Annotated in this window: 56 protein-coding genes and 1 pseudogene (1 of these 57 running past the window's edge); 3 read left to right on the top strand and 54 right to left on the bottom strand. The window is 44.6% G+C overall.

The window, feature by feature from the left end:
- From RWX26_RS02680 to RWX26_RS02545, 27 genes are all read right to left on the bottom strand, one after another.
- On the bottom strand, positions 1 to 80 hold the beginning of the coding sequence (locus RWX26_RS02680; protein WP_002898091.1) for a SemiSWEET family transporter. The gene continues 181 nt to the left of window position 1, outside the view; only the first 80 of its 261 coding nucleotides appear in the window; it begins with the start codon at positions 78 to 80; its stop codon lies off the left edge, out of view.
- A 181-nt stretch (positions 81 to 261) separates the two neighbouring features.
- Positions 262 to 1179 (bottom strand): DUF4299 family protein, encoded by a 918-nt coding sequence (locus tag RWX26_RS02675; protein ID WP_314578943.1) that lies wholly within the window; start codon positions 1177 to 1179, stop codon positions 262 to 264.
- Positions 1180 to 1471: 292 nt separating this feature from the next.
- Positions 1472 to 1831 (bottom strand): TfoX/Sxy family protein, encoded by a 360-nt coding sequence (locus tag RWX26_RS02670; protein WP_314578938.1) that lies wholly within the window; start codon positions 1829 to 1831, stop codon positions 1472 to 1474.
- Positions 1832 to 1840: 9 nt separating this feature from the next.
- Positions 1841 to 2245 (bottom strand): VOC family protein, encoded by a 405-nt coding sequence (locus RWX26_RS02665; protein ID WP_314578935.1) that lies wholly within the window; start codon positions 2243 to 2245, stop codon positions 1841 to 1843.
- A gap of 56 nt (positions 2246 to 2301) precedes the next feature.
- Complete coding sequence (locus RWX26_RS02660) at positions 2302 to 3105, bottom strand: AraC family transcriptional regulator (protein WP_314578932.1); 804 nt, start codon at positions 3103 to 3105, stop codon at positions 2302 to 2304.
- Positions 3106 to 3344: 239 nt separating this feature from the next.
- Entirely contained in the window at positions 3345 to 3653 is a 309-nt protein-coding gene (locus tag RWX26_RS02655; RefSeq protein ID WP_314578930.1) for a putative quinol monooxygenase, read from the bottom strand.
- 15 nt (positions 3654 to 3668) lie between these two features.
- Positions 3669 to 4655 (bottom strand): rhodanese-related sulfurtransferase, encoded by a 987-nt coding sequence (locus RWX26_RS02650; protein WP_002915762.1) that lies wholly within the window; start codon positions 4653 to 4655, stop codon positions 3669 to 3671.
- Between the two features lie 388 nt (positions 4656 to 5043).
- Complete coding sequence (fsa, locus tag RWX26_RS02645; protein ID WP_002932437.1) at positions 5044 to 5688, bottom strand: fructose-6-phosphate aldolase; 645 nt, start codon at positions 5686 to 5688, stop codon at positions 5044 to 5046.
- 654 nt (positions 5689 to 6342) lie between these two features.
- Positions 6343 to 6885 carry an ECF-type riboflavin transporter substrate-binding protein gene (locus RWX26_RS02640; RefSeq protein WP_002900998.1) on the bottom strand — a complete coding sequence of 181 codons (543 nt, stop codon included), beginning with the start codon at positions 6883 to 6885 and terminating at the stop codon, positions 6343 to 6345.
- A gap of 11 nt (positions 6886 to 6896) precedes the next feature.
- Positions 6897 to 7742 (bottom strand): S-adenosyl-l-methionine hydroxide adenosyltransferase family protein, encoded by an 846-nt coding sequence (locus tag RWX26_RS02635; protein ID WP_002932433.1) that lies wholly within the window; start codon positions 7740 to 7742, stop codon positions 6897 to 6899.
- Between the two features lie 31 nt (positions 7743 to 7773).
- The gene (locus RWX26_RS02630) at positions 7774 to 8367 is read right to left on the bottom strand and encodes an MptD family putative ECF transporter S component (protein ID WP_314366927.1); all 594 of its coding nucleotides are present in this window, start codon (positions 8365 to 8367) and stop codon (positions 7774 to 7776) included.
- Between the two features lie 16 nt (positions 8368 to 8383).
- A complete protein-coding gene (locus tag RWX26_RS02625; RefSeq protein WP_314578926.1) occupies positions 8384 to 9766 on the bottom strand; it encodes a M20/M25/M40 family metallo-hydrolase in 1383 nt (460 codons plus the stop codon).
- Between the two features lie 115 nt (positions 9767 to 9881).
- The gene (locus tag RWX26_RS02620; RefSeq protein WP_314578924.1) at positions 9882 to 10709 is read right to left on the bottom strand and encodes an amino acid ABC transporter substrate-binding protein; all 828 of its coding nucleotides are present in this window, start codon (positions 10707 to 10709) and stop codon (positions 9882 to 9884) included.
- 115 nt (positions 10710 to 10824) lie between these two features.
- Positions 10825 to 11970, bottom strand: coding sequence for a M20 peptidase aminoacylase family protein (locus RWX26_RS02615; RefSeq protein WP_314578922.1), 1146 nt, complete (start codon positions 11968 to 11970; stop codon positions 10825 to 10827).
- A 374-nt stretch (positions 11971 to 12344) separates the two neighbouring features.
- On the bottom strand, positions 12345 to 13061 hold the full coding sequence (locus RWX26_RS02605) for a YebC/PmpR family DNA-binding transcriptional regulator (RefSeq protein WP_002907099.1): 717 nt from the start codon (positions 13059 to 13061) through the stop codon (positions 12345 to 12347).
- A 268-nt stretch (positions 13062 to 13329) separates the two neighbouring features.
- Complete coding sequence (locus tag RWX26_RS02600) at positions 13330 to 13695, bottom strand: hypothetical protein (RefSeq protein WP_314579139.1); 366 nt, start codon at positions 13693 to 13695, stop codon at positions 13330 to 13332.
- 230 nt (positions 13696 to 13925) lie between these two features.
- On the bottom strand, positions 13926 to 14729 hold the full coding sequence (locus tag RWX26_RS02595) for a DUF6612 family protein (RefSeq protein WP_314578919.1): 804 nt from the start codon (positions 14727 to 14729) through the stop codon (positions 13926 to 13928).
- Positions 14730 to 14929: 200 nt separating this feature from the next.
- Positions 14930 to 16030, bottom strand: a complete 1101-nt coding sequence (locus RWX26_RS02590) for a nucleotidyltransferase (protein WP_314578917.1) — start codon at positions 16028 to 16030, stop codon at positions 14930 to 14932.
- Between the two features lies 1 nt (position 16031).
- On the bottom strand, positions 16032 to 16766 hold the full coding sequence (locus RWX26_RS02585; RefSeq protein ID WP_314578914.1) for a class I SAM-dependent methyltransferase: 735 nt from the start codon (positions 16764 to 16766) through the stop codon (positions 16032 to 16034).
- A 74-nt stretch (positions 16767 to 16840) separates the two neighbouring features.
- On the bottom strand, positions 16841 to 17206 hold the full coding sequence (gene rsfS, locus RWX26_RS02580; RefSeq protein ID WP_314578911.1) for a ribosome silencing factor: 366 nt from the start codon (positions 17204 to 17206) through the stop codon (positions 16841 to 16843).
- 9 nt (positions 17207 to 17215) lie between these two features.
- On the bottom strand, positions 17216 to 17719 hold the full coding sequence (locus RWX26_RS02575; protein WP_314578908.1) for a cysteine hydrolase family protein: 504 nt from the start codon (positions 17717 to 17719) through the stop codon (positions 17216 to 17218).
- Positions 17716 to 18315 (bottom strand): bis(5'-nucleosyl)-tetraphosphatase (symmetrical) YqeK, encoded by a 600-nt coding sequence (yqeK, locus tag RWX26_RS02570; RefSeq protein WP_314578906.1) that lies wholly within the window; start codon positions 18313 to 18315, stop codon positions 17716 to 17718. Before yqeK ends, RWX26_RS02575 begins: the two co-directional genes overlap by 4 nt.
- Positions 18312 to 18944 (bottom strand): nicotinate-nucleotide adenylyltransferase, encoded by a 633-nt coding sequence (locus RWX26_RS02565; protein ID WP_168956034.1) that lies wholly within the window; start codon positions 18942 to 18944, stop codon positions 18312 to 18314. Before RWX26_RS02565 ends, yqeK begins: the two co-directional genes overlap by 4 nt.
- Positions 18945 to 18972: 28 nt before the next feature.
- Positions 18973 to 19284, bottom strand: a complete 312-nt coding sequence (gene yhbY, locus RWX26_RS02560) for a ribosome assembly RNA-binding protein YhbY (protein ID WP_002896287.1) — start codon at positions 19282 to 19284, stop codon at positions 18973 to 18975.
- A 106-nt stretch (positions 19285 to 19390) separates the two neighbouring features.
- Positions 19391 to 20497 carry a ribosome biogenesis GTPase YqeH gene (yqeH, locus tag RWX26_RS02555; RefSeq protein WP_314578900.1) on the bottom strand — a complete coding sequence of 369 codons (1107 nt, stop codon included), beginning with the start codon at positions 20495 to 20497 and terminating at the stop codon, positions 19391 to 19393.
- A gap of 2 nt (positions 20498 to 20499) precedes the next feature.
- A complete protein-coding gene (locus RWX26_RS02550) occupies positions 20500 to 21027 on the bottom strand; it encodes a YqeG family HAD IIIA-type phosphatase (protein WP_042762970.1) in 528 nt (175 codons plus the stop codon).
- Positions 21028 to 21201: 174 nt separating this feature from the next.
- Positions 21202 to 21891, bottom strand: a complete 690-nt coding sequence (locus tag RWX26_RS02545; protein ID WP_125377447.1) for a hypothetical protein — start codon at positions 21889 to 21891, stop codon at positions 21202 to 21204.
- A 177-nt stretch (positions 21892 to 22068) separates the two neighbouring features.
- On the opposite strand from RWX26_RS02545, the gene RWX26_RS02540 reads away from it, so the two are divergent.
- Positions 22069 to 22695, top strand: coding sequence for a TVP38/TMEM64 family protein (locus RWX26_RS02540; RefSeq protein ID WP_314578890.1), 627 nt, complete (start codon positions 22069 to 22071; stop codon positions 22693 to 22695).
- A 69-nt stretch (positions 22696 to 22764) separates the two neighbouring features.
- Here RWX26_RS02540 and RWX26_RS02535 read toward each other — a convergent pair.
- The 11 genes and pseudogenes from RWX26_RS02535 to RWX26_RS02485 all read right to left on the bottom strand — a co-directional run.
- A pseudogene (locus RWX26_RS02535) lies at positions 22765 to 23013 on the bottom strand (EamA family transporter); the annotation flags it as partial.
- Positions 23014 to 23118: 105 nt separating this feature from the next.
- On the bottom strand, positions 23119 to 24165 hold the full coding sequence (locus tag RWX26_RS02530; protein WP_032906405.1) for a 2,3-butanediol dehydrogenase: 1047 nt from the start codon (positions 24163 to 24165) through the stop codon (positions 23119 to 23121).
- A 121-nt stretch (positions 24166 to 24286) separates the two neighbouring features.
- Positions 24287 to 24643: a hypothetical protein gene (locus tag RWX26_RS02525; RefSeq protein WP_223312216.1), complete on the bottom strand. Its 357-nt coding sequence runs from the start codon at positions 24641 to 24643 to the stop codon at positions 24287 to 24289.
- A 92-nt stretch (positions 24644 to 24735) separates the two neighbouring features.
- Positions 24736 to 26169, bottom strand: coding sequence for an Asp-tRNA(Asn)/Glu-tRNA(Gln) amidotransferase subunit GatB (gene gatB, locus RWX26_RS02520; RefSeq protein WP_002901040.1), 1434 nt, complete (start codon positions 26167 to 26169; stop codon positions 24736 to 24738).
- On the bottom strand, positions 26169 to 27635 hold the full coding sequence (gene gatA / locus RWX26_RS02515) for an Asp-tRNA(Asn)/Glu-tRNA(Gln) amidotransferase subunit GatA (RefSeq protein ID WP_314578880.1): 1467 nt from the start codon (positions 27633 to 27635) through the stop codon (positions 26169 to 26171). The genes gatB and gatA overlap by 1 nt, the downstream gene beginning before the upstream one ends.
- On the bottom strand, positions 27635 to 27937 hold the full coding sequence (gatC, locus tag RWX26_RS02510) for an Asp-tRNA(Asn)/Glu-tRNA(Gln) amidotransferase subunit GatC (protein WP_002896305.1): 303 nt from the start codon (positions 27935 to 27937) through the stop codon (positions 27635 to 27637). The genes gatA and gatC overlap by 1 nt, the downstream gene beginning before the upstream one ends.
- A gap of 203 nt (positions 27938 to 28140) precedes the next feature.
- Positions 28141 to 29877, bottom strand: a complete 1737-nt coding sequence (gene aspS / locus RWX26_RS02505) for an aspartate--tRNA ligase (protein ID WP_314578878.1) — start codon at positions 29875 to 29877, stop codon at positions 28141 to 28143.
- 312 nt (positions 29878 to 30189) lie between these two features.
- Positions 30190 to 30747, bottom strand: a complete 558-nt coding sequence (locus RWX26_RS02500) for an isochorismatase family cysteine hydrolase (RefSeq protein ID WP_314578875.1) — start codon at positions 30745 to 30747, stop codon at positions 30190 to 30192.
- Positions 30747 to 31535 carry a GTP-sensing pleiotropic transcriptional regulator CodY gene (codY, locus tag RWX26_RS02495; protein ID WP_002896308.1) on the bottom strand — a complete coding sequence of 263 codons (789 nt, stop codon included), beginning with the start codon at positions 31533 to 31535 and terminating at the stop codon, positions 30747 to 30749. Before codY ends, RWX26_RS02500 begins: the two co-directional genes overlap by 1 nt.
- A gap of 201 nt (positions 31536 to 31736) precedes the next feature.
- On the bottom strand, positions 31737 to 34322 hold the full coding sequence (locus RWX26_RS02490) for an SEC10/PgrA surface exclusion domain-containing protein (RefSeq protein ID WP_399558195.1): 2586 nt from the start codon (positions 34320 to 34322) through the stop codon (positions 31737 to 31739).
- A 320-nt stretch (positions 34323 to 34642) separates the two neighbouring features.
- Positions 34643 to 35857, bottom strand: coding sequence for a pyridoxal phosphate-dependent aminotransferase (locus RWX26_RS02485; protein ID WP_009659361.1), 1215 nt, complete (start codon positions 35855 to 35857; stop codon positions 34643 to 34645).
- 345 nt (positions 35858 to 36202) lie between these two features.
- Here RWX26_RS02485 and RWX26_RS02480 point away from each other — a divergent pair, with 345 nt between their 5' ends.
- Positions 36203 to 36655, top strand: a complete 453-nt coding sequence (locus RWX26_RS02480) for a universal stress protein (protein ID WP_002896311.1) — start codon at positions 36203 to 36205, stop codon at positions 36653 to 36655.
- 32 nt (positions 36656 to 36687) lie between these two features.
- Here RWX26_RS02480 and RWX26_RS02475 read toward each other — a convergent pair whose 3' ends face one another.
- Positions 36688 to 38079, bottom strand: coding sequence for a Cof-type HAD-IIB family hydrolase (locus tag RWX26_RS02475; protein WP_314579137.1), 1392 nt, complete (start codon positions 38077 to 38079; stop codon positions 36688 to 36690).
- A gap of 180 nt (positions 38080 to 38259) precedes the next feature.
- Here RWX26_RS02475 and RWX26_RS02470 point away from each other — a divergent pair, with 180 nt between their 5' ends.
- Positions 38260 to 39222, top strand: coding sequence for an asparaginase (locus RWX26_RS02470; protein ID WP_314578864.1), 963 nt, complete (start codon positions 38260 to 38262; stop codon positions 39220 to 39222).
- A 728-nt stretch (positions 39223 to 39950) separates the two neighbouring features.
- On the opposite strand, the gene recG is transcribed toward RWX26_RS02470, so the two are convergent.
- The 15 genes from recG to pduB form a co-directional block, all read right to left on the bottom strand.
- Complete coding sequence (gene recG / locus RWX26_RS02465) at positions 39951 to 41966, bottom strand: ATP-dependent DNA helicase RecG (protein WP_314578861.1); 2016 nt, start codon at positions 41964 to 41966, stop codon at positions 39951 to 39953.
- A gap of 102 nt (positions 41967 to 42068) precedes the next feature.
- Positions 42069 to 43175: an alanine racemase gene (alr, locus tag RWX26_RS02460; protein ID WP_314579135.1), complete on the bottom strand. Its 1107-nt coding sequence runs from the start codon at positions 43173 to 43175 to the stop codon at positions 42069 to 42071.
- The gene (gene acpS / locus RWX26_RS02455; RefSeq protein ID WP_002896329.1) at positions 43165 to 43527 is read right to left on the bottom strand and encodes a holo-ACP synthase; all 363 of its coding nucleotides are present in this window, start codon (positions 43525 to 43527) and stop codon (positions 43165 to 43167) included. The genes alr and acpS overlap by 11 nt, the downstream gene beginning before the upstream one ends.
- A gap of 107 nt (positions 43528 to 43634) precedes the next feature.
- Positions 43635 to 44666 carry a 3-deoxy-7-phosphoheptulonate synthase gene (locus RWX26_RS02450; protein WP_314578857.1) on the bottom strand — a complete coding sequence of 344 codons (1032 nt, stop codon included), beginning with the start codon at positions 44664 to 44666 and terminating at the stop codon, positions 43635 to 43637.
- 1 nt (position 44667) lies between these two features.
- A complete protein-coding gene (locus tag RWX26_RS02445) occupies positions 44668 to 45699 on the bottom strand; it encodes a 3-deoxy-7-phosphoheptulonate synthase (protein ID WP_002901054.1) in 1032 nt (343 codons plus the stop codon).
- Between the two features lie 20 nt (positions 45700 to 45719).
- A complete protein-coding gene (secA, locus tag RWX26_RS02440; protein WP_125357155.1) occupies positions 45720 to 48239 on the bottom strand; it encodes a preprotein translocase subunit SecA in 2520 nt (839 codons plus the stop codon).
- Positions 48240 to 48524: 285 nt separating this feature from the next.
- Positions 48525 to 49724, bottom strand: coding sequence for an acetate kinase (locus RWX26_RS02435; protein ID WP_314578847.1), 1200 nt, complete (start codon positions 49722 to 49724; stop codon positions 48525 to 48527).
- A 133-nt stretch (positions 49725 to 49857) separates the two neighbouring features.
- Positions 49858 to 50571 (bottom strand): MIP/aquaporin family protein, encoded by a 714-nt coding sequence (locus RWX26_RS02430; RefSeq protein WP_125356135.1) that lies wholly within the window; start codon positions 50569 to 50571, stop codon positions 49858 to 49860.
- A gap of 167 nt (positions 50572 to 50738) precedes the next feature.
- Positions 50739 to 51293, bottom strand: a complete 555-nt coding sequence (locus RWX26_RS02425) for a heme-binding protein (RefSeq protein ID WP_314578842.1) — start codon at positions 51291 to 51293, stop codon at positions 50739 to 50741.
- A 58-nt stretch (positions 51294 to 51351) separates the two neighbouring features.
- The gene (locus RWX26_RS02420) at positions 51352 to 51732 is read right to left on the bottom strand and encodes a glycerol dehydratase reactivase beta/small subunit family protein (RefSeq protein WP_314578840.1); all 381 of its coding nucleotides are present in this window, start codon (positions 51730 to 51732) and stop codon (positions 51352 to 51354) included.
- Positions 51713 to 53569: a diol dehydratase reactivase subunit alpha gene (locus tag RWX26_RS02415; RefSeq protein ID WP_223337441.1), complete on the bottom strand. Its 1857-nt coding sequence runs from the start codon at positions 53567 to 53569 to the stop codon at positions 51713 to 51715. Before RWX26_RS02415 ends, RWX26_RS02420 begins: the two co-directional genes overlap by 20 nt.
- Positions 53570 to 53668: 99 nt before the next feature.
- Positions 53669 to 54184 (bottom strand): diol dehydratase small subunit, encoded by a 516-nt coding sequence (locus RWX26_RS02410; protein WP_314578838.1) that lies wholly within the window; start codon positions 54182 to 54184, stop codon positions 53669 to 53671.
- A 30-nt stretch (positions 54185 to 54214) separates the two neighbouring features.
- Positions 54215 to 54883 carry a propanediol/glycerol family dehydratase medium subunit gene (locus RWX26_RS02405; protein ID WP_002896346.1) on the bottom strand — a complete coding sequence of 223 codons (669 nt, stop codon included), beginning with the start codon at positions 54881 to 54883 and terminating at the stop codon, positions 54215 to 54217.
- Between the two features lie 11 nt (positions 54884 to 54894).
- The gene (locus tag RWX26_RS02400; protein ID WP_002896348.1) at positions 54895 to 56556 is read right to left on the bottom strand and encodes a propanediol/glycerol family dehydratase large subunit; all 1662 of its coding nucleotides are present in this window, start codon (positions 56554 to 56556) and stop codon (positions 54895 to 54897) included.
- Between the two features lie 21 nt (positions 56557 to 56577).
- The gene (gene pduB, locus RWX26_RS02395) at positions 56578 to 57309 is read right to left on the bottom strand and encodes a propanediol utilization microcompartment protein PduB (RefSeq protein WP_260425614.1); all 732 of its coding nucleotides are present in this window, start codon (positions 57307 to 57309) and stop codon (positions 56578 to 56580) included.
- Positions 57310 to 57671 lie beyond the last annotated feature (362 nt).

The following is a 57671-nucleotide window of genomic DNA, read 5'->3' as shown; positions in this document are numbered from 1 at the left end:
TGTGGGATATAGGAAACATACATCATAACAGACATAAACGTGGCCACCCAGCCCAAGATTAGCATGTGTTTTTCTTTCATTTTGTTCTCCTTTTTTATAAAACTGACCTCTATTCTATAGCTTCTTTTTGAAATTTTCAAGATATTTTCAATAATGTTATCAAATCGAAAAGAGTCACAAAATTGTGAGAACTGCTGACAGACCTAAAAAAGCCACCTTTTGGCAGCTCTGTTAAGATTCAAAAAGTAAATTTTCCTAGCGCTAAAACTTCGGTTCTCCATCGGGAAGTTGATCCAAAATAGCTTCCAGTTCCAGCCGATTGAGTGGCTGAATCCGAATCTGACTGGAATCCAGATAAGTACGGTGAGTGTCTGGAATCTTTTCCAAAAAAGCTTTTAAATCCTTTGTTGTCAGATATTTATAGCCCTGCGGACTGCTGGCATCCTCTATCAGGATATGGAGATGCCATTCCATATCTTGACTAGCACCGCTCTCAATCATCTCTTTAACCAAGTAGCCCTTGGGCATGGGCTGAGTCGGAAGGACCGTTTCCACCCCTTCTGCCAAGACATAAGAACCTAGGTATTTCCCACCCTGATCCTTATAATACTTAGGAGTAGAAAATTGACTCTGAACCTGCTGCATCTCAGCCATCTGCCTGCCAAACTCCTCCACAGGATCTTCAGCTTTGAATAGTTCCAGAAGTTTTTCCTGCGACATATACAAATCATGAGCATAACCTTCAAAAACATGCATAGGCGCAGCTGCCACTCTGGCATCGTTCAGGCCGTAGAGAATATCCGCTTCAAAATCAATATTAAAAATCCCGTCGGCAGTGTAAGCGGTGCCGTATTCATCGACAATATCCTGCTTCATCTTCTGAGCCAAACGACTCATGAAGAGAATGGCCCCCTTCCAGTCACCTACCGTCGATGGGGTCAAGACACGAACCTGATAGGTTTCCCGGTCTGGCAGATAATAAACTTCAAACCCACGGCCTGCCCCTTTCCAATAGACAGCCAGAAAAGTTCCGACCTGATCCAAGGATTGATAAGCCTTATCGCCCTCGAGGCCTACGACCTCCAGCCCTTCCACCAAGGAAACCAGAGACAAGGGTGTTTCGACGGCCTTATAGCTAAACAAGCCCTTTCGGTTCTGAATGTAAAAAGAAATACTCATACCATGCTCCTTTCTAACGACAAAAGCCTTTCTGAAAGCGAGAAAACGCAAAATCAAAACTCAATACTGGTACAAACTAGCTTTTTTCCAAGGCTTTTAGGGATAAACTCCATTCGAAAAACAGATTCTGGTATTAGTATAACATTTTTGGGAGAAAAAGACGAAAAACCTTTATCCATGAAGAGACTTTCCGACTGAAAACTTCATCAATACAGATTCTAAGAATATATTTGAACTTCATAAAAAAGCAATGAATAAACTTCTAAGAAAGCAAAACTCATCTGAGCACTTCTTACTTTTTATCCTGCTGCGTCAGCTCCTGATTGTAAGCTAAAGCTAGCTTGATCCAGTAAGACAGTTCCTTTTGTCCTTCGCCATCTAAATCAATATAGCCATGATAAAGCCTGCCCTTCATTAACGTCACACTGGCACCATTTTTAGGCAGGACCTGCTTTTCCATTTCCTTACCAATGCGTACCATGACAAGCTCTTGACTTCTCGAACTCACAGTAACGATCACCTTACCTCGAACCATAAAAGCCAAGCCACCAAACATCTTCTTCTCTTCTACCTCTTCTTCAAAAACATGAGGGGGAAGATCAGTAGCTAAAATGGCACGGACTTGCTGGGCTAAGGATTTACTATAAGCCATCCTCCTACCTCATTTCATCACATCCCAGCCGATACCAAAACGGTCAATCAAGCGGCCATAAAACTCTGCGAAAGCTTGTTCCTCTAAAGGATAGAGAATTTGCCCACCTTCAGCAAGCTTAGCAAAAAGCTCATCGGCTTCTTCTCTACTGCCTGGGCTCAGAACTAACCATTGATTGGGCTGATGATTGCTAGGAATAGATAGGTCGTTAAAAATGCCTACATCCTCACCATTCAGGGTTAAGTTCTCCGTATCTAAGGCAATCTTATCCCGTTTTTCTGCAGGAAGGTCTGCTGGATCCAGCATCTCACTGGCTCGGACAAGTCCCTTTATCTCTGTCTGAAAAAGATCTGCATAAAAACGAAAAGCTTCTTCGGCCTGACCATTAAAACTTAAAAACACGTCTAATTTCATTATCGTTCCTCCGATTTCTTATATCTGAGAATAAATCTCTAGTATCAGTTTATCAATTAGGATAAAAATTTTCTTATTCTCAATTGCGCTTGTTTGGCTAGGGAACGCATGATTAAAACTGGAAGATTAACTGTAATAGGTGGATCACTGGGTAAGGGCCTGCGCATGCTGATTTCTTCTTGATAGATGCTATCGCCTGAAAAAGTGAGAGGCTCATCGCTGCCCCAGCGAAAGTTATGCTTCAAGACATAGTTTTTAGTTAGACGTAAATCCTCCAGCAATTCACAGGCCAAAAGATAGTAGCGACCATCCGGTACATTTTCAAAAGTAAACTGTCTCTCCTGACTCAGTGCTACTCCGATAACCGGCTCTTCTTTGGGTATGCGGGTTTTAAAAAGCCCGACACAGCTAATGCGTGGTTCATACCCCTCAGGATAAGATAGCGCCACAGTCAGCCGATTGCCACTTTTACAGTCGGGATCCTGATGTAACAAAGCTCCCTTCTCATCCAGCTGTTTTACCATAAAATCATAAGCCTTGGTTGATTCCTGATAGTATTTTTTAGGCGAAAGTCCAGTATGCCGCTTAAAAGTATTGGAAAAACTGCCTAAACTATCATAACCAGCTTCCATAGAGGTCTCAGTCACATTTTGCCGGCCTTCTACAATCTCCTGAATCCCTTTTTCCATCTTAAGAGCTTCCATATATTGCTTGATAGAAAAGCCCATCTTTTTCTTGAAAGTTCTGGATAGATGGGAAGGGCTATAGTGGAAATGCTGAGCCAAATCGGTCAGACTCAGCTCTTCATCTGCATGCTGACGCAGATAGGCTGCCACTTCTTCCATGATAGCTTTAGACATAGACTTGCTCCTTTCCCATTTATTTAAGCTCATTATATCACATCAAAAAGAAAGGACAAAAAATCAAAACCTCATAAAGAAAACCAGAAAGCAAGTAACACTTCGCGAGATGTCCCAAGAATCGGAGGAAACAGTCTGCTTTCCCAAATCTCTATGTCACAAGATTTTTACCTGTAGATAAATGATAAAAAAACTTTAGACGCTTGAAACATCTAAAGTTTTTAGTTTTTCTTAGGAATTTAGAAACTTGCCTTACCATCAAAAATAGTCAGCTTATGCAAATTTTCCATGCCTGCAATAATGGGTCTAGCTTTTGCAATGAGATTTTGAAAAACTTCCAAGGTCAGACTGTCATTGTGAGCTTGCTCGCTCTCCCAAACTTCGTAAATATAGATGCTGTTGGGTTCATCTGCCTTCTCACCTAAGATATAGCAGAAACAAGTGTCAAGATTTTGCATTTCTTTGACAACTTCTTGCATGTAAGCAGTAAGTTCCTGTGCTTTCCCTTCTTTGGCTACTAATTTACCATAAACGCAAAATTTTTCCATTAGGATCTCTCCTTTTTACTGAGCTACCAATGTTTCCAAGCTTTCTCCAATCGCAGCCAAACGCTCCATCACTTCTGCCTGGCTCAGGCCGTTTTCAGCCACATATCGGTTGCGAGGGTGAACGCGGCATTCGTGAGAACAGCCACGGAGGTATTTATCTTCGTTTTCTTCTGAAGTCAGGATGCGACGGTTACACTCTGGATTGCCACAGTTGACATAGCGCTCGCAAGGAGTACCGTCAAACCAGTCTTTCCCAATCACAACTGGATCAACATGGTTGATATCAACGGAGATACGCTCATCAAAGACATACATCTTACCATCCCAAAGCTCACCTTGAACTTCTGGATCCTTACCGTAAGTCGCGATACCGCCATGAAGCTGACCGACATCCTTGTATCCTTCACGCACCATCCAGCCTGAGAATTTCTCACAGCGAACACCACCGGTACAGTAAACAACCACGCGCTTGTCCATGAACTTCTCTTTGTTATCACGAACCCATTGCGGCAATTCGCGGAAGTTGCGGATGTCTGGACGAATGGCCCCACGGAAGTGACCCAGATCGTACTCATAGTCGTTACGAGTGTCTAAGACAACAGTGTCTTCGTCCAAGAGAGCTTCCTTAAATTCCTTAGGTGATAGGTAAGCTCCTGTCGTCTCCAGCGGGTTGATATCATTATCAAAATCATTGTCTTCCAAGCCCAAGTGGACAATTTCTTTCTTGTAGCGAACAAACATTTTCTTGAAGGCTTGCTCATTTTCTTCGTCAATCTTGAACCAAAGGTCTTCCATGCCCGGAAGGCTGTGCACATAATCCATGTATTTTTGAGTGGTTTCATAATCACCAGAAACCGTTCCATTGATTCCCTCATCTGCTACCAAGATACGGCCTTTAAGACCGATAGATTTACAGAAAGCCAGATGATCAGCTGCAAATTTCTCAGCATTCTCAATCGGAACATATTTGTAGTAAAGTAGGACGCGAATATCTTTTGCCATAAGATTTCAACTCTCTTTTCTCTATAAAATTTTCTGAATTTTTTAATTCATCTATTTATTATAACGCGAGAAGAAAAGTTGGGCAAAATATTTGTTTGAAAAATAGCAGAGCTGGAAAGTTTAAATGAGAAGGACAACTTATCTCTCTTCTTCCAATTGATCCAAATACTTCTCAAAGCGCTTTTTCTGCCATTCCCTTATAGAATTTCAGAAGTAATTTCCACAGATTTAAACATCAAAAAGAGAAGACCAGTTTGGTCTTCTCCAAATCTTAGCTTATCCGCAACCTAGCTCTGGTGACAAAGAGCCAAAATCTTCTCAGTCGCTATGGACTGCTTAAAATATAGTCAGGGGCAGGGACTTCTATTTCCCATACCTACCCTAAAACTTATTTTTTAAATGCTTCCCAATCCTTCATAAATTGGGCTATTCCGTTTGTAGTCAGTGGATGCTGCGTCATTTTTTCAAATAAATTATCCGGAATGGTCGCAATGTGAGCACCAAGTTTTGCAACAGCTTCAACATGTGCTGAATTACGAATACTAGCTGCGATGATTTCAGCTTCAAAATCATAAATATCAATAATCGTGCGCAAATCTGCAATCAGTTGATAGGCATCTGTTCCGATATCTTCCAAACGTCCAACAAAAGGACTGATGAAAGTAGCTCCAGCTTTCATAGCCATGAGTCCTTGAGAAACTGTAAAAATCAAGGTAACATTCGTTTTAATTCCCTCTTTTGAAAGGACAGAGACAGCTTTTAAACCTTCCGTTGTCATTGGAATTTTGACAACAACATTATCAGCCCATTTAGCAATGTCCCGTGCTTCTGCAATCATTTCAGGTGCTGTCAAACCAGTAACCTCTGCACTAACAGGACCACTTACAATCTCACAAATTTCTTGAATAACCGTTTTAAAATCGCGGCCTTCACGTGAAATAATTGTTGGGTTAGTTGTTACACCATCCACAACCCCTAGTTCATTAATCGCTTTGATAGCCGCCACATCAGCTGTATCTAAGAAAAATTTCATACCATATGTCCTCCTAGGCTTCTTCATTTAAGCCTTTATTAAAAATAGCACTTGTCATTACAACAAGTAGAACAAAAACAACAATGGTCATCATGAAGGGCATCCAGCCAAACTGACCAATTTTACCTAAAATACACATTGGAATTCGATAATTCCTGAGCCTAAAAATTGAAACTGCTCTCTTTTACGAATCAAGAAGTGAAAAAATTGCAAGTCACAACTAACTCAACTGAAACCTTTTCTACCCATACCATATCTATATCTTAGAGGGCCAGACATCCAGCCGTCAGGGCAGCTGATTCTGCTCTATAGGCACAATCCTCAATAACACGTTGGAACTAGCTGAGTCACATAAGAACCAAAGAGACTTTTAACTATTCAAATCTTTGGTTGATCTTGATTCGTTGGCAACGAACTTACCGACTCCTATTCTCTATTATAGTAAAAATTTAAAGCGTTTTCAAAAAAAGACTAGAAAAATCTACAAAATTCAGATCAGCAAGAGCTGTTCTAAAATTCGCTCTTATTTTTTAGCTCGTCTAAATATATCGTCTTATATTGTCCAGTTCCTAGTTGACAACTCTATGATTCGCCACTAGCAAAAAAAGCCGCCCAGTCGTATAGGCAGCTATTCTTAGATAGAAACTACTATGATTAATCTTTTTTGAGACTTCCTGCGCGGGTGCGGGTGCGAGCGTAAGCAGTCAGCAAGACAGTTCCGATGACAGCTACTGTCGCAGAATTCACCAGAATTGCTACAATACTTTGAGCAATGACCTTATTGACCGGCTCACCAGATACAATCACGTCACCAATCGGGCCGATTAGCCAAGCGATTGCATTGGCTCCAAACTGAATCAAGTTAAAGCGGATAATATCCTTGACTTCAAATTTTCCTTCTTCCACTTGGAAGAATTTTCTAAAGAAGCCAACTAATAGACCGAAGACTCCGCTACCGGCAATCCAGAACCACCAAAGTCCGCCACCGCTCATAGCGTCTTTAATGGCGTGGCCAATGAAGCCCATCAAGAAACCAACGATTGGTCCAAAAATGACGCTAAAAAGAGCTTGCAGAGGGTATTGGAGCTGGATGCTGGTATTGGGTACAGGCGTTGGGATATTGATCATTCCGATGACCACGAATAGGGCTGCTCCAATTCCTGTTGCGACTACGTTTCTGATTGTATTATTTTTCATTTTCTTCTTCCTTAATTTTCAATTCTCTTGATTTCAATATGCCACTGGGCACCGACGCCAACATTGTAGGCCTTAGCAAAGGAACCTTGGTTAATCGCTAAGCCAACCCGATAGAGGGAGTTGATATAGAGGATAGGCTGGCCGATGCGGACATCCGCAAAGGACTTGCCATAGGTTACTTGGTTTTGATAAACCAGCATGTCATTGTTATAGATGGTAACCTCGAATCGGTCACCAAATTCTGGTTTTAAGGTGTAGAATTCCTCGCGGGTGATAGAGGTCCAGAGAGAGCCGAAGCGGACATCCAGGATATCAATAGCTCCGCTAACATAATTATCCGCAAGCGTGGTCTCTACTACCTGAATTTCGACAATGTCTTCGACCTTGAGCTCTGGCCCAACCTCTTCAAAGCTGATATGGCCGCTGGCCAGCTTAGCACCCGTATAGGCATAGACATCACGACCGTGGAAAGTGTAGGAATGCTCCGTATCCTTGCGACGATTTTCCACCTCAGAAATTTCCCGAATAGCCTCAATGCCGACATGCTTCTTGATGAAAGACAGGGTGCCGTTATCAGGCGTAACGATGTACTGACCTTTTTTAGTCTTGGCTACGACACTCTTACGCTTGGAGCCCACACCCGGATCCACTACTGACACAAAGGTCGTTCCTGCTGGCCAGTAATTAACTGTCTGAAAGAGGCGATAGCTTCCCTCAAAGATATTGTAAGGGGTGATATCGTGAGTCAGATGATGAATTTTCAGAGTGGGCGACTCTTCTAGCGCCACTCCGATCATGGCTGACACAGCTCCATCTACCAGACCAAAGTCCGACTGGAGCACGAGTAAATTGTTCATATTTTCTCCTTAGTTATATTTTCAATGGTATTTAGACCGAAGCTGACTTGGGAAGTCTCGCTTTAAGGATTTGCTTTCCTAACAGAGCTCCAAGTAAAGCGCCCAGTAAAATGCTGGCTACAAACCAGAGGACCAAGCTGGGTTCAGGCTTAAGCATGACCTGCTCGATGTAAGCCTGAGTCTTTCCTCTGGCAAGAAGACTAGCTTCATACTGCTTGGGTGCCAGCCACATTAGGAAAATAGGACCTGCTGTGCTAAAGCTGAAAACCATAAAAGCCAGCAAGCTTCTAACAGTCTTTTGATAGCCGCCTGACCGAGCTATAAGATCCGCTAAAACACCGCAAATCAAACCTGGTAGAAAAGCTCCAAAGCCATGTCGACTAAGCAGAAAGAAGAGACCTAGCAGACAGCCTAGGCCGCTGATTAGACCGAAGGTCTTTATTTTCTCAGTGTAGAAGATGAACAGAACTCCGCCAAAGAAAGCTGTAAAAGCTGGAGCGTAAAACATATTGCCTGAGCGGTCAAATAGAAGCCCAACCAAGACGCCTAAGATCATGGCTAGGAAATAAAAGAGGTAAAAGAAGCCAGCCTGCTTCAGTTTGTCTTTTCTTATAGAGTATAGCATAAGCCTTCCTTTCCCGCTAGTCAGCTCGACGATAACTGCCAATCAACTCCTGAATGAGCTCAATATGCGTATAATAATCAGCAATTTTCACATTCTCATCTCCGCCATGGTCTCGGCTATTAGCATTTCCAAGTCCGAAAGCTGCCATAGGAACCTCCAAGGCTGCATAGACCGTGTGCATCGGACCAGTTCCAGCTGAGGTCGGCAGAACAGAGATGCCCTCTTGGTAATAATCTTTAGCCAGTTCGATAAGATTGAGAATGGAAGGCGCACTCATGTCGCTGCGATAACTCATCTCTCCCAAGGTATAGGTCAGCTCAACCGCTGGATAGCCATTTTTATCCAGCTGCTGACAAATCTTGACCAAAACATCTTGTGGCTCCAGACCTGGCACCAGACGAACCTCCATCTTAGCCTGGGCATCTGAAGGCAAAATGGTTTTAACCCCTTGGCCTTGATAGCCTGATCCGAAACCTTCAATATTCAGCGAAGGTTCAAAGTAAAAGCGACGGAGAAATTCCTTACGTTCGTCCAGCAAAACTGGTAATTTTAAGCCATAGACTTGACTCAACTCTTCAGGAGTCCGCAGGGCATATTCCTCAATCAAGGCTAGTTCCCGTTCATTTGGCTCTTGAACCTGCTCATAGATTCCTTCAACTAAGATGCGGCCGTCTGGACTGCGCAAGCTGGATAAAGCATTGAGCAAATACCAGGAAGCGGAATTGATAACACCACCGAAGCTGGAATGAATGTCTACATCTGCACTTTTGACCGTCATGTCAAAGGTAACAATCCCCTTGTTACCGCCCGAGATTTCCAGCTGACCTAGGTTATTGCGGCTACCTTGCTCCCAAACCAACAAATCCGCTCCTCGCAGGCGTTTGCGATGCTTGGCCAGATATTTATCCAAGTCTGTCGAAGCAGACTCTTCTGCCCCTTCCATCATAAAAATGATATTTACAGGCAAATCGCCGTGCTCTCGAATATACTTGCGAACGGCTGTCAGACGAGCAGTAATGTGCCCCTTGTCATCATCCACTCCTCGCCCATACATAACTCCGTAATGAACTGACAATGTAAAAGGATCATTGGTCCAGGGCTGGTCATCGTCTGCCGGCACTGTATCATAGTGGTTGTAGAAAATAATAGTCTTAGCAGCAGGATTTGAAGAAAGAAACTCCGCCAAAATAAATGGAGCAGTATAGCTGTCGTCAATCATGACCTTGGCACCTGCAGCTGTAAAAATCTCTCCCAAATAGGTAGCTACTTCCTGCAGGCCAACCTGCTGGGCAAAGATTGATTTTTTAGAAATCAAGGTCCGCAGCACTTCAAAATAGTGCTGGGCTACCTCGTCGTTTTCAAATTTCTTGATTTGTTCAGTCTCAGTTGAGAAAGGCATGCGTTACTCCTATTAACAGCAGATAAAGGGCTGGGGAAATAAGCTTCCCCGCCCTTATCGTATTTCTTGTATCAAAGTCTAGTCAGCCAAATGCAGACCAACTTGATGAGATTTCTTACTTGATGTCTTTTGCATCTGGCAGGTAAGAGCCGCCAAAGAATTCTTGTGATAGTTTTTCAAGCGTACCATCCTCATAGAGTTCTTTGATTCGCTTGTTGACAAATTTTTGCAGGTCTTCCTGACCGCTAGCAATAATCGGATAGACATAAGGCTGCTGGTCGCTTGGAAGCTCAATCACTTCCAGATTATCCAAGCCTTGTTCTTTGATAATAGACTCTACAGTTATGCGCTCAAAAATCTTATAGTCCGTACGGCCGTCATTCAGATTGGCCAAGATTTGCTGAATGGTTCCGTCCGTATAATTGATTTTTGTCGGATTATCGCTATGCTCCTTGTTGTAGTCCTCTAGCTGCTGAGCTGTTGAAGTCCCCTGAACAACCTCGGTAGACTTGCCACCAATGTCATCCAGCGATTTGATTCCCTCACCCTTACGGACAACTAAAACTGTTGGATTTTTCGCATATGGACTAGCATAGAGATATTTGTCAGCTCGTTCTTCGGAATAGCTGATATTATTGGCACCGATCTGGTAGCGGTCACTGTCCAGACCTGAGAATATAGAAGCCCACTTGGTCTTATTGAAATTGACTTCATACTTGTCTGAATCCTTAAAAATAGCACGAAGGACTTCGATATCGTAACCAGTCAGTTTACCGTCTTTATCCTCGTATGAAAATGGTTTGGTCGTCCCCACTGTTCCGACTTCTACCTTTGTTTTTTCCGTTTTCTTCTCACTTGATGATGAGCAAGCCACCAAGGCACCAATGGCAAAGACACTGACGGCTGCTAGAGAGAAGTATTTCAAGGTTTTCTTCAGGTTCATATTTCGAATTCCTCCTAAAAAGTCTTTCTTTATCATATCAAATAAGAAGAAGCTTGACCATTATATATTTTTTATGGAGGTGATAGCTTTTCTTTATCAGCTCTGAGGCAGTCATTTACTCGACTTTCTGCCTGTAGTGCTGCAGGAGAAAGAGAGCACTTTCCACATAGTAAGGAACAGAAACTTTGAAGGCTTCGTCGTCAATGACCATGCTGTCATGATGGAGGTCAGGAGCATTTTCCGCACCATTTGAGCCGATAAAGGCAAAGACGCCTGGAAGCTTCTCCTGATAAAAGGCAAAATCTTCTCCAGCCGAGGATGGACTGGCAGGCAGGACCTCAGCCAGATTCTGTGAGTGCTCATAAAGCAGATCGGCCAATTCAGGATCATTATAGGTCACTGGCGGTGTATGGTCCCAAGAAATCCTGACCTGAGCTCCAAAATTCTCCGCTGTATTCTCTACAATTCGGATAAAGTCTTCCTTGAGACGCTGCTGCAAGGTCGGATTGAAGCTGCGAATGGTCCCTTCAAAAAAGCCCGACTGCGGCAGTACATTCCAAGTTGCCCCCGCTTCTATATGAGTTACAGACAAGACAGCTGCTTCAAAAGGAGACACTGTGCGGGCCACTAGAGGCTGCAGATTTTGAATCATACTAGTTAAGGTCAATACTGTATCAACACCCAAATCCGGTCTAGCCGCATGGCTGCTGACTCCTTCTACCTCCACTTTGAATTTCTCAACCCCAGCCATCATGGTTCCCGCTTTAAGTGCTAGCTGTCCCGCCTTAAGCTGGGGCATATTGTGAAAGCCGATAATAGCAGACACATCGTCCAACAGGCCAGTCGCAAGAACCTGGCTGGCTCCCTGAGAAGTTTCCTCAGCTGGCTGAAAAATCAAACGAACCGTTCCTCTCAAATCACCTTCCATAGCCTTGAGCAGCTCCGCTGCCCCCAAAAGGCTGGTCTGATGAAAATCATGGCCGCAAGCGTGCATGACGCCTGAATTCTGACTGACGTAGGGCAGACCAGTCCGCTCCAAAATGGGCAGAGCATCGATATCTGCTCTCAGGGCAATAATCGGCCTGCCAGATCCAACCTCGGCAACCAGGCCCGTTTTCAGATTGGATTCTAAAATCCTAATCTCCAAATCTTCCAGATAGCCTTTTAGAAAAGCCGTGGTCTCAAATTCCTGACCAGACAGCTCTGGATGCTGATGAAGATAATGCCGCGTTTGTATCAGTTTATCATAAAATTTTTTCATGGCAGACTCCTTTACTCGAATACACCTATCTATCATCCAGTATAGCACAAAGCAGGACGCGGAAACAAAAATAGAGAGCAAATAATCAATAATCAGCCCTCTAATTTTGTATTATGAGATATCGCCTTCAAAGGAGATGACAATGGATTCATAAGAAAAATCACGCTCCAAGACCCACTTTCCATCTGTCTTGACAAATTTCAGCTGATAATCTCGTTCTGGTTTGGAAGCAAGGCACAGGAAGCCAAGTGCTTCTCTTTAATAAGTTAATACTATGACTTTTGTACTTTACCATACTTGGCTGCACTGGTAAATACAGTTTGATACTTCTCATTACAGAAAAACCTGTAGCTCCAACTACAGGTCAAGTATCTTTAGAATCCATCTACATTCGTATAGATTTTTTGGACATCTTCGTCATCTTCTAAAACGCTATAAAGTTTTTCAAAGGTTTCGAGGTCTTCACCAGTCAACTCTACTTCAGACTGAGGAATCATTTCAAGCTCAGTTACTTGGAATTCCTGGATGCCAGATTCACGCAGAGCCACGATGGCCTTGTGAAGGTCGGTTGGCGCTGTATAGACAGTGATGCTTCCTTCTTCTGCTTCAACATCATCAACATCCACATCCGCTTCCAGCAGCTGTTCAAAGACGCTGTCAGCGTCGTCACCCGCAAAGACAATCACACCTTTATTATCAAATAAATAGGCTACAGAGCCGCTAGCTCCCATATTGCCGCCATTTTTACCAAAAGCAGCACGGACATTGGCTGCAGTCCGATTGACATTTGAAGTCAGAGTATCGACAATCAGCATAGAACCGTTTGGCCCAAATCCTTCATAGCGGCCTTCAGTAAAGGTTTCGTCAGTGTTTCCTTTTGCCTTATCGATGGCCTTGTCAATGACATGCTTCGGCACCTGAGCCTGCTTAGCTCGGTCAATAACGAATTTCAAAGCTGTGTTAGACTCTGGATCTGGATCACCTTTTTTAGCTGCTACATAGATTTCCACACCAAATTTAGCATATACTTTTGAGTTTGCGCCATCTTTGGCCGTTTTCTTTGCCACAATATTGGCCCATTTACGTCCCATTGGAGATTCTCCTTTTGATAAATTACATTTTTAATCTTTCTTATTATAACACAGGGAATCAGAAAAATCACTAAGAAAAAATGATTGTTGATGGAAGAATCAGCTTGATTTCTTTAACTTCTGCTGGGCTGAAATCGAGACAAAATTGATTTCAGTTTTCGATTCCATAAAAAATCCAGTCGCTAAAAGAGCAACTGGACGGTACATTCTATTTCCTGAAACTGGCAGGTCTGTCATAGCGGAACTTTATCAAAATCCATTAAAAATATCACTGATAATTTTTCACAATAGGCAAATCCGGTTTGCATCTGCTTAAGCAGGCAAAGACATCTTCTATTCGCCCATCTAAAAAAGTAACATCTACTCGAACGGACTTGCCATGATAAGGCTTGACATATAGGTAGTCTCTCCGATAGTACCTGACTCCCAGTCGAAAAGAAGCCTGCCCATCAGAAGTTCTTCCCCAAGCCGGCCGGTAAAAGACACTTTCCAGCTGACTCCAAGCAAAGCTATGCTCTTTCAAGAAAGCACCTCGCACGGTCAAGCCCCATTCTGTTCCCGCAAGAACAAAGCACTTTTTACTCAGCTTGCGTCCAGCATGAACTATTGCAAAGATTTCGACTACAGCAGCCATGAAAAAAGCAAGTATAAAAGGCAAACTGAACGAGCGTATTCCTGCTTCAGGCATGGCCTTTTCGAAAGAAAATAGTATAAAGTAAGCTAAAGTTCCGAAAATAGTACTTAAGGCTAAAAAGACAGAGGCTAAGATTACTATGGTCAAATAGAGTCCTCTACGGTAGCGAAAAGCAAACAATAAAGGCATGACTTTTCCTTTCTTTCTCAGCTAATAGTTCCGCTTATGCTTTACTGAGGCGCCTTAAACTCATCTTCCTCTACATTATTCCAGTCAGAATATTGAGTATCTGTTTGAACATCCAAACTGCCTTCTTCACCTTTATAAGATAGACCTAGCTTAAAGTCTTTTAAGAATAAGGTCTTTTTATCCAAGCGTACTTCTAACTTCTTATCCATATCTGCCTGAGTAACACCTGTTAGCTCTAGTTTGAATTCTTCACCAAAGAGCCCCAGTAAATCAGCATTTTTACTACTTAATTTAAAGATATATTCATCACCGCTTTCCTTTACAGTGACATCATCAGCCATTTGATAAAAGCCATCCATGAGTTTGAAATAATCGGGCTGTACATAATAATCCGCCCCGCTTTCCATTTCTTGCTTAGACCATGTTCCGTTTTTAGAAGAACGAGTATACAAAAGTTTATCCTGTCCGCCTGGCATAATCGCTTCTTGATAACTCTCCTGACCGCTCTCTTTTCCATCTATTACTAAATGTCCCTTGGCCAATTCATCAGTGCTTTTATCATAGAGAAGGTCTCCGCTCATCGTTTGAGTTTTATTGGAACCATCTACAGTGATAGATAGTTTTACCTTCATTTTCATTGAAGTTAGATCTTCATTCGCAGTTTCTGCTTTCTCCAAGAGTTCTTCGATATCGTCAGAAGAAGTATTCTTTTGGCTCTCACGAGAGCTATTCTCAGTCCCACCCTGATTCTTTTGAGAATGCTTCTGCCCAATCAAGCTACAAGCCCCTAAGCTAAGCGTCAGTATAGCTGTAAGGGCCATAAAGGTAATCTTTTTGAATTTCATGAGTCTTCCTCCTTTGAGACATGGATAGGAAAGATAATCATTCAATCAAGCTCAGCAATGTTTTATTGACCGAATGTTAGCTTTCATACCTAAAGTCAAACCACTAAAAAGCAAATCATGCTCCTTAGTGAAAACAAGTTTATTTGTTTATTATACCATTTTTTATTTACTGCCGCAAACAAAGCAAAAAGGCTGAACATTCAGCCTTGCTTGTCTTTCATAATCGGAACCCGTCCAAAATTCTGTTCCTTAAGTGCAGGATTGCCTAGTCGATAGACTTTGTCAGCCTGCTGGGTCACACTGTCCCATGGCTCCTTGCCGATACGGCTGACCAATTCAACCCTATCTTTCAGGCTGGACAAATGCCGGCGCCCTTGCTCGGAAAAGCCTAAGATATGTATGCCAGACGGAATCTCTTCTTGTCTAGCTCCGACTAGGATATAGGTCAGCAGACGCCGGACCCGAGCCTTTGTATAGCGCTTGGTCGCCACCTGCTCGACCAACTCTTCTATGGTCTCACTGCTTTTCAAGGCCTCTCTTATCCTAACGGCCAATTCCTGATTGACCTGATAAAAATCTGTCAAATCCGGACTTGTCATTATCTGGTAACGAAGGTAAGGAAAGAGGTCCGACCAGGTCACCTTGGGAGCCGTTTCAAGCAAATGATGGGCTGGGGTGAATTTTTTGAGAAAGTCCGGCTGATCAAGATTCTGACGAAGGGCAGTTGCGGAAGCAAATTCCTGATCAGCTGATAAAGAATGATAGCCAGCTCCCTGACGTTGAATCGGACACAGCTTTATAGTCTTTCCCGCCACGGCCTTGGCATAAGCCAAGCCTAAGATATGATTGGGAGTAGAGCCTGAAAAATTGAGCCCTGCAAACTCCTGCCACATGGCCTGAGTCTTCTGGGGATAGGATAGGGAATCAGGCAGGCCAGCCAGATAAGCCTCCATCTGCTCTGCCTTTTGACCATAGACCCTAGAAATACTCTCATAATCCAGCACTTCCTCGGTCCCAAAAGTTAGCTGTTCGATGCCCAGTCTCTCTAAGATGTCTACTGCGCCCTTAGCGAAAAAGTCTGCCGCCTGAACGCTGACCAAGAAAGGCAGCTCAAGGACCAGATCCGCTCCAGCTTCCAAAGCCATCTGAGCCCGAGTCCACTTGTCCACGATAGCCGGCTCCCCCCGCTGAACAAAATTGCCACTCATAGCAATGATTTTCAGCCCAGAAGCCTGCTCCAGCAGATATTTATGCCCATTATGAAAAGGATTAAACTCTGCGATAATACCGGTAACTGTCATCTCATTTCTCCGCCACAAAGAACCAGCGAGCGCTCTTGTCAGTTGGCTCCTTGTCCTCAAAGTCCGCATAAACCTTGACATTCTTAAAGCCAGCCTGCTCCAGCAAGATATCATAGGTCAGAATCTCATAGGTCCGCTCCTCATGCACCTCATCATGGCGCGTGAAGCGCCCATCCTCCTCTTGAACAAAGAAGGTCAGCTCATGCACGATGGAATGAGGCGGTTCGTCCGCATAGGAATCCCAGACCATGGCAAAGGTTTCAGCATTTTCATGATAAGAATAGCCTGGAAAAACCTCGTCAATCTGGTAAATTGAGTGTACATCGAAGATAAAACGTCCGCCCTCATTTAGATGCTGGTAGACTTGGGTGAAAACCTGACCGACATCCACTTCGTCCTCCATATAGCAAATCGAGTCCGAATAACAAGTCACCAAATCAAACTGACTGACGCCACTCAAATCCAGCATATTGCCCTGGATAAAGGGAATGTCCAAACCGGCCTCTCTGCTACGCTTTTCTGCCAAATCCAGCATTTCCTGACTAAGGTCCAACCCCGTCACATCAAAACCAGCCTGCTTAAAATAAATAGACTGAATGCCCGTTCCACAGGCCAGCTCCAGCAGCTTTTTCTTATCCTTGGGAAAATGACGCAGGCTGAAATCCGTCCACTTCTCATACAAAGAATCATCCATAATCGCATCGTAAACCGACGCGAAGGTTTCATAAGTTGCCATACTTTTCCTTTCAAAAATAGCCCAGCCAGCAGGCTGACTGAGCTAAATTCTGCTTTCTGCCTAAGGGCAAAAAATCACTTGTTTTTTTCTTCCAATAAGGCCGCAACATCCACACCAGTTGCTTCGTGCCAGAGTTTTTCAAGATTATAGTGCGCCCGCATTTCCTCAGAAAAGACATGGACAACCACACCTCCCAAGTCTAAGAGAACCCAACCACCAGCTGCGTCTCCCTCAACATGGTTAGCAGAAACACCAGCCGTAGCAGCTTTCTCACGGATATTTTCAGCTACTGCATCCAGCTGACGGCTGTTCATCGAGCTGACGATGACAAAGTAATCTGTCACCGTAGTCAGACCTTGCAAGTCCAAAGCCACAATATCTTCTGCACGCTTTTCATCGGCCGCCTTCACGACCAGTTCCAATAATTCTTGTTCTTTCATAGTTCCTCTTTAATTAAAAATGTTTTTGTAGTCTAGAACATCCGCAAAACGTCCGTCCCAAATTTTTTGGTAAAAAGTATTTATTTTTTCTGCCGAAGCGTCTTCTCCATCAAAAGTTGTAAAAGCACCTTCTGGAATGATAAGTTTATAATCAAATTCAAATCCAACTTTAACTGATGCATCTACACAATATTCCGTCTGCATTCCACATAAAACTAGACGACCAATATCTTCTTTATCCAAGTAATCCTTCAAATCTGTCTCTTTAAATATACTATTATACTTCTTCTGAAAGACTTTTTCGTCTGATTTTCGATTCAAGAGAGGAGACAGCTGCCAATCTTCCAATGCACTATCTTCTGGATTTTCAATATGCTGAATATAGATAATTTCGGCACCTTTACTCCTAGCCTGATGCTGCAGAAAGGAAATTTTATCCATCATTTTATCAGACTGAAAACCTGTCTCCACTAAGATATTTTGCACATCTATAATGATTAGAGCTGTTTTCATTCTTCTATTTCCTTCAAATATCCTACAAAGGCATTGTAAGTCTCCAAGGTCTGCGGATAGATGGGCATTCCTTTGTGAGCTAAATGCTCCACGGTCCTTGCTGTTTCATAGGCCACAGCCTGATTGAGCGACCGTTGAGCCAGCTCTCTAGCCTTATCCACTCCCGGAAAGTCCCGATTGTGCTCAATGTAGTCAGCTACGTAGACCACCTTGTCCAGCTCAGACATGGTATCACTGCCCACTGTATGAATCTCGATGGCTCTCAGAATATCAGCGTCTTTCACACCTAAATCTTCCTGAATCTTGTAAATGCCCACCATGCCATGCCAGACATTCTTGCCCCAGTTTTTCAGGTCAGGATCCAGCTGGTATTTGTCAATCAAGGCCAGAAAATCCTCATCCGAGACCTTTTTCGCATAGTCGTGCAGGAGTCCTGCCAGACCCGCTTTTTCGACGTCAAGACCGAAGCGCTCTGCTAATTCACGGGCAGCCTTTTCCACACCCAGACAATGCCGCAGGCGCTTCTCGGGCATGACTGTTTCAATCTTAGCCAGCAAGGCCTCACGGCCCATACTGATATAGCTTTCATAGGTCATAGATAAAGCCCCTCTTTCTCGATGTAGTCTAAGACTGGCTGAGGCAGCAGGAAATTAGGAGTCCGTCCCTGAGCCAGAAAATCCCGCACCATACTGGAGGAAATATCCATAAGGGGTACATCCACCCAGATAACAGGGTAAGAAGTCCCCGCCTTGTAGCGCGGCCGCTGAACACCAACAAACTGAACCAGCTCAACCAGCTCATCAATCCGGTACCACTTGGGCAGGTAGTCCACCATATCCGCACCGATAATAAAGTAATAGTCCGTATCTGGATGCTGCTCTGTCAGGAGCTTCATGGTGTCGTAGGTATAGGAAATCCCCTTGCGCTCCAGCTCAATGGTTTCAATTCCTAGGCCTTCAATACCCTCAATAGCCAGCTCCAACATTTTCAGCCGATGCCTTTCATCGATGGTTTCTTTCTTGTCCACATGAGGCGGCTCATACTCTGGCATGAGTAGGACCTGATCCAAGCCTAACTGTTGCCGGACCTGATCCGCCACGACCAAATGAGCATTGTGGACTGGATTGAAATTCCCGCCTAGTATGCCAATCTGCTTGCGTTTTTTATCTTTAACTTCTGGTTCTAATTCCACCTTGGTAAAGGGGGTTAGTAATTCAATAGCCATAGGCTGACATCTCCACAGAAATTTTTCCTTAAATTTGCTTGACTTTGACAGAGAGTTTGCGATTTTCCTTTTTGCTGGACTGCTTGTAGAGGATTAAGATCCGGCCAATCTTCTGCACTGTATCCACTCCGATTTCCTCTTCCAGAATCTCAGCGACCTCGTGGATATTTTCATCCGTATTCTGCAAGAGCGTAACCTTGATCAGTTCTCGTGCGTCCAGTGCCTGACGGACGCTGGTTTTGATTTGGTCATTAAGTCCATTTTTCCCAATCTGAATGATAGGCTTGAGACTATGTGCCTGACTGTTGAGAAAGGCGCGTTGTTTTGATGTTAGTGTCATGTTCTTCTATAAGGTATGAGACAGTTGGGACCTGCTTTTTCCCCACTGTTCATAGCCTTTTCCTTCCTTATTTTAAGGGGAGTTATTCCCCTTGGTTTCTTGAGTATTAAATAATAGCTTTCCGAGTGACAACCGCCACACCCTCTGGCGCCCAGCCAGCTACTCGGGCAGGTCCACTGACGCGAATCCAGCCCAAACCTGAGAAGACGATATCCGTCTTGTCCTTGATGGTAAATTCATGCTTGACCAAAGCTGGAAATTCTTCCTTTTCCTTGCCAACCGGCGGAACTAAGAGACTGCCGACATGCTTGTCATAAAAATCGCTGGCACCTTCCAACTTGGTCCGGTGAAGCTTGAGCTCATTGTCAAAATAAGCCGTGAATCCCTGCTTGTCACCTGCCACAAAGTCAAAGCGGCCTAGGCCACCCAAAAAGAGGGTTTGATTTGGATTAAGCTGGTAGGTTTTGGGCTTGATTTCCTTTTTGGGACTGATGTATTTGAGATTCTTAGCAGTAAGATAGTGAGCCATCTGATGACGATGGATAATGCCCGGCGTATCATAGATATGACTGCCATCCGCCAAAGGAATCTCGATTTTATCCAGAGTTGTTCCCGGGAAGCGTGAAGTCGTAATAATATCCTTATCGCCCGTGATTTCCTGAATAATGGCGTTAATCAAAGTAGACTTGCCCACATTGGTCACGCCGACCACATAAACGTCACGTCCCTTGCGGCAATACTCAATCTTGTCAATCAAGTCCTTGATGGCCTGCTTGTTCTGAGCAGAAATCAATACCACATCGACTGGACGCAGGCCTTCTTCGTGAGCCCGCTCCGTCAGCCACTGGGTCACCTTGCTATCCTTGACCGACTTAGGCAGAATGTCCTTTTTATTCCCGACCAAGAGCACATCATTTCCGGCTACAAAGCGAGGCAGACCGGGAATGACCGAGCCATTAAAGTCAAAAATATCGACAACATTGACGACCAAGGCATCGCTATCTCCAACCTCATGCAGAAGCCGCAGAAAGTCATCATCCGTCAGCTGGACATCGCTGATTTCATTATAATGGCGCAAGCGGAAACAGCGCTGGCAATAGAGTTCGCCTGTCTCCAAGCCTTTTTCTAGAGCTGACTGAGGCGTGTAACCCAGCTTGCCCTTATCTTCTGTCTGAATAGTAGCTCCGCAGCCGATACAGAGAAGTTCTTCCATGCTTAAATTCCTTTTTTGTATTGAATTGGGCCGTATTTTCCAGTGATTTTCTTGAGCACACGGCGTTCACGCGCCCGATTGATCTGAGTCTTGATAGAGTCGTGCTCGACCAGCGGCTTGACCAAAATCGAACGAATCCCAGCCCGATGAGCAGCTCGAATATCCGTCATGAGCTGGTCGCCCACCATGACCACTTCATTTTTTTCAAAATGAAAAAGCTTGAGCGCCCGGTCAATTCCCCAAGTGAAGGGTTTCATGGCCCAGTAGACATAGTCAATTTCAAACTTTTCAACAGCCCGCTTGACCCGTTTTTGGTTATTATTGGACACCACAATAATCCGAATGCCCGCGTCCCGCAAATCATGGAGCCACTTCTTCATCTCTGGGGTTCCGTCAGGATTATTCCAAGCAATCAAGGTGTTATCCAAATCCACCAAAACCGCTTTGATACCCTGTTTTTTCAAACTCTCTACTGTCAAATCGTAAACTGCCTCAACCGCAAAGTCCGGCATATAATCTTCAATCGCCACATCTCTCTCCAAAAATTCGTATTCTCATTATTATAGCATAAAATGGGCTTTTTGGCACTCCTGGTCCTATTTCTTCTAGAGCGAATAGGTGATGTTTACTTTTCTATTTTTCAAGCAAATGAAAACAGCTCCCCAAGCGGGAAGCTTCATTTTAAATGGAACAAAAATTTATACTCACAGTCTAGGCCAGTGGCCATCTTTTTCTTTCCGTAATTTTAATTCATAAAATTCTTGAAGATCGAGAATAATACCGGTAGCACCCTCTGCTTCATCTATTTTTATATGAAGAACCTTAGAAAATTTCTGAAAATCCTTCTCCTCAATACCCGGGGCAATGCGAATATCAACAGATTGCCATTCACCATTTTTCTCTTCATAGCCTACTAATGCAACTAGAAAATCTGTCCCTATTTTATACTCACCGGTTAATAACATTGCTATATCATTAAAAAGACCATCGTAGTAGGTAGGATTCGACACTGCAAACAATATAATATCTTCTCTCTTGAGCTCTCCATCGACACTAGCTAGGGGAATCTCATCTACATGCTCAAGCATCGGAAGAACGGTTTCATGTCTTAATGAAGCAATGCTAAAAGAATTGTTGTATGGAGAAGATGGATTCATAATTTTGCTATAGCTATTCACATACTCTGCGACTCCTCCCAAAAGGAACAAGAAGAAATAACTAACTACAAATAGTAAAGTACGTGTTTTTCCGAAAAATAAGAAACAAATTAAGGAACAAATAATTAAAAATAATACAAAGAGAATAATTGTATGAGGGTGGGAAAATACTCTTATGAGATTATCATATGCAATTTCCCATAATTTTTGATGATATAAATTTAGATATTCTTCCACTATAGGCTCTCCTCTTACGCATTTTTTGATTTTGAACGATTATTTGAAAACTTATGGTTTACTAATTACATCATTATATCATCTTTGAGGCTTTTTGGCACCTTCAGCCTCAAGAGTTACAAAAAGGAAAAAAGATGATATTATAGTGGTGATAGTATAAATGTCCTGGAGGTTTGTATGACAGAAAAAAACAGGCAGATGCAGGCTGTTTCCCCTCTTTTGCAAAAGATTATCAACTGGTCGTCCGCCATTGGCGCTCTAGGAACGGTGGCCTTTTGTCTTTGGGCCTATTTCGCTGGCGTCCTCCAATCCAAGGAGACTCTCTCAGCCTTTATCCAACAGGCTGGCCTCTGGGGACCGCCTCTCTTTATCTTCCTGCAGATTCTACAGACAGTCGTGCCCATTATTCCTGGCGCCCTGACCTCTGTCGCTGGCGTTTTCATCTACGGCCATATCGTCGGCACCATTTATAACTATATCGGCATTGTCATTGGCTGCGCCCTGATATTTTATCTGGCGCGCACCTATGGTCCGGCTTTTGTTCAGTCTGTCGTCAGCAAGCGCACCTATGATAAATATATCGGCTGGCTGGATAAGGGCAATCGCTTTGAGCGCTTCTTTATTTTCATGATGATTTGGCCCATCAGTCCAGCCGACTTTCTCTGTATGCTGGCCGCCCTGACCAAGATGACTTTCAAAAAGTACATGCTGATTATCCTTCTTTGCAAGCCCATCACTCTCGTCATCTATACCTACGGACTGACCTATATCATTGATTTTTTCTGGAAAATGGTCTCCAAATAAAAAGAAGTTGATTGAAGAGTCAACTCCTTTTTTATTTATCCTTTTTGTCTCCCATATATAGTGGTTCAACTAGGAGAGGCTGCAGGACTTTTTCTTTTTTTGCAGCCATAAATCTTTAAGGGAAATGAGCGAAACAGCTATTAAAATCATAGCAATCCCTACCAGATCAACGACATAAAAACGCTAATTCATCTGAAAAAAGGCAAAGAAGACCGCTGAAATAGGCTCAATGGAAGCTAGAAGACCGGATTTGACAGGGCCTATCAGGGAAGTACCCTTAAGAAAGACCGTGTAGGAAAAGATGGTTCCTTTCAAAACTTTTGACATCCAACCTCTTTCTAAATCTTTACTTATTACAGCACAAACCATAAAGAAAAATCAGCCAGTTTTGACTGATTTTCGTCTCATGATTAAGCAAAGATTTTATTCTGGCGATACCAAAATCTTGATCTGCGCCTTGTCCTGAGTCAGCTCGATAAAGCCTTCTTGCACAATATCCTCTAGCTTAATCTTCTTGGTCACAAGCTTGTCAGCAGAGAAATAGCCCTGCTCCATCAATTCCAGCACCTTAGGGAAAATATGCCGATAGGCGATAATACCCTTAAGCGATTTTTCTTGAATGGCAAATTCATTAGGGTTGATGCTAGCTTCTCGTTCCCAGATAGAAACCACCATACATTCTCCGGCCTTGTGGACAGCAGCTAAAGCTTGTCCCAGCACAACCGGCACCCCAGTCACTTCATAAGACACATCTGCCCCGCCACCAGTTAAACGCTGAATAGCAGCTACCACATCTTCGCCTTCTTCTGGTCGCACAATGATGGCCCCAAGCTCCTCTGCCTTGGCTTGGCGTTCTGGAGATAATTCAACTCCATAAATCTTAGAGGCACCGGCTGCCCGCAAAGCCTCAATAATCAAGAGTCCGATTGGTCCCAAACCGAAGACAACTGCTGTATCGCCTGTCTTAAGAGCCGACTGACGGACCGCGTAAACAGCCACAGCAGCTGGTTCTGTCAAGGCCGCCTGCTCATAGCTAAGACTGTCTGGAACTTTGTGAACAATGTCTCCGTCCAAAACACAGTATTTGGCAAAACCACCGTCTGCCGCCAAACCGACAAAGTTTAGATTGGGGTCCAGATTATAATCACCGACAAGATTATGCTTAGCCAAAATGGGCTCAACTGTCACCCGATCGCCAACCTTGACTCGTGTCACAGCACTGCCGACCTCAACAATTTCCCCAGCAAACTCATGTCCCAAAGTTACAGGCGCTTTCTGGCCAGAGTAGACATGCTCTGTTTCTGTCGGAATAAAAATCGGTCCGTCCAGATATTCATGCAAGTCAGTTCCACAGATTCCTGTATACTTGACCGCAATTTTGACTTGATGCGGTTGGACTTCCGGTACATCCACTTCTTCAATACGAACATCTTTAGCGCCATACCAACGCGCAGCATTCATTTTTGCCATAAACATACCTCACTTTATAATTTATTAGTTTAATTGTAAACCCTTTCAGAAATCTTGTCAAAAGATTAGCTACATTTTCAAAAAATAGCATACAAAAAACCAGCATCAGCTGGTCTTAGACTTATTCTGCAATTCTAGCCGAGTAAAACGGAAAAAGAAACATTAAAACAATATAAAGAATCAAGAGAATCGCACGGAGCAATCCGCCAAATAGAAAAGCAACCACTAAAGTTCCTAAACAAATAGAAACATTAGTAAAATTTGTTTCAATCAGCAAGGTTTGTCCTGCTTTAACTGTCACTGGCTTGGTTTTCATAGGAGCTGCTCCTACACGAACAACAGCTTCTTCCCCCTCAATAGGGAAGACAGCCTCATCACCATTCTTAATTGCGCCCACTTTCTGATCATTAATAAAGATTGGAAACTTTCCAATAATTCCAACAAAACCTGTCCCACGTTTCACTTTGATTTCCGACATAAAAGACTCCTTTGTTTTTTAATTATTTTAACATAACTAATGGCTAAAGAAAAGATTAAAAACCAGCCTCACGACTGGTTTTCTACTTATTTCTATAATTTCTCCAACTCTTCATTAAGCAATTTTTGCGCTACTTGTGGGTTGGCTTGCCCCTTAGTAGCCTTCATCAATTGACCGATCAGGGATTTAGCCGCATTCTTATTGCCGCCCTTATAGTCATTAATAGCTTTTTCATTGTTGGCAAATACTTCTTGGATGATTGGAAGAAGCTGGGCTGGGTCTGAGATTTGAATCAGGCCTGCTTTCTGCACATATTCCTTGGCAGAGCCACCGTTTTTAGCTAGATGGACAAAGACCTTCTTAGCAATCTTAGAAGAAATCGTTCCGTCTGCAATCAGAGCAATCATCTCAGTCAGGTTCTCAGGTGTCAGCTCAATCTCAGAGATGGTCTTGCCTTCGGCATTGAGGTATTGAGCCACTTCCCCTTGGAGCCAGTTAGAGACAGCCTTAGCGTCACCACCTGCTGCAAGAGCTGCTTCAAAGAAGTCTGACACAGCCTTCGTCGCTGTCAGCTGCTTAGCATCGTAGTCAGACAGACCGTAATCGCCCACATACTTAGCTCGGCGCTCTTTTGGAAAGGCTGGCAAGCTACTGCGTACTTGCTCAATCCAAGCATCCTCAATCTCAAAGATAGGTAGATCAGGCTCTGGGAAGTAACGGTAGTCCGCTGAACCTTCCTTAACCCGCATGAGCAGGGTTTCGCCAGTTGCTTCGTCATAACGACGGGTTTCCTGACGAATTTGACCACCGCTGCGTAGGATTTCAGCTTGGCGCTTTTCCTCAAATGCCAGACCCTTGCGGACAAAGTTGAAGGAGTTAAGGTTTTTCAGCTCAGTCTTGGTACCAAATTCTTCCTGACCGTAAGGACGGATAGAAATATTGGCATCCACCCGCATGGAACCCTCTTCCATCTTGACATCCGAAATGCCCGTGTACTGGATGATTTCCTTGAGGGCAGTCAGATAGGCATAAGCTTCTTCTGGACTGCGCATATCCGCTTCTGATACAATCTCAATCAGCGGCACCCCTTGGCGGTTGAGGTCCACATAAGAGTAGCCGTCACTGCCGTGGGTATTCTTTCCGGCATCTTCTTCCAAGTGGGCCCGCTCGATACGGATTTTCTTGGTCGTGCCGTCTTCTAGCTCAATCTCAATCCAACCATTGTAGCCAATCGGCTCATCAAACTGAGAAATTTGATAAGCTTTTGGATTGTCCGGATAGAAGTAATTCTTGCGGTCAAAGTGCATCTTCTGGTGAATATCCATGTTCAAAGCCAGAGCAGCCTTGATACCATAGTCGATAACACCCTTGTTCATAACAGGCAGAACACCCGGGAAGGACCAGTCAATGATATTGGTGTTGGCATTTGGATCTTCACCGAAGTGAGCTGGAGCCGGTGAGAAAATTTTTGAATTGGTCTTCAATTCAACATGGACTTCCAGTCCGATAACTGTTTCAAAGTTCATTATTTTTCACCTCCAAAGATAACTGGCTGCTGTTTGTGGTAGTCAGTTGTCGCTTCAAACGCTGCGGCTGCCTGATAGATGGTCGCTTCATCGAAGTGGTTACCAATCAACTGCAGGCCGACAGGAAGACCATCTGCAAAGCCAGCTGGGATTGAAATACCCGGCAGACCAGCCAAATTGACTGGAATAGTCAAAAGATCAGCCAGATACATGGCCACTGGATCTTGGTTTTGACTGCCCAAGTCATAAGCTACAGTTGGTGCAGTTGGGCCTAAAATCAAATCATATTTTTCAAATACCTTGGCAAAATCTTGCATAATCAAGGTCCGAACCTGACCAGCTTTCTTGAAGTAAGCATCGTAGTAACCAGATGACAAACTGAAAGTTCCCAGCATGATGCGGCGTTTCACCTCTTCACCAAAGCCTTCACTGCGAGATTTAACATAGACATCTTCTAGATTTTCAATACCTTCTGCGCGGTAGCCATAGCGAATACCGTCAAAACGTTGCAGGTTAGAGCTGGCTTCAGAAGAAGCAATGATATAGTAGACTGCTACGCCATACTTACTGTGGGGCAGGCTGACTTCTTCAACAATGGCTCCTAGACTTTCCAAGTGCTTCGCCGCTGCTAAAATAGTTTCCTTGACCTTGCTGTCAATTCCCTCACCCATGTATTCCTTAGGCAAGGCAATCTTCATGCCCTTGATGTCTTGGCCAATCTTGCTGGTAAAGTCTGGCACTGCCTCTTGTGATGATGTCGAATCCTTAGGATCATTACCAGAAATAACATTCAGAAGCTGGGCATTTTCCTTAACCGTTTGAGAGAAAGGCCCAATCTGGTCTAAAGAAGAACCAAAAGCAATGAGCCCAAAACGAGAAACTCGTCCGTAAGTTGGCTTGAGCCCGACTACACCGTTAAAGGAAGCCGGCTGGCGAATAGAACCACCCGTATCTGAACCCAGTGATAGACGGACCTGACCAGAGGCAACAGCTGTTGCTGAACCACCAGATGATCCACCAGGAACCTTGCTGCTGTCCCAAGCATTCTTAGTCGTCTTAAAGTAAGAGTTTTCACTGGATCCACCCATGGCAAACTCGTCCATGTTGGTCTTCCCGACGATAATCATATCCTTACCGTAAAGCTTCTCTACGCTAGTCGCATCGAAAATCGGCTTGTAATTGTAGAGTATCTTAGAAGCAGCCGTCGTCAAAATCCCCTTGGTTGAGATATTATCCTTGACTGCCAGCGGAATTCCGCTCATAAGATTGTCCGCATCAATGCCCTTAACATCCAGAGCCGCAGCCTGAGCCAAAGCCTCTTCTTCACTGACAGTAATGAAGCTGTCCACAGCCGCTTCACGTTCTTTGATATCTGCCAAAGTCGCCTGAGTTAACTCTACCGCAGAAATTTCTTTCTTGACCAGCAAATCATGCAACTCTTCAATAGTCTTGTGATTAAAAGTCATTAGGCATCTCCTCCGTCATCTAGGATGGCAGGCACTTTGATGTAGCCCCGCTCTTTTTCAGGTACATTTTGGAAAAGCTCTTCCCGGTTCCAGCCTGGCTGAGCCACATCTTCTCGCATATAGTTGATATTAGCAGCTACATTGGAAGTGAAAGGAACCCCTTCCGTGTCCACTTCATTGAGCAATTCGACCATGTCGACAATCTTGGTTAAGGTCGTCGCAAACTCAGCCGTTTCTTCTGGTGAGAAAGCCAGTTTTGACAGCTTAGCAACGTGACTTACTTCTTCTTGAGTAATCTTCATCTCTGATTCCTTTCATAAGATATGTGAGCTTTAGCGACTGAAAATAACAATTTCTAGATGATATCTTTATTTCCAAGCTTCAGCTCACCTTTACTTTGACAAGCTAGGGACGCTCATTTATTTGCCATCCGCCAGCTCTTTTCTTCAGCTTCTTCCTGCCATTCTTCAGGAATTCGCATCATTTCATTTTACCATATTTCAGGCTAATTCTTCAATTCCAAATGCAGTTCTTTGAGCTGTCTTTGGTCTACCAAACTCGGACTTTCCAGCATAGGGTCAAAGCCAGTACCATTTTTCGGAAAGGCGATGACTTGCCGGATATTTTCTTCCCCAGCCAAAATCATAACCAAGCGATCTAAGCCCAGAGCCAAGCCGCCGTGTGGTGGGAAGCCGTATTCTAAGGCTTCCAGGAAGAAACCAAAGTCCCGTTCATAGTCTTCTTGGCTCATGCCTAAAAGCTCAAACATAGCTTCCTGAGCCTTCCGGTCATGAATCCGCAGACTCCCACCGCCAATCTCATAGCCGTTTAAGACGATGTCGTAAGCCTGGCTGCGGAATTGAGCTGGATCTTGGCCCTCTTCAAAGATTCCCTGGGTGAAAGGATGGTGCATGGCTTGATAGCGATTTTGGTCTTCATTCCACTCCAGCAGCGGCCAATCCACAACCCAGAGGAAATGAAGCAAACTCGGATCAATCAAATTCAAAGCTTTTGCGACTTCTATCCGCAGATGTCCCAAAGCTTCCTGAGCCCGACGCTGCTTAGCCATAACTAGCAGAATCAAATCTCCATCCTTGGCCTCAAAACGTGCTAGTAAATCCTGACTCTCAGCCTCAAAGGTGCTAGCCAAATCTCCAACTAACTGGCCATTTTCAACCTTTAGACTGGCGAAACGACTGCAGCCAAATTCCTTCATTTCCTGATAGTAGTGACTCAGTTGTTTCTTACTAAAAGCACTAGCCGCATCTGGCACACAAATTCCCATCACTTCCTCTTGATTATCCAAGGCTTTCTTGATGAGCAGCGAATCATTGGACTGACACAAATCCGTCAAACTCTTTAGCTCTAAACCAAAGCGCGTATCTGGCTTATCAGAACCAAAGCGGCTCATAGCCTCTTCATAGCTGATAGTCGGAAAATCTTCTGTCAACTCTAAACCATGAGTTTTCTTAACAACAGCCTTGAGCATAGCTTCAACCAGAGCTCGGATTTCTTCTTCGCTGGCAAAACTCAGCTCTAAGTCCACCTGGGTAAACTCTGGCTGGCGATCGCCCCGCAGATCTTCGTCACGGAAGCAACGAACAATCTGATAATAGCGCTCGAGACCAGCTCCCATCAGTAACTGCTTGAGCATCTGCGGGCTCTGAGGCAGCGCATAGAATTGATTTTTAAAGACCCGACTAGGCACCAAGAAGTCTCTAGCCCCTTCAGGAGTTGACTTGGTCAGATAAGGCGTCTCCACTTCCAAAAAGTCCAAACTGTTCAAATATTCCCGAATGGTTGAGGTGACCTGGTGACGTAGTTTGAGGTTATGTGTCATCTTCTCACGGCGCAAGTCCAGGTAGCGGTATTTCTGACGCAGGTCTTCCCCTGTATGGGCATGCTGATCTAGCTCAAAAGGCAATACCTTGCTGCTAGCAATGACTTCAATCTTTTCAGCTCTCAGCTCAACCTGACCAGACTTGATGGACTTATTGACAAAGCGCTCTTCTCGCTGAACCACTTGCCCCGTCACTGCAATAACATCCTCTTTGCCAATGTCTTCCAGCTTAGCAAAATCTTCAATCTCACCGCCAACGAAGACCTGAAGTAAGCCCTCGCGATCCCGCAATTCAATAAAGGCTAGTTTGCCGTGATTGCGGATATTGGCCACCCAGCCAGTTGCGGTCATGGTCTGTCCGACCTGCTCTAAACCATAGTTCCCGATAAAAATTTCTTTCATGTTCTTTCCCTTTCAAATCAATTAGTAGCTCCGCCCTGCTGTTAAGAATATTTGAAGCATTCTTCTATTGTCTTCACTTGTCCTACTGCAAAATAAAAAGCTTCCGTCTCTGAAACAGACGAAAGCCGTGGTACCACTGTTATTCGCCGCCTTAAAAGGCAGCCTCTGAACTCGTAACGTGAGCGACGTTTGTGCTTAATCACACAAAAGATTACGAAACATGTTCTTCGGTTTTTTGCTTTCTTGGTGCTGCTCTCAGCTATCAGCACTCTCTGTGCAAGTCAGCAAGCCTACTCTGCTTCTCTTTTACTTTTAAATTGTATCTATTATAGTCGAACCCAGAACATTTTGCAAGTGGTTTAAGGCAAATTTGTGATTTTCCTCTGACAGAGAAGCCACAGCCGGTTCTACCATCTGAATCTGATAACCAAGATTATAGGCATCAATCGCTGTATGCAAGACACAAATATCCGTCAAGACTCCAGTCAAAATGACCGTATCTACCTTTCTTTCCCGCAGGCGGATATCTAAATCCGTGCCGGAAAAGGCAGAATAATGACGCTTATCCATCCAAAAGACCCGAGAGTCTGCTTGATGCTTCTCATAAAAATCAGCCAAAGGACCATAAAGATTACGACCGCTGGTCCCTTTGATATTATGAGGCGGGAACAACTTGCTTTCTGGATGAAAGGCATCATTCTCATCATGGGCATCAATAGCAAAGAAGATATAATCTCCTCGGTCAAAAGCTGCCTCCGTCACTTGAGCAATGGCTTCAGAAATCGCCTGCGCTGGCGCTCCTGCTGTCAACTTGCCCTCATCTGCGACAAAATCAACTGTATAATCAATGGAAATCAGTGCTTTAGCCATTAGTAGTCCCTCTTTTTAATTTCATCAAAGACATCCGGAATCAGGACTTTCAGATAAGTTCCCTTCATCCCTAGCGAGCGGCTTTCAATAATCCCAGCACTTTCCAGCTTGCGCAAGGCATTAACAATCACTGAGCGGGTAATTCCAATACGGTCAGCAATGACAGATGCTGTCAGCTGGCCTTCATTACCATTCAGCTCACCCAAAATTGCTGAAACGGCTCTCAGTTCTGAGTAAGACAGAGTATTGACCGCCATGGTCACTGCCGTCCGGCGACGGATATTTTTCTCATCCTCTTCCCGCTGGAAGTTAAGCAGCTGGATACCAACCACTGTACTGGCAATCTCAACCAAAATCAGATCATCGTCCGCAAATTCCTTGTCATTGCGCCAGATAATCAATGAACCCAAACGAATCCCTGAAACATGAATGGGAGCAATAGTAGTCAGGCCATCTGGAAAATCATCCTTGGTCTCTACCGGAAAAATCGTCAAATCATGCGTAACCGGTAGATTAGCCTCCGTTTCATAAACCAGATTGGCTTCTTGGACATACTCCTCTGGGAAATTCTTATCTTGGAAAAAAGCTTCCACACGGTCATTATTGGTCTTATATCGCATGAAATAGCCTAGAAGACGTCCCTTGCTATTGATAATGCAGGCATTACAGTGGATAATATCAGCCAACTGACGCGTAATAGCATTATAGGGCAAATCTTCCTGCATCTGCTCCTCCGAGCGCTTCAGAATAGACGTAATTTTTCGTGTTTTTTCTAGTAAATCGGCCATATTTTTACCTCATATTTATTAGCTTCATTGTAACATAAAAGCAGTGAAATTTCAATAATTATCTGAAAATTTTTTATTGAAAAACAATTACATACAATTCCATAAAATAAAGAATTTTTCAAGTATATGACTTGATATATCAAGCCATATTAAACAAAAAACAGTCAAGAATTTGACTGTTTTTGATTGCTTTTGTTCTTTCTAATCAAGAGAACGTTTCTTGTAGAACAATTTCATAGCCATGAGCAGAAGCATTTGGCCTGCAAGAATAAGCCAAGAAGAGTTTTCTCCTGTCTTAGGCAAGGCATGACCTGAATCAGCTGCCTGCTTATGATTTCCAGGGCTAGCACTTCCAGCAGTTCCAGTAGTTCCAAGAGCTGTATGCTGAGGATCTCCTACTTGTCCAGTAAGCGGAGAGCGAGCTAAGCGCTCCTCTGTGTGAGCCAAAACAGACTGGTAATAACGAATATCTTCTTCCTTATTTTGCTCAGCATATGTTTGAGCTAGCAAGTCGTATGTCGCCTTAGCTTGTGCTTGAACCGCAGTTAAAACTGCTACTTTTGCTTCTTGATCTGTTTGAGCTGTAAGAGCTGCTTGGTAAGCAGCCTGAGCTGCGGCTAGTTTAGTTTTAGCTTGTTCCAAGTTTTCTTCTGCATTTTCAAGATTTGACAATGACTCTTTAGCCATTTGCAATGCTGCTTCAGCATCTGTAACAGCTTTTTCAAGATTAGTCTTTCTTTCTTTTGCTGCATTCAAAGCTGCGTCTAGCTGAGCCAACTTATCTGATTCAGTTTTTAGAGCTTCTTGAGCTGCGGCAACTGTCGCTTGAACAGCAGTCAGAGCTGCTTGGGCCTGAGTTAATTTTTCTGCTTTAGTCTTGTCATCTAAGTTTGAGTTTTGCAGGGCTGCTTGTGCTGCTGCTAAAGCCGCTTGATCAGCTGCCAACTTCTCTTGAGCTGCAGCAAGAGCTGCTTGGGCCTGAGCAGTTGCTGACTCACCTGATTGAGCTTGTGCCTGAGCCAGTTGCTGATTGGCTTGCTCTAAGGCTGCAGCCTTCCGATTGTAAGTGGTTTGAGCAACTCCCTTAGACGCCAGAGCCAGTTGATTAGCCTTGAAGGCAGAGTCATAGACAGTTTGAGCCTTAGCTACTTCCTGCGGATCTACTTTTGCTGTTGCAGCTTTGCCTGTAATCGGGCTGGCATTGAAGTTCTTTTTGCTGGCATATTTGACCTGATCTTCTGACACCATAGTGAAATGAGCCATAGTGATGTCGCTTTCCATTGAGAAATCAACACCCAGATAGTTTTTCTGGCGACCAGTATTGAGACCAGAGATAGAGGTAGCATGTAGCCATTCATAGCCATTAAACATGAATTCAACAACGGAATCATAGATTCGTCTCTTCATTTCAGCCACACTCATTTGGCCAGCTTTTTCTCTCCAAATATAAGCGTTTTCATAATACTGGAGACCTTTGCTCTCTTGCTCAGCACTTGTGGTCATTAAACCATATTCACGCGCTACGCGGTTAATTGCTTTAGCATCGTGATGGTATTTCTCCATCAAATCCCAGTTCCAGTTGTCTTTGCGGTATTCTGTTGCCACCTTATCAGCGAAATCAATTGATGACGGTGTCACAACTACTTCACCTGTTCCCATCTGAGTGCGCAGCTGGTTGATGAGTTCTGAAGCAAACTGTGAAAGTTCCTGACGAACATTCTGTGGAATATTATTGGTATCAATCAAAGCTTTGCTATCTGTAGGATCCGCTACATAACGATTGAGAGCCTTAGCACTGGCATTAAGTGCAGCCAGTCTATTTTGAATCTCATTAGTTTTTTGCTCTGATAAATTCGGTGCAATTAGTTCTCTCAAGGCTGCAATGTATTCCGGAGTCATTGACACACGGTTTTTATTGCTAGAAGCTTCAGTAGTAATTTTTCCAGCTTGAGCCTTTTGCAAAGCCTGTTGAGCTTGGTTCAAGTCTGACTGAGTCTTCTCAGCTGCAGCAGTTTTTTCCTGCAAGTTCTTTTGAGAAGAATCACGAGCCGTCTTAGCCTGAGTCTGGTTGGTCTGAGCTTTTGCAACCTCAGCCTGCTTCTGACTGTCAGTCTGACGAGCTGTAGCTACTTTTGCTTGAGCTGTTTCAACAGCAGACTGGTCAGCTGCCACCTTATCTTGGGCTGCTTTCACATTCTTTTCTGCCTTCGCTGTAGCGTCCCCACTTAGGTTGGCCTGAGCTTCCTTCACGTCATTTCGAGCTTTAGCAAGGCGTCCTTCTTGAGTTTTCGCTTGCTCTTGAGCTTCTTTAGTCTTGGCTGCCTGAGCATCGCGCTCAGCTTCAGCCGTCTTAGTTGCTTGGTCAGCTTTAGCCAGTTCTGACTTGTTGCTTTCCACTTGAGCTTTTTGATTGCTCTCTTCTTGCTTAGCTGTTTCAATAGCTTCCGGACCAGCTTTATCAGCTGCCTCCTGTGCCCGGTTAGCTTCAGCTTGTGCTTGCTCGACCTGACTCTGAGCTGCAGCAGTATTTGCTTGAGCTTGAGCCAAATCAGCTTTCCCTTGTGCAACATTGCTGTCGGCTTCTTGTACAAGAGCCTGAGCAGCGTCTACCTGTTCTTTCGAAACAGATTCATCCTTCTGTGTGTTTTCTGCCTGTGGTTGGCTTTGACTAACGGGCGCATCAGAATAAGACTGATTATCAACTAATTGATCAGCCTGAACTCCTTCTGCGAGCACCAAAGACAATGCCGCTGCACTGACAGAAAAAGCACTAAGTGTCTTTTTCATTGTCAATATAATCTCCTCCACTTTTTCATCATTGTTAAAAACATTGACAAACACATTCTATCATGTTTGTCTTCTGGAAGGAAGACGCTAACACATTTTTTTAAGCATTTTTGGACAGATGCATAAAAAATGTTGGACAAATTCCTAAAAAATGTCGGTAAAACCTCCTATAATTTTTACCAATAGGCCTCGAATTCAATTTCCAGAGCATCTTGGTTTTTTATTTTTGCAATTAAAAAACAGCCATAAAACTAAAAAATATGTAAGATAGATAAGAAAAAGGCCGGAACCTTATCCAGCCTTTTTGTAGCATCCGCTTATTAACGGCGATATTGGCGCAAGAAGCGCGTCATTTTTTCTTGGATTTGAGCTAGCTCATCTACTCGAGGCAGATAAACGATTCGGAAATGATCTGGATCCTTCCAGTTAAAGCCTCGTCCATGGACAAGAAGGACTTTCTCCTGCTTGAGGAAATTGAGCACAAACTGCTCATCATCGTCGATATGATACATGTTCCGGTCAATTTTCGGGAAAATATAGAGACCAGCTTTAGGTTTTACAGCTGACAGTCCCGGGATGTCCTGAATAGCCTGATAGATGAAATTACGCTGTTCATAGATACGACCACCTGGCAAAAGCAGTTCATCCACAGATTGGTGACCGCCAAGTGAGGTTTGGACGACCTGTTGAGCCAAGACATTGGAGCACAGGCGCATATTGGAGAGCATGTTCAACCCTTCAATATACCCCTTAACATGATGCTTAGGTCCAGATAGCACCATCCAGCCAACACGGAAGCCTGCGATGCGGTGCGACTTGGAAAGACCATTCATGCTGACACAGAAGATATCAGGAGCCAGACTAGCCACAGACGTATGGACATTGCCATCCATCACCATGCGGTCATAAATTTCATCCGCAAAAATAATGAGATTATTTTGGCGAGCAATTTCCACAATTTCCAGCAGCAGTTCCTTAGGATAAAGTGCCCCTGTTGGATTGTTAGGGTTGATGATAATGATAGCCTTGGTATTAGATGTGATTTTTGACTTGATATCGTCAATATCTGGATACCATTCTGCCTGCTCATCACAAACATAGTGAACAGCATTCCCACCAGCCAGACTGACTGCAGCCGTCCAGAGTGGATAGTCTGGCATTGGTACCAGCACCTCGTCCCCGTCATCCAGCAAGCCCTGCATGGACATGACAATCAGTTCGCTGACACCATTTCCCAGATAAATGTCATCAATATCTACATTAGGAAAATTCTTAAGCTGGCAGTACTGCATGATAGCCTTACGGGCTGAAAAAATCCCCTTGGAGTCAGAGTAACCCTCACTGTCACGCGCATTCATAATCAAATCATGAATGACCTCATCAGGAGCGGTAAAACCAAATTCAGCCGGATTTCCTGTATTGAGGCGGAGAATCTTTTCACCGTTGGCCCGCATGCGCATAGCTTCATCCAAAACCGGACCGCGAATATCATAGGCAACATGTTCCAGCTTGCTGGACTTGTCAAATTCTTTCATTCTTATTTTTCCTCTATTCATCAGAATGTTATCATTATACCACCAGAAAAAGCGATTGACAACAAAAAAAATAAGCTCACTTTTCACGCGATTATGAAGCGATTTATAAGATAAAGAGCACTATTCCTTTTCTAACCCCTCAAAGTAAAGGACTTTTTCTCAGCTTGTAATGAACTGGCAACATTTCCATTTTATCTTTACTTTTTTTCTGAAAAGGGTTACAATAGAAACAAGAAAATAGTTGCAAATCACTCGGGCGTTATGGACTGATTGATTTTTGGTCAGCCCAATCATTCTGTGAATGATGCGACGTCCTTTGCCGACCATTTTAGAGGAGGTAGCTCTATGACTCAGAAATATGAAAACATTATGGTTGCTGTGGATGGTTCTCACGAATCCGAACTAGCCTTTGAAAAGGGCGTTAACGTGGCTCTCCGAAACGGCTCTCGTCTCACCATCGCCCATGTCATTGACACCCGGGCTTTGCAAAGTGTCTCAACCTTTGATGCAGATGTTTACGAGGACTTACAGGAAGATGCCAAAAAGCTGACAGCTGAGCTGAAAGAAAAGGCTCAAAAATCCGGTATCAAGTATGTTGACATTGTCATTGAGATGGGCAATCCCAAGACTCTCTTGGCTACAGATATCCCAGAAGAGCACAAGGTAGATCTGATCATGGTCGGTGCTACCGGTCTCAATGCCTTTGAACGGCTGCTAGTCGGCTCTTCCTCCGAATATATCCTGCGTCATGCCAAGGTTGACTTGCTGGTGGTCAGAGACCCAGAAAAAACTTTATAAAAACTAGAGCAGATGTGCACTACACATCTGCTCTAGTTTTCTTCTTTCTGCTCTAAGGTACGCTGGTAGGCCTGAATCTGTCGTTCCAGTTCTTCTTTGATAGCTCCTTCGGGAGCGTATTTTTCTTCCCAGTCATCTGGTTTGAGGATTTTATGGGTGACGGGGTCAAAGTGAGCCTTCCCGTCTGGGAAAATTTTGCCCATATTAGCCCGATGGACAATATCGAACAGCTGCTCTGGATCCACTCCCATCAGGACAAAACTGCCATAAGTGAAGTATAGAGTATCAATCAAGGCATCTACTTGACCGACTAGAGAAACCTCGGCCTGACTTTTTGAGCGAACCTTGTCAGCAGCCTTGTCAAGCGCTTGATGGAGATAGGCTACAGAACTGTCAAAGTCTTCCTCTGAGTTACTAGCAGCTCGCAGAAACTCAACCAACTCTTCTAGCTTAAAGCCTGCCCGATAGCGAGCGTCCTGAGGCGACCAAGCAATCGGCTCTTCCTGAGTACTTTCATCCATGACACTATGGAACTCTTTAACTTTATTAAAGTGATGGTCGCTACTGGTAAAGACCTTTTCCCTCGCTAGGATGCCAAAATGCTCCAGAGCCTTATGAATCCCATCCTGACTATTGCTGCTAGTTGTATGCTTGGCCACTTCCTTGACCGAGCTGGTTCCATTTCCCATAGCAATGGACAGACCAACTCCCGATAGCATTTCCAAGTCATTGTCAGAGTCACCGAAGGCCATGACCTGATGAATGTTGAAACCATATTCCTTGCCGACTCGGCGAATCCCCTCTAGCTTAGATGTATCTTTATTGATAATATCAACCGCATAGGGGCTGCTGCGGGTAAATTTCAAATCAGGAAAGTCTGCTTCAATCTTACGGCTTTCTTCTGGACTGGCTAAAATCAAAGCTTGATAAATCGGCTCCTGAATCAGCTGCAGGAGATCTTTTTCATGCTGGGGCAGGGCCTTGCTGATGACTTTATTAAAACCGTGACTGACTGTTCGCGCCATTCTCTTAGGGATGAAGCGGCTAGTCCACTGGGAGAAAGGGCTCATGCCGAAGGACATAATCTTGGAGCCCAGCATAGCCTCAGCCGTCCCCAAGGAAATTTCTTTCCGATGCTTCTTAGCATAGGCGATTAAATCCCGTAAACTCTGCTTGTCAATGGGACTGGCAGAAATCACCCTATCTCTTGAAAAAATATACTGGCCATTATAGGTCACAGCAAAGTCTAAGTCCAATTGCTCCATAAAAGGTTTGACAAAGAAAGGACCGCGGCCGGTTGCCAAACCGACCAATATTCCTTGCTCCTTTAAACTCTGAATAGCCTTTTCTGTAGATTTCAAAACCGTTCGACTGTCATTGACCAGTGTCCCATCAATATCAAAAAAGACGGCCTTTACTTCCATTGATTTTCTCATTCTTTCCTTTTATGATACAATAAATTATAACACAAAAATGACATACAATCACATGAATTGCAGAAAAGAAAAGCTGGATTAATATCCATGCAACAGGATTGAAAACTCTATGAAAACATAATGTGAGTTTTCAACTCTGCATCATGACTACAAGGAGAAAAAGGATTTATGACAAAGAAAATCTTGGTCCTGCACACAGGAGGAACCATTTCCATGCAGGCTGATGGCTCTGGGGCTGTCGTTACCAATGCTGATAACCCTATGAACCATGTGACCGTTCCGCTTGAGGGGATTGAGACGGAAGTCATTGACTTTTTTAATATTCCTAGTCCTCATATCACGCCCCAGCACATGCTCAAGCTCTACCAGAAAATCAAAGCCAGTGCTGACCAATTTGACGGAGTAGTCATTACTCATGGGACGGACACTTTAGAAGAGACGGCTTACTTTCTGGATACTATGCAGTTGCCGAAGATTCCAATCGTTCTGACCGGAGCTATGCGCAGTTCCAATGAGCTGGGGAGTGACGGAGTCTATAACTACCTGACAGCCCTGCGGGTGGCTAGTGATGAAAAAGCCAGTGATAAGGGCGTACTTGTCGTGATGAATGACGAGGCACATGCTGCCAAGTATGTAACCAAAACCCACACGACCAATGTCAGCACCTTCCAGACACCGACTCACGGACCGCTCGGCTTGATTATGAAGCAGGAAATTCTCTATTTTAAGACAGCGGAGCCTCGGGTCCGCTTTGACTTAAACAGCATTTCTGGTCTGGTGCCCATCATTCCAGCTTATGCCGGTATGAAGACAGAGCTTCTGGACATGCTGGATTTAGACAAGATAGACGGCCTCATCATAGAAGCATTCGGTGCTGGCAACCTCCCCAAGGAAGTAGCTGACAAGCTGGCTGATATGATAGCAGCCGGACTGCCAATCGCTCTGGTCTCTCGCTGCTTCAACGGGATTGCTGAGCCAGTCTATGCTTATGAAGGAGGCGGCGTTCAACTGCACCAGGCTGGTATCTTCTTCGTCAAGGAGCTCAATGCCCAAAAAGCCAGAATCAAACTGCTCATCGCCCTGAATGCTGGACTCAAAGACCAAGAACTACGAGATTATATGGAAGGCTGAGAGAAAAAGTCCTTATTTACTTTCTTTAAATCAAAAAGTGCTAAGGTTGCTTAGCACTTTTTTGACTCTTTCATATTCTAACATTGGGAAAACTTCATTGAATCGCTGGACTTAGAAGATAACCTCAAACAGAGACGCTAGAATTTCAAAAATATAATCACTTACCATAGGTCACCTCTATTTTCTGAGCTTTCTTAAATGTCTTTGGATAGTGGACTTTGATTGCAACTTTCATAGCTTTTACCTCGCTTATCATTCATTCTTTAAGAGCAAAAACGAAACTCTTGGAGTGTTTAGCTCCAAGCTTTGTTCCTAATCTTTTTGTTCTTAATCTTTTTGTTCTTACTTGGATATAAGGATACAGCCCTAAACTTAAGAATCTCTTATAGATTTCTTAGGGAAAGCTTATAGTCAAAGAGTCCGGCAGCAATCCCTATCTACTATTTGAAAGGAACAAGTCTTTTCAATCAAATACAAAAAACTTCACCGATTGGGTGAAGTTTGTGATTTGTTAGGAGATTTATGATGAAAAAATTCTAAATTATTCTTATTCTTTGAGTGGCTCATACCTCGCAGGTCTTCTAGTCTTCAAGCTTTGGTTACCAGATTTTAAGGGATGTTTACATTGTCATTGGTCCTACCTCTTTCTTTGATTTGACAATAGTATAATTCCTCAAACTTAAAGCCTACTTATAAATAACTTGCAGGAAACTTAATCCAAAGAACTCTTAATCTAGGTAATCTCGCTTGTCCAAATGAAGAGCAATCAAGTGCCAACTAGGATCTGTCCGCCAGTTCGGATCAGCTGTAATCTGGCTGGCAACCTTTCTGGCTTCTTCTAAAATCGGATAATCTTCTACGATGTCTGCCACTTGAAACTCAGGAATACCAGACTGCCGAGTGCCAAAGATTTCTCCAGAGCCTCGCATTTTCAGATCCTCCTCAGCCAGCAGGAAACCATCGGTCGTCTCAGTCATGATTTTCATGCGGCGCTTGCCCGACTCCGTCTTAGGATTGGCAACCAAGACGGCATAAGATTGCTTGCTGCCTCGGCCGACACGGCCTCTCAGCTGATGAAGCTGGCTGAGTCCGAAGCGGTCCGCATCCATGATGACCATCACCGTAGCATTGGGGACGTTGACCCCAACCTCAATGACCGTGGTAGAGACTAGAATATCAGTCCGTCCTTCCTTGAAGTCCTGCATAATCGCCTCTTTTTCCTCGCTCTTCATCTTGCCATGAAGCAAGGCCACCTGGGCCTGCTGACCAAAATAGGCTGTCAGTTCTTCTTCTAGGGCAATGGCATTCTTAAGATCCAGCGCCTCAGATTCCTCAATCAAGGGAGAGATAAAGTAGACCTGAGCGCCCTTGTGGAGCTCTTTTTTCAGCCAGTCGAGGACGACTTCCAGCTGCTCATGCTTGACCCAGCGGGTGATAATAGGCTTGCGTCCCGCAGGCATCTGGTCAATAATAGACACATCCATATCACCAAATGCTGTAATTGCAAGGGTTCTGGGAATTGGTGTCGCCGTCATCATGAGGACATCAGGATTGTCTCCCTTTTCCCGTAAAATCCGGCGCTGCTCCACCCCAAAGCGATGCTGCTCGTCAATAATGACCAAGCCCAACGCATGGTAACGGACCCCTTCCTGAATCAGGGCATGGGTTCCGACAATCATGTCCACCTGACCCTTTTCAATCGCTGATAAGGTTTCCCTGCGTTCAGCTGCTTTCATCCCACCAGTTAGCAGGGCCAGCTTCAATTCTGGAAATAGCTGAGCTAGGCTGTCAAAATGCTGCTCAGCCAAAATTTCTGTTGGAACCATCAGAGCTGACTGAAAGCCAGCTGTATAAACAGCATACATAGCTAGACCAGCGACTACTGTCTTTCCGCTTCCCACATCGCCCTGCAGCAGGCGATTCATGTGGCCAGGCGATCGCAAATCCTGCAAAATCTCTGTCAGACTGCGCTCCTGAGCCGAAGTCAGCTCAAAAGGTAAGCTCTGCTTTTTCTCGGCTACAGCATCCGACTGCCAATCAATTTTTAATCCATTGCTGACAGCCTTGGTTTCTCTCTTTAAGACCTGCAGCTGCATTTGAAAATAAAAGAGTTCTTCAAATTTAACCCGCCGAAGAGCCTGCTTGTAGTCCGCTAAGTCCTTTGGAAAATGCATAGCCCGCACAGCCTCCACTCTGCTCACTAGCTGGTAGCGTTCCAGCAGGGGCTGGGGCAGATTTTCCTCTAAGAGCAAGTCTAATCCTTGGTCAAAGGCAGTCTTAATCAGCTTGACCAGACTGGCCTGACTAATTCCCTGAGCCAGCCGATAGACAGGCTGCAAGTCGTCCTCTACCTGAGCCAGCAGTTTCATGCCAGTCAGACTGGCCTTGGCTTTGTCCCACTTTCCAAAGACGGCTACATTGGCTCCCACTTCAATCTTGTCCGCCAGATAAGGCTGGTTAAAGAAATTAACTGCCAGAGCGACTTCCCCTTGCTTGATGGTAAAGCGCAGGCGATTGCGTTTGTAGCCATAATACTGGACATTAGCCGGAGTCACGACCTGACCAGAAACAACCGCCTTTTCTCCATCCTCCAAGTCTAGGACATTCTTACTCTTAAAATCCTCATAACGAAAAGGAAAATAAAGCAGCAAATCCTGCAAGGTTTCTAGACCCAGCTTGGCAAATTTTTCTGCTGATTTCGGTCCCACACCAGGCAGAACCGTCAAAGGTTGGTGTAAATTCATAATTCCTCTTTCAGTTCTGATACTGCTGCGGATATAAAATCACAGACAGGAGGATCAAGCTAGAAAATTATCAAGTACTTCAAGCGGTCTGCATTAATCTTCTTAGTCTTTGTAGACCCTCGGTACACGGTCGCTAATCAAGCAAACCACCTCATAGTTAATGGTGCCACGCTTTTCTGCCACATCTGTCGCCGTAATGGTCTCCGCACCGCTATTTCCAATCAACACAACCGGAGTGCCAAGGGGATAAGCCTGAGGCAGACGCACTGTAATCTGGTCCATGGAAACGCGGCCAACAATAGGGCAGCGCTGACCATCAATCAAGACATCAAAACCCTGCATATCCCGTGTCCAGCCATCTGCATAACCCAAAGGAATGCTGCCAATCCACTCTTGAGACTCGCTGGTGTAGGTGGCTCCATAGCCAACATCTGCTCCAGCCTCTACTTCCTTGACATGTACCAATTCTGAGACCAGAGATAAGGCCGGCTTGAATTCATAAGGAAGTTCCAAGACTCTTCCGCTGGGGTTGAGACCATAGATGATATCACCCAGCCGAACGGCATTTAGAACGGTCTCGCTGTGCCAGAGAGAGGTGGCGGAATTACTAGCGTGAACGAGAGGAGGCACATTGTCCAGCTCAGATAAGATCTGATAAAAACGAGCTAGCTGGACTTCAAACTTATGGTACTCCGCTTCATCTGCTGTTGCAAAATGGGTAAAAATTCCCTCCACGACAGCCCCAGCAGCCTGCAAGCGATGGATTGCCTCCTGAGCTTCCTGACTATCTCGAAAACCAATCCGCCCCATACCAGAGTCAATCTTGATATGAAAATTTAACCCAGTTAAATCTTCGTTAGCAGATAGAGCTAAGTCTAGCCATTCCAGACTAGCCACAGTCAGAGAAACTCTTCCTTGTCTAGCCAGCGGAAGCGCAGCCAAATCGGACACCCCTAGCACCAGAATTTTTTTGCCGATACCAGCTGAGCGCAGCTCCAAGGCTTCATCGATATTAGACACACAAAATCCATCTACGAGGGGCTCAATGTGCCTAGAAACTTCAATAGCTCCATGACCATAAGCATTGGCTTTAACGACAGCCCACTTCTCAGTCGTCTGAGGCAGATGGGCACTCAGTTGTCTAATATTAAAAGCAATGGCAGCTAAATCAATCACTGCCTTGCTGGGTCTATGCAGACTAGCTTTCATCATTCTCCTCCAAAATAACGCTGGCTGTAACTAAGCCGGCAGCGTGGCTGAGCGAAATCCACACCTTGCCAGTAAAAGGTGACCGGCTGAAATAAGGCGCTCCCTGACGGTCGTTTAAAATCTCCAAATCCTGAAACCTGAGCTTACCGATGCCAGTTCCCCAAGCTTTAGAAAAAGCCTCCTTGGCAGCCCAACGGCCAGCTAGAAATTCGATTTTCCGCTTACCGGATAACTCCTCAAAACGAGAAAGCTCCGCCTCGGTCAGCACCTTCTTTGCAAAGCGGGCATTTTTCAGATAGGCTCGCTCAATGGCAGCCAACTCTTCTATGTCAATTCCGTGTCCTTTTATCATATCATTCTCTGGAAAGGCGACAAAACTCAGCTGGGCCGCCAGCTGAGTTCGTCTTCACCCGACAGTTAGTCCTCTTTACAGGTCAAGACTGTCCCTTTCAATTTTCCTTATTTATCTAAAGTGTTGTAAATTTCTTCAATGAGCTGAACAGTATTGTCCCAGCCCAGGCAAGGGTCGGTGATAGATTTACCAAAGACTTCCGGCTCATTTTGCCGGCCATCTTCCAGATAAGACTCAATCATAAAACCACGAACCGCTCTCTTAATCTTTTCGTTCCAATCCCGATTCAGCAAGGTCTGGCGTACAATCCTAATCTGTTCCAGATACTGCTTGCCAGAGTTATCGTGATTGGTATCGATGACGATGAAAGGATTCTCCAAGCCCATCTTTTCATAGTAGAAAATGGCATCCAGCATATTTTCATAGTAGAAATTTGGAATGTTCTTACCGTATTCATTGGTAGCCCCACGCAGAATAACGTGAGCCAAAGTATTCCCAGAGGTTTCTACTTCCTGGCCATGAAAAAGGAAAGTCTGCTTATTTTGTGCCGCATAGACAGCGTTAAACATAACCCCCAGATTACCAGAAGTTGGATTTTTCATGCCGACCGGAGCGTCAATACCTGACGCCACAAAACGGTGCTCCTGGTCTTCGACTGAGCGGGCACCCACAGCATGATAGCTAACCAAGTCATCTACCAGCACAAGATTGGACGGATAGAGCATCTCATCAGCCGTCGTCAGACCAGTCTCTGTAATGACGTGGTAGTGCAACTGACGAACTGCCTGCAAACCATTGATAAGACTAGGTGCTTTAGAAGTATCCGGCTGGTGAACCAAGCCCTTATAACCATCCCCATTGGTCCGCGGCTTAGCAGTATAGACGCGCATGACGATAAAAATCTTGTCTGCGACCTTCTTCTGCAGCTCTGACAAACGGCGGGCATACTCCAGCACAGCCTCTTCATTGTCTGATGAGCAAGGACCAATCACCAAGAGAATACGCTCGTCTTCCCCACTGAGAATCTCAGCTAGTTCTTGGTCTCGCTTGTTTTTATGAGTCAAGGCCTGACCAGTCAGTCTGGTTCTGGACTTAATCTGCTCAATGTCAATCTTCTGACCTTTTTCAATAAATGCCATACTATTTTCCTAATGTATCATAAATTTCACGAACCAGCTGTTCTGTATTTGCCCAGCCCAGACAAGGGTCAGTAATGGACTTGCCAAAGACTTCTGGCTCGTCCTGACGACCGTCTTCTAGATAAGACTCAATCATAAAGCCACGTACTGTAGCCTTAATCTTTTCATTCCAGTCCCGGTTAATCAGAGTCTGGCGAACGATACGCACTTGCTCCAGATACTGCTTACCAGAGTTATCATGATTGGTGTCAATAATGATAAAGGGATTTTCTAAGCCCATTTTTTCATACTGGGCAATGGTGTCCAGTAGGTTATCATAATAGTAGTTAGGAATGTTCTTGCCGTATTCATTCAGAGCACCACGCAAGATGGCATGCGCTAAAGGATTGCCAGACGTTTCGACTTCCTTACCAGCGAATAGGAAACTCTGCTTGTTCTGGGCTGCATAGATACCGTTAAACATGACATTGAGATTGCCAGAAGTCGGATTTTTCAAGCCAGTTGGCAGATCTGCTCCACTAGCCACAAAGCGGTGCTGCTGGTCTTCGACCGAGCGAGCTCCTACAGCCATGTAAGAAATCAAATCATCTACCAGAGGCAGATTTTCTGGATAGAGCATCTCATCAGCTGTGGTCATGCCCGTCTCAGAAATAACCCGATAGTGCAGATTGCGAACTGCCTTGATGCCGTTAATCAGACTTGGAGCGGCAGTCGCATTGGGCTGATGAATAAGCCCTTTGTAGCCATCTCCGTTCGTCCGAGGCTTGGCAGTATAAACCCGCATGACCATGAAAATGCGGTCTTTTACTTCTTCTTGGAGAGCAGATAGACGCTTGGCATACTCTAGCACCGCTTCTTCATTATCTGAAGAGCAGGGACCGATAACCAAGAGAATGCGGTCGTCTTGACCACGCAGAATTGCTTCCAACTCTCGGTCACGCTTTTCCTTGCGAGCTAACATGTCGCCTTCTAGCTTAGCAAGTTGGCGAACTTCTGCTACATCAATGGGTTGACTAGTTGCTTTAAAGGTCATCTATTCTCCTTCTTTTATGTTTACTTTTTGCGGCCGTGACAGTTCTTGAATTTCTTGCCAGAACCACATGGACAAGGGTCATTTCTCTTTACATTAGACAGGTCTACATTCTCAGGCATATTTGGCGCCTTGGCAGAGATATTGCGGGTAGCTGTCGTATTGATAGCCCGCTCTGTCCGAGGACGCTCTTGCTCATGAATCTGTGCTTTCATCATCAGACGAGTCACATCAAACTCAATAGAACCAATCATGTCGTTGAACATACGGAAGCTTTCTGCTTGATATTCGACAACTGGGTTATTTTGTGCATAACCGCGCAATCCAACAGCATTGCGCAGCTGGTCAAGGGCGTCGATATGGTCAGTCCACTTGCTGTCCACCACGCGCAGAATCAAGACCTTCTGGAATTCACGTACAGCTTCTTCGTCTCGCAGCTTAGCAATCTGACTGTCGTAGACTTCCAATGCACGTTCAAACAGATAATCTTTGATTTCTTGATCAGACTTGCCTTCCAAATCACTGTCAGAAATGGAATCTTCTGAAACCAAGTTATACTTAGCAAAGTTTAAAATTGCTTCAATCTTATCATCCTGATCAGAGTGGCTGCTACCATCAACGATACGGTTGATAGTCCGTTTAATCATAGCATGGATTTCAGGACTGAGGTCACGGTCAGCAGTAATGACATCGTGGCGCTCAGCATAGATAATTTCCCGCTGCTCACGCATCACATCATCATATTGCAAGACTTGTTTCCGCGTATCGTAGTTATTTCCTTCGACACGCTTCTGAGCTGCCTCTACCTGACGGGTCAGCATGCCAGACTTGATAACAGAATCTTCGTCACTAAGATTCATTCGATCCAAGAGGGCTTTAATGCGCTCTGAACCAAAGCGGCGCATAAGCTCATCTTCCAGTGACAGGTAAAATTGTGACTCACCTGGATCACCCTGACGACCTGAACGTCCGCGTAGCTGATTATCAATCCGGCGGCTTTCATGGCGTTCTGTACCGATAACACAGAGACCGCCCAGTTCGCGGACACCTTCACCCAACTTGATATCAGTTCCCCGTCCGGCCATATTGGTCGCAATAGTAACCGCACCGCGTTGGCCGGCGTTCATGATAATTTGTGCTTCTTTATAGTGGTTTTTCGCATTAAGAACTTCGTGAGGAACCCCAGCTTCTACCAATTTCTTAGAAATATAATCACTAGTCTCAACCGCAACAGTACCAACCAGAACTGGCTGGCCTTTTTCATGACGTTCTTTAACATCCTGCACAACTGCCTTAAACTTAGACTCAATACTTGGGTAGAGCAGGTCAGAATGGTCAATACGTGCTACCGGACGGTTGGTTGGAATTGGAATAACACGAATGTTGTATGTTTCACGGAACTCTTCTTCCTCTGTCTTAGCTGTACCTGTCATACCGGACAACTTCTTATACATACGGAAGAGGTTCTGATAAGTAATGGAAGCAGAGGTCTTTGTTTCTTCCTGAATCGGTACACCTTCTTTGGCTTCAATCGCTTGGTGAAGACCGTCGGAGTAACGACGACCTTCCATTGTCCGACCAGTAAACTGATCGACAATCAGAATTTCCTGATCTTCACTGACCACATAGTCAATGTCAAGGAGCATGATGTAGTTAGCTCGCAGAGCATTGTCGATAAAGTGAGTCAGAGCAACATTTTCAATATCGTAGAGATTGTCCAGCTTGAAGTAGCTTTCTGCCTTGTCAATACCTGAGTCAGACAGACCAATCGTCTTAGACTGAACATCGATGATGTAGTCGTCCTTATCCAGTGATTTGACATAGTGGTCAGCCATATGATAAAGCTGGTTGGTATCTGAAGAAACCGGTCCGGATACGATCAATGGTGTCCGAGCTTCGTCAATCAGGATAGAATCCACCTCATCGACCAAGGCATAGTTGAGCGGACGCTGTACCATGTTTTCAGCACGGACTACCATGTTATCACGCAGGTAGTCAAAGCCAATCTCAGCATTGGTTGAATAGGTAATGTCGCAAGCGTATGCTTCTTTTTTCTCAGATGGAGACTTAGCTGCCAGATTGATACCGACAGAAAGCCCCAGCCAAGAGTAGAGCTCACCCATTTCAGTCGCATCACGCTCAGTCAGGTATTCATTGACCGTGACAACATGCACACCTTTGCCTGCAAGGGCATTTAAGTAAACTGGCATTGTCGCTGTCAAGGTTTTTCCTTCACCGGTACGCATCTCCGGAACGTCGCCATGATGGAGAACAATCCCTCCCATAACCTGAACCTTATAAGGGAAAAGGCCCAACACTCGCTTAGCTCCTTCACGGACAACCGCAAAAGCTTCAAATAAAAGCTGATCTAAAGTTTCGCCATCAGCATAGCGTTTCTTGAATTCTTCTGTTTTTGCCTGGAGTTCTTCATCAGACAAGGCCGCCATTTCGTCTTCATAAGCCAAGACCTTGTCAGCCATTTTTTCTAATTTTCTTAATTCACCTTTATCATTTTCAATGATAGTCTTTAAAATATTCGCCATTTTTTTCCTTACTATATAATAATCTTTCTGATTTTTAGAATGTTCTTTTCATTATAGCATGTTTTCCTATATCTTTCAAGAATGAAAAAAGCAAAAAAGCTTCATTAGACTGTGCTTACAGAACTGGGAGATGGCAGGAGATTAGAGGCTAAAAAAAGAAAAGGCAGAGGTTTTACTCTGTCTTTTCGAGTCCAAACAGCACAAGGATAAACAAGTGTTTTTTTGATAAAGAGACCTTTTTCCGATAGTGTCTATCACTCCTTGGACACTCTACCGCTCTTCTGGCTACTTAAATTCCAGCAAGCGCATGGTGTCTTGGGCAATCATCAATTCTTCGTTGGTTGGAAGGATGAGAATTTTAGCCTGCGACTGAGAATTTTGAATAAAGAGCTGACCTTGCTCGTTAGCTGCCGGATTTAAAGAAAGCCCTAAGCAATTGAGCTTTTGAACAACCAAGCTGCGGATCAAGGCTGAATTCTCCCCGATTCCAGCAGTGAAAACCAAGGCGTCGAGCCCATCTAAATCTGTGATGTAGCCTGCAATGGCCTGAGCGATGCGGTTGACAAACATATTGACTGCTAGACTAGCTTTTTCATCGTCTCTGTCACAAGCTTCCAGAACATCTCTTAAATCATTGCTGAGTTGGGAGATGGCCAGCAGACCGGATTCTTTATTGAGGACATCGCTTAATTGCTGGGCTGATAATTTTTCCTGTTCTAGCAAAAAAGGAAGAATCATGGGATCTATGTCACCCGAGCGGGAGCCCATCATCAGGCCAGCTAAGGGGGTAAAGCCCATTGAAGTATTGACAGACTGACCATTTTTAATGGCGCAGATACTAGCACCATTGCCCAAATGGCAGTTGATAATCTTCAAATGCTCTGAAGCTTCTCCTTGGCCCTCCCAAATCTCCTGTACCTTTTGAGCAATATACTTGTGACTTGTTCCGTGGAAACCATACTTTCTTAAACCGTATTTATGATAGTAATCCCAGGAAAGAGGATAAAGATAATAGGCTTCTGAAAGGCTTTGATGAAAGGCCGTATCAAACACAGCCACTTGTCCTGTCTCCGGCAAGGCCTTTTGGAAAGCTCGAATCCCTACTAAGTTGACAGGGTTATGGCTAGGAGCTAGGAAGGACAGCTTCTCAATGATGGATAGCACTTGCTCGTCTATCAAAGCAGAATCATCAAAGGATTCTCCGCCATGGGCTACGCGATGACCGACTCCATCTATCTCGTCCAAAGAAGCAATCAGCTTCCGCTCCAAAAGAAAGTTCAGCAAGTAATCCACGGCAAATTGATGCGAAGGAATAGCCAGCAGTTCCTTTTCTTTTTGACCTTCAAATTCAATCTTAAAAATGCCTTCCTTTAAGCCAATCTTTTCAAAAATTCCTTTCACCAAAAGGCTTTCATCAGGCATACTGAGCAGTTGAAATTTTAATGACGAACTGCCCGCATTAATCGCAAAAATTTTTTTAGACATATTTTTCTCCTGAGCAATGAAAACAGTGATTTTTCCAAATAACGTTTTTTGAAAACTGAAACTTTCCATTGCCGCTTGTTAGATAAATAAGCTAGCTTCAAATGGTCGGCTAGCTTATTTACTATTTTGTATATTACATAGCATTGACTGCTAAAACAGCCAAGACAGCGCCGATAGTCGGTCCTACAATTGGCACCCAAGCATAAGCCCAGTTTGCATCTCCTTTATTCGGAACTGGCAAGAGGGCATAAGCAAGGCGTGGACCGAAGTCCCGGGCTGGGTTGAGGGCAAAACCTGTCGTCGAACCCAAAGACAAGCCGACAGCCATAATGAGGAAGCCGACCAAAAGCGGAGTGAGTCCAGGCGTGATTTCGCCGTGCGTTATCATCAAAAGTGCAAAGATGAAGAAGAAAGTCGCAACGATCTCGCTGAGCAGATTAAATGCTGGATTCTGGATGGCTGGTCCAGTAGCAAATACGCCAACTGAGTTGCCTTCTTCCACCTTTGTTTCTTTGAAATGGGGATAATAGAAAAGCACTACAATAGCGGCTCCGACAAAAGCCCCTAGAATCTGAGCGATGATATAGCCCACCACTTGTTCCCAAGGGAAGATGCCACCCACCGCAAAAGCAATGGTGACAGCTGGGTTAAGGTGACCGCCAGTATTATAAAATCCTGCCGTATAGACACCCAAGGTTACTGCCAAACCCCAGCCAAATACAACGGTAAACCAGTTGGGAGAGAAACCTTTTGCGAGACTCTTATTAAGACTAATAGACGCTCCGATTCCATTCCCAAAAACCATCAGAACCATGGTGCCTAAAAATTCACCTAGATATTTTTCCATACTCCATACTCCTTCATTTCGAAATACTTTATACTCTCTCCTCTATATTGCTTCTACAGCGCAATATAGATTCTAAGAAAGCATAAGAGAAATGTGCTCGTAAAATAGGAGAAAATTCCTAGCTCCAAAGCATGGATTGCAAGTGGTATTCTCTCCTCTGATATTATTTAATTAGCTAGCTTGCTTCTCTGCAGTCCTACAGCATACTCAGCAATGGACTGGTCTTCTTCAGAACTTCCTCCGCTGACGCCGATACCGCCAATCATCTCTGACTGGCAATAAATAGGAATGCCGCCTGCTAAACTAACGACCTTATTGTCAGTCATCGTTTCCAGCTGGTAGAGCCACTGGCCAGGCTGAGTTAAGGGTGCTAGATCCTTGGACTGCATCCTCATGCCAACAGCTGTGTAAGCTTTCTTATAAGCCATATCGTTACTCACTAACAAGGCATTTTCCATACGATAGGTCATCACGACTTGTGCTGCTGGATCAACCACCGTTATCACGACGGCTAGTCCCAGCTCTTCAGCCTTGCGTCTGGCCCTTGTTACCAATTCCCAGGCATCCTGATAGATATTTGTGAAAAGAACAGGCTCTTTATCCAGTAAGGTTTGGCATCTGGCAAGAACTTTTTGGATAATGCTGTCCTGCAATTCTGAGTTTCCTTCCCAGCTTGATAGTTCTGGACTGCTGAGCTCGTCTTTCTCTCTATCTCTAGCCATCCATTTCACCTCTTTTCAGTAGTTGATACGGACATCTTTTTGAATTGATCGGAACAAGTCAAAAAGATGCTTCTAACAGGTCAGATTTTTTAAACGGGACTCCCTTGACCAAACGCGCTGCATTTGAGCCAAACAGGCGCAAGACGTGGTCTGGTATAGCGGAATAATCTTTGATACGATAGATAAATTTTTCAAGTGGCAAGTTACGATAATGGAGGACTGCATCTCGCCCGTCACAGGCAATTCCTACTAACAGCTGGGATTGAGTTGCAGCCACATGCGCTAGTGATACAGGATCGCTAAGTTCATCTGGGCTGACCAGACTAAAAGGAATACCTTCCTCTTCGATACCGTAGCCGATTTGTGCCACCTTATCCGCAGGAGCATTGTCCGTAGCCATAAGCCTAATGGTGGGCTTTCTAGTATAAGCTAATTCCATAGTCGGCCCCCCACTTCTCTCTGACATAGGTCAAAATCAGTCCGGTCGCTACTGCATTTCGAGGCCCTACCAAGCCACGCACATTGCCTCGACCAGCTACAATGGCATTCTGAGAGAGGGCTTCGGTCACTAGCTGAGGTATTTCAAAGTCCAAAGCTGAGCCACCCACGATAACAACGAAAGGAATGTCTCGAATATTTTGAGTGGGACTGACACGCTTGAGAGCTCGCACCGCATTGGTAACAAAGACTCTTTCCTTGGCAGACTGCCGAACGAGTTTGATTTTCTCGATAGAATAGTCTCCGTCATCAATAGGAACAAATTCATCATTTTCCTTGACGATGACGACTCTGGCAAACAAATCCCCAGACAGCGGCTTGTCAAAAAATTGAACAGTGCCGTCTTCATGCCGGATATGGAAAAGACTTTCCACCTTAGCCAGAGGATACCGTTTGATGTCCTCTGCCAGATGATGATTTTCCAGTCCCAACTCCGAATTGATCAGCATGGTTACCATATCACCGGCACCGGCTAGATGGACAGCCAAGATTTGACCCCTGCTATCGATAATGGAAGCATCTGTCGAGCCTGCTCCTAAGTCCAAAATAGCCAAGGGGCGATCCGTCCCTGGTGTAGTCAGAGCCCCGAGGATAGCTGATTCAGCTTCTGCTCCACCGATTTCTACGGTAATACCCAGCTCACGTTCGACTTCTTGGGCAATGATGGACATTTGCAGCTTGTCAGAATTTACCATAGAGGCAATGCCGACAGCCTGCTCCATAGAAAATTCTCCAGCCACACCACCGCGCACAGAAATCGGAGCAAAAGTATTGACGGCCAGTAAGTCACGGATATAAATGTCGGAAGGCTCTTTCTCGGTCAAGTCAGCCATGGTTTGGCGCACCTTCTCCAGCATGCCTCCAACATTGGTTCCCGCTTCTCCGACAACATTGCTAATCTCACCGGCGTAGACGATTTTCTCCATAATCTCATCGGCACCCTTGGAAATATCCACCTTTAAGGTATGCTCCTTGCCGATAATTTGGATACTGCCTGCTGGAATCGTCCGAGCCTGAACGTCACCTGCCGGTGTCTTAATTACGACAGCCGAGCGGTTGCCAATGAGGGCACGGGCAATGGGAACGATGCTTTTCGTCTCTTCTGCGCTCAAGCCGAAGACCGTCGCAATGCCATAGGGATTGGATAATTGGGAAATCACCTTTCCTTGCTCTACCACTTCAACAGCAGCTTGCATGCCCAAAGGAACCTTGTCAATAAAGAGAATCTCATCCACGATTGGAATCTTCTGGCTAATGCGGTTGTTGACCAGAACCCCATCATCCGCCTGCAAAATGGCAGCGGTAATCTGATAGCCCTTGGCTAGATAGGCATTGATCAGCTGGGCAACCAAGTCAAAATCAATAATCTTCGGCACTACCACGATGTATTTCCCATCAATCGGATGATGAACCAAGTCGAGAATATCCACTGTCAGTCCAATCCCCAGACCCAGACCGCCTGGAGTACGGGGATTATGACCAATCATGGTAGACTCAGTAATGACCGTCTCTGTGATGGTTTCCATGGCAACATCGCCGATAACAGGCGTCGCTTCATTGATCCGAATCAAATCAACTTGTCCCAACTCAAGCGGTGTTTGCTCCATCAATTTTCTCAGAGATTGATAAATCCCGTGGACATTTTCCTTGGTCCCCTTGATACCTGTTGTATCCGCAATGGCTGAGGCAAGAAAGTGAATGCTTCCATCATCTTGCACTTCAGCTAAGGCAGACTCGGTCGAAGAATTTCCTATGTCTACTCCAATGATTCGTTTCACATTTTCACCTCCACCAAGATTAGGCTATTTTGAGCAGCATTTATAAAAGAAGTGATAATAATCTTTTTTCAAACCCAAAATAGCCTTGATAAAACCGGATTAGTTGTCACCTTTCAACTTCTTGCGGCGTTCATAATTTTCAGCGGCTTCTCTGACAAAGCCCGCACAGATAACAGCTCCATATTGGTTTTCCAATTCATTGGCAATGTCCAATAATTCCTGTTTGGAAGACCGGTAAGGGCGCAGGGCATTGTAGATTTCCAGCACACGCTCATCCGGAACCTTGGTCAGTTCCGCAGCCCGAGAAAAGTTATACTGGATTGCTTCGCGGCCGGCATTCTTAGCAATTTCGCCTTGCTTAATCAAAATCTCTGGCTTAATCCGCAAATCCTCTGCAGTTACATAGCCAGACAAGATATTTTCCAGTGTAATATCTTCGAATTTCTTATCCTGACCAACCTTTATCCAGTCTGGGTGTTTTTTAGAAATAGGATAATCAGCCGCTGTCGCTTCATCAGAACTGACAGGACGACTGGTTGATCCTTGACTAGCTGAGCCGCTGTCGCTTAGCTCGGCTAATATTTGTTTTACTAATGTTTCTACTGATTCACTCATTCTGATTTCTCCTTGTAGACATCATATGCATCAAATCACCTGACATTCATCAGCTGGTTTTCCTCTTTTAACCAGTTTCGTTTCCTTGATATGCAGCAAGGCTGAGTAGGCCTGATACTTAGGACGAGCCATTTGGTCGTTAAGGGTTGGCACCGGATTTGGTGTTTCACCCTTGGCATACTTAGCAGCATTTTTACCAATCAAACGATAGGTTTCAGGAGTTAACAAAGGTGCCTGCGGGAAGAGTTCCAGATTACTGAGCGGTGGCAAATCACGTTGGTGAATAACCGTTGTTCCCTTAGACTGAACACCGATAGAAATGCCAGAACCAGACAGGTGGTCTCCTTCTACCGCTACAAAGGCAACGTCAGAAGAACGATAGACCTTGACAATGCGAGCCTTAAGCCCTTCTTCTTCGATACCAGCCACCAGCTGACGCAGTACTTCCGTATGAGGAATGTCCACCATCGTCTTCACCTGCTGTTCTCCAAAGGCAGGTCCAACTGCAATAACGACTTCATCCGTTGACTGGCTAGGTTTAGCCACACCAACTGTACGGATGACAGCTTTTTCATTGGACACAGGCTTTGTGACTGGCTTTTCGCTTGTTTCAGCAGCTGTTTCGTTGGTATTGGCGCTCATCTCTTTCATCACTTCTGCAATAATGGAGCGCAGTAAAGTTTCATTTATCTCTGTCATCTTAGCTCCTCCTATACATCACGCGGGTCAATCGCTTTAGGAATGTCTTTGACTTTTTCCCATTCTTCACCGACCAGACGATGGCCTGTACCGACACCAACATAGTCATTCGGTGAATTCACCGCTGAAATAACATTCCAATCCCGATCAAAGATAGCAGATGTTTGCAGGAAATCCCCTGCTACACGTTGCTTGAACAAATTGAGCAGCTCATTGGCAACTTCAGGGAAGCCATTATTAGCCAAGGCTTTGATCAAATCAGCCCCTTGAACTCCGCGTTCCAGAATACCTTGAGCAGCCTTGATGTCTTCAACCTTATCCCGCTCTGGCATATCTTTAGAGCCATGAGCATAGGTCGCTGCTTCGACTTCTTCGTCGGTAATCGGCGGCAGGCCCAAGCCTTTGAAAAGAGCTTGCATAACGCGTGCTGCCTTGTTCCGAACCTTGACAACTTCCTCTTCACGTACAGGACGAAGACCACCGTCTACCCGCAGGTCACGTTGCAAGACATTGTAGTCGTCAAAGTCTTCCGCATCCCAGTTAGAGCCGGCAAACATATTGTCATAGTTTGGCGTAGCAGAGTAGCCAGAGTTGATAAAGTCTGTACCTGGCGCAAACTGCATCAAAGTCCGAACGGAGCGACGTAAGTCTGAGTGAGTAAAGGTTTGGTCATTTGATGAAGCACATTCCAAGTCAAGCATGCTGGCAATCAAGTTTTCAGCAACGACCGCCCGAATACCACTCGGAACAGCTGCTGGAATACCTATACAGCTAACTGAACCATTCTGCGTTCCTTGAACCCCAGCCGCTTTCGTGACATAAAGACAGCGAGCTTCTAGATAGAGCATGGATTTGCCTTCGGCTTGTCCCATCTGTACTTCAGACCCTGTACCAGAAGTGAAGCGCATCTTAAGTCCCCGAGAAGCATAGGCTGAAGCCAGAAATGCTTTAGACCAAGGTGTATCATCTCCATCGGTGAAGACATCTTCTGTACCATAAACAGAAATGGTCTCAGCATAAGCTGTAAAGCCACGCATACCAAATTCTAATTCTGTCGCTTCTTCCAAGGAGCACTGAGTCAGTACACCAGGGCGTCCTACTTGGGAGCCAATCATCAGAGACAGAGCATTAAATGGAGCGTAACGCACTACGGCAACCGTTGTTTCCTGCTCTGCAAAACCGCGCAGAGCTCCTTCAGCCGCATCTGCTGCAATCTGCACTGGATTATCATTAACATTAGTGACGTGGGCTTGAGTAGCTGTTTGCTTACGGGTCCGCATCTTTTGCAGACACATCATAATTTCCACGACATTCATCTGATTGACCACTTCAATAATTTTAGCCGGAGTCATGGCCTTGGTCAGCTTGATGATTTCTGTCCGAGGCACATTCGGTGTCAATATTTTATTGGCAATCTCTCGTGAGTCCATCTGAATAACTTCTTCAGCTCGGCTCAGGTCAATCCCATAGTTGGCAATGAATTGGTCAATCAGGTCAAATTCTTCTTTTGGTTTGCCGTCTAACTCAACCACTTTTCCATTTTGAATCTTGATACTGGGTTTAGGGTCATTGGGACTTTCCATAGCCACTAAACCTTCTTCAACCCATTCTTTTACAAATCCATCTTGGTTGATAGGGCGTTCGCTTAATACTTCAAAACGTTTGGATCTCATACCGTTTCCTCCCTCTCACTCTTAAATGTAAGATGGCTGTGAGTTGGTTGGCTCATCACCCATACTGCCTAGAAGTGCCAGTCCAACTTCACGCGCTGAGATAACTGATTGTCTAACTGCTCCAGAATCTCCACTGATAAAGAGAATGGCTTCGTTTGAGTGGCTAGTACCACCATTTCCTGGAGAAGCATAGCCGACAACAGTAACGTTGGCAGCCTTGACAGCTGTATCCGCCATAACAACACCAATAGCTGCAGGTGCTCCGACAATCAATCCAAAAGCACGGCCGTATTCAGCACCAAAGGCAGTCTGGCAAGCATAGCTAGCACGCGCAGTATATTGAAGTTCAATATGCCCTGCATCATTAGCATAAACATCACCAAAGGTGCGATCCACTTCCTTCAGGGTTACTTCCACAGCTCGTCTGACATCTGATACATCTTCACCACCGAAGATAATCAAACTTCCATGTCCAGCACCACCCTTAGTATCACGAGGCAGTTCGATTTTAACAATTTCTGTATTGGTTGCTTTGACCGCTTCATCAGCAGCCATGATATGAGGGCCCGCACCGGTACGAGCACCGACTACACCAATTGAGCGATAACTCTTTTCTAGCTTCATAGCATCCAGCACCTGCTGGTCCACATTGGCAATGACAAGTCCAATTGTATCGCCTATCGGATTAACACCGACAAATTCTGTAATATTGCATTTGTTTTCCATAAGACAGCTCCTTTCGCTGACATATATTTTGAAGCGCTTACAATTTTAGGGAATAAGGAAATCAGATAAGAGGAGCACCATAGCTATATGTCTCTTTCTGATTCTTTTTTTTTACTTTTTTTGGGTCAAAAGAATAGATTATTCTAAGGTTTTCTGTTAGAATGAATATGGTTGTTTTTTAAAAAGGAAGATTTTTCCGCATTCTCAAAAAGAGCCTAACCAACTTTTTTAGGAATGCCAAGCTAAGCCTACAAGAAATATACTTGACAGGCCTTTCCCTTCAAAAATAACAATCGCAGAGACAGATAACAGATGATAAACTTTTAGCAGGGTTGCTCATCTTTTATCTGTTTTTTTTATTTTCCATCATTACAGAATGGCAGGACAGC

Source organism: uncultured Streptococcus sp., from assembly GCF_963536705.1.
GTDB lineage: Bacteria > Bacillota > Bacilli > Lactobacillales > Streptococcaceae > Streptococcus.
Note: the sequence above shows the minus strand (reverse complement) of the source record. Positions and strands in the feature narration are given on the sequence as shown.

Excerpts from the sequence above, each read along its gene's own strand:
- RWX26_RS02675 (WP_314578943.1), bottom strand. The coding sequence starts at position 1,179 with ATGAGTATTTCTTTTTACATTCAGAACCGAAAGGGCTTGTTTAGCTAT.
- RWX26_RS02670 (WP_314578938.1), bottom strand. The coding sequence starts at position 1,831 with ATGGCTTATAGTAAATCCTTAGCCCAGCAAGTCCGTGCCATTTTAGCT.
- RWX26_RS02665 (WP_314578935.1), bottom strand. The coding sequence starts at position 2,245 with ATGAAATTAGACGTGTTTTTAAGTTTTAATGGTCAGGCCGAAGAAGCT.
- RWX26_RS02660 (WP_314578932.1), bottom strand. The coding sequence starts at position 3,105 with ATGTCTAAAGCTATCATGGAAGAAGTGGCAGCCTATCTGCGTCAGCAT.
- RWX26_RS02655 (WP_314578930.1), bottom strand. The coding sequence starts at position 3,653 with ATGGAAAAATTTTGCGTTTATGGTAAATTAGTAGCCAAAGAAGGGAAA.
- RWX26_RS02650 (WP_002915762.1), bottom strand. The coding sequence starts at position 4,655 with ATGGCAAAAGATATTCGCGTCCTACTTTACTACAAATATGTTCCGATT.
- fsa (WP_002932437.1), bottom strand. The coding sequence starts at position 5,688 with ATGAAATTTTTCTTAGATACAGCTGATGTGGCGGCTATCAAAGCGATT.
- RWX26_RS02640 (WP_002900998.1), bottom strand. The coding sequence starts at position 6,885 with ATGAAAAATAATACAATCAGAAACGTAGTCGCAACAGGAATTGGAGCA.
- RWX26_RS02635 (WP_002932433.1), bottom strand. The coding sequence starts at position 7,742 with ATGAACAATTTACTCGTGCTCCAGTCGGACTTTGGTCTGGTAGATGGA.
- RWX26_RS02630 (WP_314366927.1), bottom strand. The coding sequence starts at position 8,367 with ATGCTATACTCTATAAGAAAAGACAAACTGAAGCAGGCTGGCTTCTTT.
- RWX26_RS02625 (WP_314578926.1), bottom strand. The coding sequence starts at position 9,766 with ATGCCTTTCTCAACTGAGACTGAACAAATCAAGAAATTTGAAAACGAC.
- RWX26_RS02620 (WP_314578924.1), bottom strand. The coding sequence starts at position 10,709 with ATGAACCTGAAGAAAACCTTGAAATACTTCTCTCTAGCAGCCGTCAGT.
- RWX26_RS02615 (WP_314578922.1), bottom strand. The coding sequence starts at position 11,970 with ATGAAAAAATTTTATGATAAACTGATACAAACGCGGCATTATCTTCAT.
- RWX26_RS02605 (WP_002907099.1), bottom strand. The coding sequence starts at position 13,061 with ATGGGACGTAAATGGGCCAATATTGTGGCAAAGAAAACGGCCAAAGAT.
- RWX26_RS02600 (WP_314579139.1), bottom strand. The coding sequence starts at position 13,695 with ATGGCTGCTGTAGTCGAAATCTTTGCAATAGTTCATGCTGGACGCAAG.
- RWX26_RS02595 (WP_314578919.1), bottom strand. The coding sequence starts at position 14,729 with ATGAAATTCAAAAAGATTACCTTTATGGCCCTTACAGCTATACTGACG.
- RWX26_RS02590 (WP_314578917.1), bottom strand. The coding sequence starts at position 16,030 with ATGACAGTTACCGGTATTATCGCAGAGTTTAATCCTTTTCATAATGGG.
- RWX26_RS02585 (WP_314578914.1), bottom strand. The coding sequence starts at position 16,766 with ATGGCAACTTATGAAACCTTCGCGTCGGTTTACGATGCGATTATGGAT.
- rsfS (WP_314578911.1), bottom strand. The coding sequence starts at position 17,206 with ATGAAAGAACAAGAATTATTGGAACTGGTCGTGAAGGCGGCCGATGAA.
- RWX26_RS02575 (WP_314578908.1), bottom strand. The coding sequence starts at position 17,719 with ATGAAAACAGCTCTAATCATTATAGATGTGCAAAATATCTTAGTGGAG.
- yqeK (WP_314578906.1), bottom strand. The coding sequence starts at position 18,315 with ATGACCTATGAAAGCTATATCAGTATGGGCCGTGAGGCCTTGCTGGCT.
- RWX26_RS02565 (WP_168956034.1), bottom strand. The coding sequence starts at position 18,944 with ATGGCTATTGAATTACTAACCCCCTTTACCAAGGTGGAATTAGAACCA.
- yhbY (WP_002896287.1), bottom strand. The coding sequence starts at position 19,284 with ATGACACTAACATCAAAACAACGCGCCTTTCTCAACAGTCAGGCACAT.
- yqeH (WP_314578900.1), bottom strand. The coding sequence starts at position 20,497 with ATGGAAGAACTTCTCTGTATCGGCTGCGGAGCTACTATTCAGACAGAA.
- RWX26_RS02540 (WP_314578890.1), top strand. The coding sequence starts at position 22,069 with ATGACAGAAAAAAACAGGCAGATGCAGGCTGTTTCCCCTCTTTTGCAA.
- RWX26_RS02530 (WP_032906405.1), bottom strand. The coding sequence starts at position 24,165 with ATGGCAAAAATGAATGCTGCGCGTTGGTATGGCGCTAAAGATGTTCGT.
- RWX26_RS02525 (WP_223312216.1), bottom strand. The coding sequence starts at position 24,643 with ATGTCGGAAATCAAAGTGAAACGTGGGACAGGTTTTGTTGGAATTATT.
- gatB (WP_002901040.1), bottom strand. The coding sequence starts at position 26,169 with ATGAACTTTGAAACAGTTATCGGACTGGAAGTCCATGTTGAATTGAAG.
- gatA (WP_314578880.1), bottom strand. The coding sequence starts at position 27,635 with ATGACTTTTAATCACAAGACTATTGAAGAGTTGCATGATTTGCTGGTC.
- gatC (WP_002896305.1), bottom strand. The coding sequence starts at position 27,937 with ATGAAGATTACTCAAGAAGAAGTAAGTCACGTTGCTAAGCTGTCAAAA.
- aspS (WP_314578878.1), bottom strand. The coding sequence starts at position 29,877 with ATGAAAGAAATTTTTATCGGGAACTATGGTTTAGAGCAGGTCGGACAG.
- RWX26_RS02500 (WP_314578875.1), bottom strand. The coding sequence starts at position 30,747 with ATGGCTAAAGCACTGATTTCCATTGATTATACAGTTGATTTTGTCGCA.
- codY (WP_002896308.1), bottom strand. The coding sequence starts at position 31,535 with ATGGCCGATTTACTAGAAAAAACACGAAAAATTACGTCTATTCTGAAG.
- RWX26_RS02490 (WP_399558195.1), bottom strand. The coding sequence starts at position 34,322 with ATGAAAAAGACACTTAGTGCTTTTTCTGTCAGTGCAGCGGCATTGTCT.
- RWX26_RS02485 (WP_009659361.1), bottom strand. The coding sequence starts at position 35,857 with ATGAAAGAATTTGACAAGTCCAGCAAGCTGGAACATGTTGCCTATGAT.
- RWX26_RS02480 (WP_002896311.1), top strand. The coding sequence starts at position 36,203 with ATGACTCAGAAATATGAAAACATTATGGTTGCTGTGGATGGTTCTCAC.
- RWX26_RS02475 (WP_314579137.1), bottom strand. The coding sequence starts at position 38,079 with ATGGAAGTAAAGGCCGTCTTTTTTGATATTGATGGGACACTGGTCAAT.
- RWX26_RS02470 (WP_314578864.1), top strand. The coding sequence starts at position 38,260 with ATGACAAAGAAAATCTTGGTCCTGCACACAGGAGGAACCATTTCCATG.
- recG (WP_314578861.1), bottom strand. The coding sequence starts at position 41,966 with ATGAATTTACACCAACCTTTGACGGTTCTGCCTGGTGTGGGACCGAAA.
- alr (WP_314579135.1), bottom strand. The coding sequence starts at position 43,175 with ATGAAAGCTAGTCTGCATAGACCCAGCAAGGCAGTGATTGATTTAGCT.
- acpS (WP_002896329.1), bottom strand. The coding sequence starts at position 43,527 with ATGATAAAAGGACACGGAATTGACATAGAAGAGTTGGCTGCCATTGAG.
- RWX26_RS02450 (WP_314578857.1), bottom strand. The coding sequence starts at position 44,666 with ATGGCATTTATTGAAAAAGGTCAGAAGATTGACATTGAGCAGATTAAG.
- RWX26_RS02445 (WP_002901054.1), bottom strand. The coding sequence starts at position 45,699 with ATGACCTTTAAAGCAACTAGTCAACCCATTGATGTAGCAGAAGTTCGC.
- secA (WP_125357155.1), bottom strand. The coding sequence starts at position 48,239 with ATGGCGAATATTTTAAAGACTATCATTGAAAATGATAAAGGTGAATTA.
- RWX26_RS02435 (WP_314578847.1), bottom strand. The coding sequence starts at position 49,724 with ATGTCTAAAAAAATTTTTGCGATTAATGCGGGCAGTTCGTCATTAAAA.
- RWX26_RS02430 (WP_125356135.1), bottom strand. The coding sequence starts at position 50,571 with ATGGAAAAATATCTAGGTGAATTTTTAGGCACCATGGTTCTGATGGTT.
- RWX26_RS02425 (WP_314578842.1), bottom strand. The coding sequence starts at position 51,293 with ATGGCTAGAGATAGAGAGAAAGACGAGCTCAGCAGTCCAGAACTATCA.
- RWX26_RS02420 (WP_314578840.1), bottom strand. The coding sequence starts at position 51,732 with ATGGAATTAGCTTATACTAGAAAGCCCACCATTAGGCTTATGGCTACG.
- RWX26_RS02410 (WP_314578838.1), bottom strand. The coding sequence starts at position 54,184 with ATGAGTGAATCAGTAGAAACATTAGTAAAACAAATATTAGCCGAGCTA.
- RWX26_RS02405 (WP_002896346.1), bottom strand. The coding sequence starts at position 54,883 with ATGACAGAGATAAATGAAACTTTACTGCGCTCCATTATTGCAGAAGTG.
- RWX26_RS02400 (WP_002896348.1), bottom strand. The coding sequence starts at position 56,556 with ATGAGATCCAAACGTTTTGAAGTATTAAGCGAACGCCCTATCAACCAA.